Source organism: Cytophagaceae bacterium (assembly GCA_016722655.1).
Classification (GTDB): domain Bacteria; phylum Bacteroidota; class Bacteroidia; order Cytophagales; family Spirosomataceae; genus Leadbetterella.
Genome location: JADKIR010000004.1, coordinates 3,344,752 through 3,402,422, shown reverse-complemented (window position 1 = coordinate 3,402,422; position 57,671 = coordinate 3,344,752). Strand labels below are relative to the sequence as shown.

General features: G+C 37.2%; 49 protein-coding genes, 1 tRNA gene and 2 pseudogenes (2 of these 52 only partly in view). 24 read left to right on the top strand and 28 right to left on the bottom strand.

Going from position 1 to position 57,671, the window contains the following annotated elements:
- The 3 genes from IPP61_15405 to IPP61_15395 form a co-directional block, all read left to right on the top strand.
- On the top strand, positions 1–22 hold the end of the coding sequence (locus IPP61_15405) for a Spy/CpxP family protein refolding chaperone (GenBank protein MBL0326544.1). It extends 419 nt beyond the left edge of the window; 22 of the gene's 441 nt are visible here — the last part of the coding sequence; the start codon falls outside the window, past its left edge; it ends in the stop codon at positions 20–22.
- A 125-nt stretch (positions 23–147) separates the two neighbouring features.
- Positions 148–1,353, top strand: coding sequence for a hypothetical protein (locus IPP61_15400; GenBank protein ID MBL0326543.1), 1,206 nt, complete (start codon positions 148–150; stop codon positions 1,351–1,353).
- Between the two features lie 11 nt (positions 1,354–1,364).
- Entirely contained in the window at positions 1,365–2,219 is an 855-nt protein-coding gene (locus IPP61_15395; protein ID MBL0326542.1) for a hypothetical protein, read from the top strand.
- 78 nt (positions 2,220–2,297) lie between these two features.
- Here the strand turns inward: IPP61_15395 and IPP61_15390 are convergent, their stop codons facing one another.
- Both IPP61_15390 and IPP61_15385 read right to left on the bottom strand, forming a co-directional pair.
- Positions 2,298–2,741, bottom strand: a complete 444-nt coding sequence (locus IPP61_15390) for a hypothetical protein (GenBank protein MBL0326541.1) — start codon at positions 2,739–2,741, stop codon at positions 2,298–2,300.
- Positions 2,742–3,190: 449 nt separating this feature from the next.
- Positions 3,191–3,757 carry an HXXEE domain-containing protein gene (locus IPP61_15385; protein ID MBL0326540.1) on the bottom strand — a complete coding sequence of 189 codons (567 nt, stop codon included), beginning with the start codon at positions 3,755–3,757 and terminating at the stop codon, positions 3,191–3,193.
- Positions 3,758–4,220: 463 nt separating this feature from the next.
- On the opposite strand from IPP61_15385, the gene IPP61_15380 reads away from it, so the two are divergent.
- From IPP61_15380 to IPP61_15355, 6 genes are all read left to right on the top strand, one after another.
- Positions 4,221–4,658, top strand: coding sequence for a cold shock domain-containing protein (locus IPP61_15380; GenBank protein ID MBL0326539.1), 438 nt, complete (start codon positions 4,221–4,223; stop codon positions 4,656–4,658).
- A 20-nt stretch (positions 4,659–4,678) separates the two neighbouring features.
- On the top strand, positions 4,679–4,873 hold the full coding sequence (locus IPP61_15375) for a cold-shock protein (protein MBL0326538.1): 195 nt from the start codon (positions 4,679–4,681) through the stop codon (positions 4,871–4,873).
- 204 nt (positions 4,874–5,077) lie between these two features.
- Positions 5,078–6,325 (top strand): hypothetical protein, encoded by a 1,248-nt coding sequence (locus IPP61_15370; GenBank protein ID MBL0326537.1) that lies wholly within the window; start codon positions 5,078–5,080, stop codon positions 6,323–6,325.
- 69 nt (positions 6,326–6,394) lie between these two features.
- The gene (locus IPP61_15365; GenBank protein MBL0326536.1) at positions 6,395–7,252 is read left to right on the top strand and encodes an acyl-CoA thioesterase II; all 858 of its coding nucleotides are present in this window, start codon (positions 6,395–6,397) and stop codon (positions 7,250–7,252) included.
- Positions 7,253–7,258: 6 nt separating this feature from the next.
- Entirely contained in the window at positions 7,259–8,227 is a 969-nt protein-coding gene (locus IPP61_15360) for a nitronate monooxygenase (GenBank protein ID MBL0326535.1), read from the top strand.
- 71 nt (positions 8,228–8,298) lie between these two features.
- The gene (locus IPP61_15355; GenBank protein ID MBL0326534.1) at positions 8,299–9,495 is read left to right on the top strand and encodes a chloride channel protein; all 1,197 of its coding nucleotides are present in this window, start codon (positions 8,299–8,301) and stop codon (positions 9,493–9,495) included.
- A gap of 2 nt (positions 9,496–9,497) precedes the next feature.
- On the opposite strand, the gene IPP61_15350 is transcribed toward IPP61_15355, so the two are convergent.
- From IPP61_15350 to IPP61_15335, 4 genes are read right to left on the bottom strand one after another with little or no spacing between them, the layout of a single operon-like run.
- Positions 9,498–10,631 (bottom strand): efflux RND transporter periplasmic adaptor subunit, encoded by a 1,134-nt coding sequence (locus tag IPP61_15350; protein MBL0326533.1) that lies wholly within the window; start codon positions 10,629–10,631, stop codon positions 9,498–9,500.
- The gene (locus tag IPP61_15345) at positions 10,624–11,823 is read right to left on the bottom strand and encodes a TolC family protein (protein ID MBL0326532.1); all 1,200 of its coding nucleotides are present in this window, start codon (positions 11,821–11,823) and stop codon (positions 10,624–10,626) included. Before IPP61_15345 ends, IPP61_15350 begins: the two co-directional genes overlap by 8 nt.
- A gap of 3 nt (positions 11,824–11,826) precedes the next feature.
- Entirely contained in the window at positions 11,827–14,949 is a 3,123-nt protein-coding gene (locus tag IPP61_15340; GenBank protein ID MBL0326531.1) for an efflux RND transporter permease subunit, read from the bottom strand.
- Positions 14,950–14,994: 45 nt separating this feature from the next.
- Positions 14,995–15,384 carry a hypothetical protein gene (locus IPP61_15335; protein MBL0326530.1) on the bottom strand — a complete coding sequence of 130 codons (390 nt, stop codon included), beginning with the start codon at positions 15,382–15,384 and terminating at the stop codon, positions 14,995–14,997.
- 136 nt (positions 15,385–15,520) lie between these two features.
- Between IPP61_15335 and IPP61_15330 the strand changes: the two genes are divergently transcribed.
- The 6 genes from IPP61_15330 to IPP61_15305 all read left to right on the top strand — a co-directional run bounded on the left by IPP61_15330 (position 15,521) and on the right by IPP61_15305 (position 20,973).
- Positions 15,521–16,396: a helix-turn-helix domain-containing protein gene (locus IPP61_15330; GenBank protein ID MBL0326529.1), complete on the top strand. Its 876-nt coding sequence runs from the start codon at positions 15,521–15,523 to the stop codon at positions 16,394–16,396.
- Between the two features lie 748 nt (positions 16,397–17,144).
- Positions 17,145–18,323, top strand: coding sequence for a hypothetical protein (locus tag IPP61_15325; protein MBL0326528.1), 1,179 nt, complete (start codon positions 17,145–17,147; stop codon positions 18,321–18,323).
- 868 nt (positions 18,324–19,191) lie between these two features.
- Positions 19,192–19,265 (top strand) — tRNA-Ile (locus IPP61_15320).
- Positions 19,266–19,341: 76 nt separating this feature from the next.
- Positions 19,342–19,503, top strand: a complete 162-nt coding sequence (locus tag IPP61_15315) for a GIY-YIG nuclease family protein (protein ID MBL0326527.1) — start codon at positions 19,342–19,344, stop codon at positions 19,501–19,503.
- Between the two features lie 274 nt (positions 19,504–19,777).
- Positions 19,778–20,518: a GIY-YIG nuclease family protein gene (locus IPP61_15310; GenBank protein MBL0326526.1), complete on the top strand. Its 741-nt coding sequence runs from the start codon at positions 19,778–19,780 to the stop codon at positions 20,516–20,518.
- 131 nt (positions 20,519–20,649) lie between these two features.
- The gene (locus IPP61_15305; protein MBL0326525.1) at positions 20,650–20,973 is read left to right on the top strand and encodes a GIY-YIG nuclease family protein; all 324 of its coding nucleotides are present in this window, start codon (positions 20,650–20,652) and stop codon (positions 20,971–20,973) included.
- Positions 20,974–21,703: 730 nt separating this feature from the next.
- On the opposite strand, the gene IPP61_15300 is transcribed toward IPP61_15305, so the two are convergent.
- The 3 genes and pseudogenes from IPP61_15300 to IPP61_15290 all read right to left on the bottom strand — a co-directional run bounded on the left by IPP61_15300 (position 21,704) and on the right by IPP61_15290 (position 25,071).
- Positions 21,704–23,854: a hypothetical protein gene (locus IPP61_15300; protein ID MBL0326524.1), complete on the bottom strand. Its 2,151-nt coding sequence runs from the start codon at positions 23,852–23,854 to the stop codon at positions 21,704–21,706.
- Between the two features lie 240 nt (positions 23,855–24,094).
- Positions 24,095–24,465: pseudogene (locus IPP61_15295) on the bottom strand (DUF1801 domain-containing protein).
- A gap of 98 nt (positions 24,466–24,563) precedes the next feature.
- Positions 24,564–25,071 (bottom strand): annotated as a pseudogene (locus IPP61_15290) (hypothetical protein).
- Positions 25,072–25,898: 827 nt separating this feature from the next.
- Here IPP61_15290 and IPP61_15285 point away from each other — a divergent pair.
- The gene (locus tag IPP61_15285; protein MBL0326523.1) at positions 25,899–26,294 is read left to right on the top strand and encodes a hypothetical protein; all 396 of its coding nucleotides are present in this window, start codon (positions 25,899–25,901) and stop codon (positions 26,292–26,294) included.
- 82 nt (positions 26,295–26,376) lie between these two features.
- Here the strand turns inward: IPP61_15285 and IPP61_15280 are convergent, their stop codons facing one another.
- On the bottom strand, positions 26,377–28,344 hold the full coding sequence (locus IPP61_15280) for a hypothetical protein (protein MBL0326522.1): 1,968 nt from the start codon (positions 28,342–28,344) through the stop codon (positions 26,377–26,379).
- A 170-nt stretch (positions 28,345–28,514) separates the two neighbouring features.
- Between IPP61_15280 and IPP61_15275 the strand changes: the two genes are divergently transcribed.
- The 6 genes from IPP61_15275 (at position 28,515) to IPP61_15250 (ending at position 34,654) form a co-directional block, all read left to right on the top strand.
- Positions 28,515–28,703, top strand: coding sequence for a hypothetical protein (locus IPP61_15275; protein ID MBL0326521.1), 189 nt, complete (start codon positions 28,515–28,517; stop codon positions 28,701–28,703).
- An 850-nt stretch (positions 28,704–29,553) separates the two neighbouring features.
- Positions 29,554–30,786, top strand: coding sequence for an HD domain-containing protein (locus IPP61_15270; protein MBL0326520.1), 1,233 nt, complete (start codon positions 29,554–29,556; stop codon positions 30,784–30,786).
- A gap of 36 nt (positions 30,787–30,822) precedes the next feature.
- Positions 30,823–31,824 (top strand): UDP-3-O-(3-hydroxymyristoyl)glucosamine N-acyltransferase, encoded by a 1,002-nt coding sequence (gene lpxD, locus IPP61_15265; GenBank protein MBL0326519.1) that lies wholly within the window; start codon positions 30,823–30,825, stop codon positions 31,822–31,824.
- A 12-nt stretch (positions 31,825–31,836) separates the two neighbouring features.
- Entirely contained in the window at positions 31,837–33,228 is a 1,392-nt protein-coding gene (locus IPP61_15260) for a bifunctional UDP-3-O-[3-hydroxymyristoyl] N-acetylglucosamine deacetylase/3-hydroxyacyl-ACP dehydratase (GenBank protein ID MBL0326518.1), read from the top strand.
- Between the two features lie 12 nt (positions 33,229–33,240).
- Positions 33,241–34,032: an acyl-ACP--UDP-N-acetylglucosamine O-acyltransferase gene (gene lpxA, locus IPP61_15255; GenBank protein ID MBL0326517.1), complete on the top strand. Its 792-nt coding sequence runs from the start codon at positions 33,241–33,243 to the stop codon at positions 34,030–34,032.
- Positions 34,033–34,036: 4 nt separating this feature from the next.
- Positions 34,037–34,654 carry an ATP-binding cassette domain-containing protein gene (locus IPP61_15250; protein ID MBL0326516.1) on the top strand — a complete coding sequence of 206 codons (618 nt, stop codon included), beginning with the start codon at positions 34,037–34,039 and terminating at the stop codon, positions 34,652–34,654.
- Between the two features lie 139 nt (positions 34,655–34,793).
- Here the strand turns inward: IPP61_15250 and IPP61_15245 are convergent, their stop codons facing one another.
- The 9 genes from IPP61_15245 to IPP61_15205 form a co-directional block, all read right to left on the bottom strand.
- Positions 34,794–36,308 carry a glutamate synthase subunit beta gene (locus IPP61_15245; protein MBL0326515.1) on the bottom strand — a complete coding sequence of 505 codons (1,515 nt, stop codon included), beginning with the start codon at positions 36,306–36,308 and terminating at the stop codon, positions 34,794–34,796.
- A gap of 34 nt (positions 36,309–36,342) precedes the next feature.
- Positions 36,343–40,893: a glutamate synthase large subunit gene (gltB, locus tag IPP61_15240; protein ID MBL0326514.1), complete on the bottom strand. Its 4,551-nt coding sequence runs from the start codon at positions 40,891–40,893 to the stop codon at positions 36,343–36,345.
- A gap of 276 nt (positions 40,894–41,169) precedes the next feature.
- Entirely contained in the window at positions 41,170–42,420 is a 1,251-nt protein-coding gene (locus IPP61_15235; GenBank protein ID MBL0326513.1) for a GTP-binding protein, read from the bottom strand.
- A 3-nt stretch (positions 42,421–42,423) separates the two neighbouring features.
- Positions 42,424–43,326, bottom strand: coding sequence for a sulfate adenylyltransferase subunit CysD (cysD, locus tag IPP61_15230; GenBank protein MBL0326512.1), 903 nt, complete (start codon positions 43,324–43,326; stop codon positions 42,424–42,426).
- A 30-nt stretch (positions 43,327–43,356) separates the two neighbouring features.
- Positions 43,357–44,040 carry a phosphoadenylyl-sulfate reductase gene (locus IPP61_15225; GenBank protein ID MBL0326511.1) on the bottom strand — a complete coding sequence of 228 codons (684 nt, stop codon included), beginning with the start codon at positions 44,038–44,040 and terminating at the stop codon, positions 43,357–43,359.
- Between the two features lie 43 nt (positions 44,041–44,083).
- A complete protein-coding gene (gene cobA / locus IPP61_15220) occupies positions 44,084–44,872 on the bottom strand; it encodes a uroporphyrinogen-III C-methyltransferase (GenBank protein ID MBL0326510.1) in 789 nt (262 codons plus the stop codon).
- The gene (locus IPP61_15215) at positions 44,869–46,935 is read right to left on the bottom strand and encodes a nitrite reductase (protein ID MBL0326509.1); all 2,067 of its coding nucleotides are present in this window, start codon (positions 46,933–46,935) and stop codon (positions 44,869–44,871) included. The genes cobA and IPP61_15215 overlap by 4 nt, the downstream gene beginning before the upstream one ends.
- A gap of 115 nt (positions 46,936–47,050) precedes the next feature.
- On the bottom strand, positions 47,051–47,956 hold the full coding sequence (locus IPP61_15210) for a ribonuclease Z (protein ID MBL0326508.1): 906 nt from the start codon (positions 47,954–47,956) through the stop codon (positions 47,051–47,053).
- 16 nt (positions 47,957–47,972) lie between these two features.
- On the bottom strand, positions 47,973–48,377 hold the full coding sequence (locus IPP61_15205) for an anti-anti-sigma factor (GenBank protein ID MBL0326507.1): 405 nt from the start codon (positions 48,375–48,377) through the stop codon (positions 47,973–47,975).
- 285 nt (positions 48,378–48,662) lie between these two features.
- Here IPP61_15205 and glgB point away from each other — a divergent pair, with 285 nt between their 5' ends.
- A complete protein-coding gene (gene glgB, locus IPP61_15200) occupies positions 48,663–50,594 on the top strand; it encodes a 1,4-alpha-glucan branching protein GlgB (protein ID MBL0326506.1) in 1,932 nt (643 codons plus the stop codon).
- A gap of 2 nt (positions 50,595–50,596) precedes the next feature.
- Here the strand turns inward: glgB and thrC are convergent, their stop codons facing one another.
- Positions 50,597–51,907 (bottom strand): threonine synthase, encoded by a 1,311-nt coding sequence (gene thrC, locus IPP61_15195; GenBank protein ID MBL0326505.1) that lies wholly within the window; start codon positions 51,905–51,907, stop codon positions 50,597–50,599.
- Between the two features lie 10 nt (positions 51,908–51,917).
- On the bottom strand, positions 51,918–53,018 hold the full coding sequence (gene carA, locus IPP61_15190) for a glutamine-hydrolyzing carbamoyl-phosphate synthase small subunit (protein ID MBL0326504.1): 1,101 nt from the start codon (positions 53,016–53,018) through the stop codon (positions 51,918–51,920).
- A 191-nt stretch (positions 53,019–53,209) separates the two neighbouring features.
- Here carA and IPP61_15185 point away from each other — a divergent pair, with 191 nt between their 5' ends.
- The gene (locus tag IPP61_15185) at positions 53,210–54,031 is read left to right on the top strand and encodes a universal stress protein (protein ID MBL0326503.1); all 822 of its coding nucleotides are present in this window, start codon (positions 53,210–53,212) and stop codon (positions 54,029–54,031) included.
- Between the two features lie 67 nt (positions 54,032–54,098).
- Here IPP61_15185 and rplQ read toward each other — a convergent pair whose 3' ends face one another.
- The 7 genes from rplQ to infA all read right to left on the bottom strand — a co-directional run.
- Positions 54,099–54,710, bottom strand: a complete 612-nt coding sequence (gene rplQ / locus IPP61_15180; protein ID MBL0326502.1) for a 50S ribosomal protein L17 — start codon at positions 54,708–54,710, stop codon at positions 54,099–54,101.
- A 95-nt stretch (positions 54,711–54,805) separates the two neighbouring features.
- Complete coding sequence (locus tag IPP61_15175; GenBank protein MBL0326501.1) at positions 54,806–55,795, bottom strand: DNA-directed RNA polymerase subunit alpha; 990 nt, start codon at positions 55,793–55,795, stop codon at positions 54,806–54,808.
- 93 nt (positions 55,796–55,888) lie between these two features.
- Positions 55,889–56,494 carry a 30S ribosomal protein S4 gene (gene rpsD, locus IPP61_15170; protein MBL0326500.1) on the bottom strand — a complete coding sequence of 202 codons (606 nt, stop codon included), beginning with the start codon at positions 56,492–56,494 and terminating at the stop codon, positions 55,889–55,891.
- A gap of 62 nt (positions 56,495–56,556) precedes the next feature.
- The gene (gene rpsK, locus IPP61_15165; GenBank protein ID MBL0326499.1) at positions 56,557–56,952 is read right to left on the bottom strand and encodes a 30S ribosomal protein S11; all 396 of its coding nucleotides are present in this window, start codon (positions 56,950–56,952) and stop codon (positions 56,557–56,559) included.
- 63 nt (positions 56,953–57,015) lie between these two features.
- Positions 57,016–57,390 carry a 30S ribosomal protein S13 gene (gene rpsM, locus IPP61_15160; protein ID MBL0326498.1) on the bottom strand — a complete coding sequence of 125 codons (375 nt, stop codon included), beginning with the start codon at positions 57,388–57,390 and terminating at the stop codon, positions 57,016–57,018.
- 3 nt (positions 57,391–57,393) lie between these two features.
- Positions 57,394–57,510, bottom strand: coding sequence for a 50S ribosomal protein L36 (rpmJ, locus tag IPP61_15155; GenBank protein ID MBL0326497.1), 117 nt, complete (start codon positions 57,508–57,510; stop codon positions 57,394–57,396).
- Between the two features lie 31 nt (positions 57,511–57,541).
- A protein-coding gene (infA, locus tag IPP61_15150) for a translation initiation factor IF-1 (protein ID MBL0326496.1) crosses the window boundary here: on the bottom strand, positions 57,542–57,671 show its 3' portion. It continues 89 nt past the right edge of the window; the window shows 130 of its 219 coding nt (coding positions 90–219); its start codon lies off the right edge, out of view; its stop codon occupies positions 57,542–57,544.

Below are 57,671 nucleotides of genomic sequence, written 5' to 3'. Positions count from 1 at the left end.
AAGAAAAGGAAGAGAAAATTGAGTCCTGCCTGATTTAGTTCAGGCTTTTTTTTTGCATTAAATTACCAATTTTGTAAATTCATTTGAATTAAACTTTTTTTTAATGCTTATTTTTGGGAAATATTATTCAGAAATAATTCATTTCTTTTGTCTTCAAACCCAATAAATATTAAGGATTATACCATAGCCTCCGAAATTGCAGGCACACAGCAAATCAATGATGTAAGAGATTTTGTTTTGAAAAATCCGCTTAAATTGTCTCAGGAAATATTGAGAATGGTGGCAAATCAAATTTCCTTCAATCAAAATATCATTTCAAAAATACCTTCCTGGTCACATATTGGTGGAATAATCGCACCCGAAAAGGTTTCATTGGAACAGTCTTCTTCTGAGTGGACAGCCAAATACAAAAGTAAATTGGTAAATGGTAATATTGGACTAGATCTTACGGGTGGGCTTGGAGTAGATGCATTTTTTCTTTCTAAAAACTTCAAAAAATATATCCATAACGAACCCAATCAATTGTTGAGTAGCATTGTGGCCCATAATTTCAAAATAACAGGAAAATCAAATACCACATTTACACAACAAAAAGCGGAAGATTTTAAAATCGATTCTGATATTGATTTTATCTACCTCGATCCATCTCGTCGTGATGATAATAACCATAAAATGGTAGGCATACAGGACTGCTCGCCTGATTTAAGGCTGATGCTTGACAAATTGATTACTCCGGGTCGCACTATTATGGTAAAATATTCACCAATGCTTGACATAAAGGCTGCTTTGCTGTTACTAAAATATGTGCATCAAGTCTTAATATTATCAGAAAAAAATGAAGTAAAGGAATTGGTCTTTTTAATAGAAGACACTATTATCGCAAATCCGGAGGTAATTTGTGTTAATCTGACTTCAAAGGGCGAAGAACAGCAATTTTCTTTCGATTTTAAACAAGAATCAGAGGCAAACACGATATTCTCAGAACCAATGGCTTATCTTTATGAACCTAATGCTTCCATCATGAAAGCAGGAGCATTCAAGTCGGTAGGAAATAAGTTTTTGTTGGGTAAAATCGCACCCAATAGTCATCTTTACACTTCTGATATTGTTCTGAAAGAATTTCCGGGACGAATTTTTGCCATTGAGAAAGTTTTGCCTTTTGACAAAAAAATATTGGGTGCCGAAGTGCCATCAAAGAAAGCTAATATTTCGGTCAGGAACTTTCCGCTTTCTGTTAATGAAATCAGGAAACAGTTAAATTGGCAGGATGGTGGTGAACAATATATTTTCTTTACCGAAAATTCGATAAAAAAGAAATTAGTAATAATTTGTAAAAAAATTCATTTAACATAAATAATAAACTTATGAAAAAATACTTTTTAAGCCTGATCCTTTTATTGTTGCAAGTTTCATTATTTGCTCAAAGTAAAGTTTATACCGGCAATCATCTTTTAGGAAAAGAAGCCGCCAAGGCATATTATATCATTTCAAACCTTGACGATAAAGAAATTAAGGCTGATTTAGAAACTTTCCTTAAGCCGCTTGGGAAGATTACAAATCCAAACAAATCGAGCTTCAGAGTAGAAAAAATTAAAAACTCACCTATTTCGCCGGAATTGGAAAGCATTGAAGCTCAGATAATTTCAACCAAAAAAATGACTAAGGTAGTTTTCTTTTTCATAGATGAAGAAATGAATTCTTTAAAATCATTTGATATTAAAACCGCCGAAGCTGAGACTTTTGTAAAAGGATTTGAAAATCTTGTGCAAAAAAATCTGGAATTAAGACTTGCTGATGAAAACCTGAAAAATGCTGAAAATGAGTTAGCCGACGCCCAAAAGGAAATCAAAAAACTGGAGAAAAGTCTGGAAAACAATCTTAAAGAGCAGGAAAAACTAGGCAAGAAGTTAGATCAAAGTCCGGAATTGATGGCAAAAGCCCTTTCAGAAAAAGAAGAATTAGTTGAAAAATTATATTCTGAGGATTCTACTGCCAGCGACCTGAAAACCAAAACTGAAATAGAAAAAGCTTCAAGTAAAAAAGAGAAAGAGATCTCTAAAATCAAAAAAGAACAGGAAAAAGCTGAAAGTAAATTAGAAAAAAAAGAAGCTGATTTTGCAAACCTGAAAATAGAATTGATGGGTGCTAAAAAAATTGAAAGAGCACTGGAAATTGCCAGGAAAGATGCTTTTGAATTACTTAGTAACCTAAAAAAATAAATTATTGTTGAAAAAAAAATGGGGCAGCTAAACCAAGCTGCCCATTATTTTTCGAAAAAACTATTACTCCACTAATTTTTAAAATCTTCCGCTATAATTTCGGTTAAAATCCCTTTTTTCTTGAGAAATCATTCGGTTTAACCTGGCCAAATCATGCTCCAGTTCATTGGCTTCTGATCTCGAAATTCTTCCATTTCTCATAAAACGATTTTCTTTTCTCTCAATTCTTTCATATTCATTCCAGAGTCGATTGGCTTCTCTATGAGTTATTAGACCTTTGGCAATACCTTCATTGATCCGCATTTTGGCCTGGTGTTGAAAAGAATTGATTTTATGAACCTTCGAATTATTGACTACATTCCAGTCTTTGTCATATCCCCAGCTTCCTCCATTCCGATCATTTCTTTCAACATGTCCGTACTTTTCTCCATAATTGTCTCTGTCGTATGCCCTGCCATATTGAGCCGAAACACTAAATACCACGATGCTCAAAATTCCGATTGTTGCTACTAACTTTTTCATAATCTTAAAAATTTATCGGTTATCAATTATTTGTAGGTTAGAGTCTGAATCTGTAACAAGGTTTAAATTTCAAATTGTTAATGATTGTTAATGATGATTTCTTGATTTTTTGGTATTCAAAGATCAGGAGAATTGGTTAAAAAATATCATTCAGTTAAATGTCAGATTATCAATATATTATGTAGTAAATTTTATTGATGGTTTATTATTCAAGAGAAAAAAAATCCCGTTAAATAAAAGCTGTATTGACATCCTGGATTTTTTTAGAATATTTAGCAACATTTTTTCCTGATTTTGCGTTTCTTAATATATCAGAATTCAGATATCCTGAAAAAGGAAAAATTATAGTGGTTTATTTTAGGGGTTAGATTAAAGCTCTCGGATTTTCCGGGAGCTTTTCTTTTTTTTTTTGAGAGATTTCTAATCTTTAATGAAAAGGATTAATAAGTTTATGAAAATTTACTCGTGAAAAAAATAGAAACAGGAATAGCTGCTGACCCAAAAATAAAAATGATGATTCCTGAAAGAATATCCTCCTGAGTGAGAAAAGGCTGGATTCTATAAATTAAATAAAATCCAAAGGGAATAAAAATTACTAGGCTCGTAATTAATCCGGGATTGTATCTTTTCAGATAAAAAAACATGAAGGTATGTAGCATTCCGTTGGAAAGAGAAATCAATGCCAATCCCAATGCAAACCAATAAGCAGAATCCCCTAAAATGCCTGATATAATATAAAAAGTCCACGCCAGGCCTACGTTGACCAGTAAAATGCCATTGGTAGTTAAAGGGTATTTTAAAATTTTATTACTTTTAAGTATGGTTTCATTGTAAAATTTCGGGAATTGGCCGGGATAAGAATATTCTTCAAATTGATGAACCAACATCGCAGTAAAATTTAACCAGATAAGTGAATTTATTTCCAGAAATGAGTGATCAGACAGAGCAATATTTATCAAAATAAAGCAAGCCATAAGACCTCCAAAATTTGACCAATATTTCTTAACGATATCCATAGTTAAACAATAATATTTGGAAAAATATAAGATAAAGGAATCAATTAAAAGCTCATTTCTGCGATTATCCCGGCAAAATTAACAATTCGCAGGAATATGTATTATCTTTATAAAATATTTGAGGCTCCTGCCTTTGCTTCTGCTGTAAAAGTATAGAATTTTTTCTTTTTCTCTTCAGTTTTCGCTCTTCCAGATGCCATTTCATATATAGTTCCGGCGAAGCATGGGACTTAATCAGATTTGATATTTGCACTTTTTTAAAATTAAATATCAAGTTTAAATAAATATCCTGACTCAATTTGGAAAATTTAAGGTCATCATAATCAAATGGATTATTAATGGTTTTGATAAAAAATAAGGTTGTTGTCGGGTCGAGCCGATTCTAAACCAAGCGAGATTCGGATTAGAAATTTTGATTTTTAAGTATTCAGAAATAATAGTTTTAATTAAATAGTAGTAAAATATGGCAGAAACTTTTGCAAAAAAAGAAAAAGAAAAGAAAAAAGCTAAGAAAAAGCAGGATAGAGAACAAAAAAGAGAAGACAGGAAATTTAATAATGACAAAGGTAAAAGTCTTGATGAAATGACCGTCTATGTTGACGAGGAAGGAAATTTCCATGATAGTCCGCCTGATTTTAAACCGAGAAAAAAAATTGACCTGAACTCGATTCAGTTGGGTGCCAACACTTCAGTTTCGGAAGAAATGACCGAATTCACTGGTACAGTTGCATTTTTCTCCGATAAAGGCTTTGGGTTTATTGCTGAAGACAATAGTCAAAACAAAGTTTTTGTGCATTCTAACCAGCTCAACGAACCGGTTAAAGAAAAAGATAGGGTATCTTTCGAAAAGGAAAAAACTGCACGTGGATTTAGTGCTATTAATGTTACCAAAATCAAATAAACTATTTAATAAAAATCATAATGCAGGAAGGTACAGTTAAGTTTTTTAATGAGACCAAAGGTTTTGGTTTTATTACTCCGGATGGTGGAGGAACAGATGTTTTTGTTCATTCATCAGGAATTATCAACCCCATCAAACAAAATGACCGGGTACAATTCTTTGTAGAAAAAGGGAATAAAGGTCTAAATGCTGTTAGTGTAAAACTAGTAGATTAAATAATTCTGTCCTTGTAACTTCCTTAACTTATTTTCATGTTTTTTTTAAAATATGAAAGAAATATTCATTTTATTGATTTAGTTTTGGTCGATTTAAGAAATTGAAATTAAGGTTTTTATGCTAAAAAAGCATAAAGTCTTCTCTAAATTTGAAGAGGAAATTTTTTGCTTTATATTTGTAAACCATTTCATATACCCTATAAAATGAAAAAAATCATTGCCGGCATATTTTTTATGCAATTGGCCATAATCCCTTTATATTCTGCTGCCCAAAATCAGGAGAAAAATCCCACTCTTTTTGTCAATTGTCAAAGGACAAAATGTTATTATGAATACCTTGTTTCAGAACTTAGCAGTTTCCTGTTTACAAGGGAAATGTCTGATGCCGATATTCAAATTTTGATTTTAACAGATCAGAATCCTGCAGGAAGAACTTACTATTTATACTTAGAAGGCCAAAAAGAATATTTTGGAAAAAGTGATACAATTACTTTTAATGTGAAAGTTGACGCCACTGACGATATTGTTAGAAATAGAATATTAAATGGTATTAGCCATGGATTGATTAAGTTTCTGAATCCCACTCAAATCGTCGAAATGGCAAAAGTAAATTTTGTAAAACCTAAAAATAAGAAAAGCACTCCCACAAAAGATAAGTGGAATAACTGGATTTTTGGAGTTGCTGGTAGTGGGCGGTTTGAAGGAGAAAGCAATCGTACTGTGGTAAGATTTGACGGTAATTTCAGAGGAGGACGTACTACGGAACATTCCAAATTCAGTTTTTTTACATACTATAATCAAAGAACCAACTCGGTGGTGGTTGATTCGGTTTTAAATGTGGTCAAAGTCAATGACTATGGTTTAAATTCCCTTTACGTAAAATCATTCTCAGACCATTGGGCCTTAGGTGGATTCATAAAAGGTTTTCATAGTGTATATCAAAACATTCAATTTTCAAAAAGTCTCGCTCCCGCACTTGAGTATTCGGTATTTCCGGTAAAAGAATTCAACAGAAGACAATTCCGATGGATTTATCAGGCAGGTATGCGTGATATGGATTATATTGAGACCACAGTATTTGATAAAATTGAAGAATTGCTCCCTTACCAGCAAATAACAGGAATTCTGGGTCTAACACAACCCTGGGGCAATTTCAGGACTGAAATTACAGGCTATCAATACCTCAACATGCTCGACAAATATCGTGTAAGTCTGGAGATTGAACTTTCCTTAAGAATTGCAGAAGGCCTTTCTCTTAGTTTTTATGGAAATGGCTCTCAGATTAATAACCAGATTACCCTTCCTAAAAGTTCTTCTGATGCGTCTAGTGTTTTATTGGGTGGCAGACAATTGGCAACAAACTTTTCATATCTTACCTCTTTTGGGTTGAGCTACACCTTTGGATCAATGAACAACAGTATTGTTAACCCCAGATTTTCGGGAATAAACTAAGGGATTATTCTCTTTTTATTTTAGAAATTTATTTACAAAAAACGAAAAAATACCCGAAATTGCACGGGTATGAACAATATTCACGAATTAGTAAATCTTATTTCTCTCGAAAGACTGAGTGATTCAGTTTTTCTCGGGCAAAATTATCAGGCACCCTGGAAACGAGTTTTTGGCGGTCAGGTATTGGCACAGTCGCTGAGTGCGGCCACTCAAACCGTTGATCCTGAAAGAAAAGCCCATTCTATGCATGCATATTTTCTTTTGGCAGGCGATATAAATATTCCGATAATTTATGAAGTTGAGAAAATTAGGGATGGCGGAAGCTTTAGCACCAGGAGGGTTGTTGCAAAACAAAATGGAATTGCTATTTTTTTTATGTCGGTTTCTTTTCAAAAATTAATTGATGGTTATGGGCACCAAATTGACATGCCCAAAGTGCCCGGCCCTGAAGGATTATTGTCAGATGAAGATCTACTGAAGAAATATAAGCTTTTTGTACCGGATAATATTTTTGAATTGGTAAAAACCAGACCATTTGAGTTTAGAATGGTTGAAAAAGTTAATTTTCTGTCTTTATCTAAAAAATTACCTTTCAGGCACTTTTGGTTTAAATCACATGAGAAACTAGATGTACAGCCAAATATTCATCAACAGCTATTATCCTACGTTTCGGATTATAATCTGTTGACTACAGCCACATTGCCTCATACCAACAGCCCCATTGCTAAGGATTTTTTCATTGCAAGTCTAGACCATGCCATGTGGTTTCATCATGAATTTAGAATTGACGACTGGTTGTTGTATGCCATTGATAGCCCAAGTGCATCGTTTGGAAGAGGTTTTGCCCGTGGAAATATTTTCACCAAAGATGGTGTATTGGTGGCATCTGTTGTGCAGGAAGGAGTAATAAAACCTTTAAAAGAATAAAAAAACATGAACCCTTTTCATAATCTTAGATTACCAGTTGTTGCTGCCCCCATGTTTCTGATATCCAATCCTAAAATGGTGATTGAATGTTGTAAAAATGGAATTGTAGGCACATTTCCGGCTTTAAATCAACGGACTACTGAAGGCTTTGAAGAATGGGTAATCGAAATCAAAACGGCTTTAGAGGATTTCGAAAAAGAAACTGGAAATATACCGGCTCCATTTGGTGTAAATATGATTGTACACCCCACAAATGAGCGTTTGTTAGCAGACATGCAGATAGTTGTTAAGCATAAGGTTCCATTAATAATTACCTCTCTTGGTGCTGTGGCTCAGGTAGTTGAGGCTGTGCATAGCTACGGTGGTTTGGTTTTTCATGATGTAATCAAAAAAAGACATGCTGAAAAAGCCGCTGAAGCAGGAGTTGATGGGCTCATTTTGGTAAGTGCCGGTGCAGGAGGGCATGGGGGAACTTTGAATCCAATGCCGTTCATTGCTGAGGTAAAATCATTTTTCAAAAAAACCATTCTGCTTTCGGGTTGTATCAGTACCGGTCAGGATATTGCGTCTGCTTTACAAATGGGAGCCGATTTGGCTTATATGGGGACGAGATTCATTAATACAACTGAAGCTAATGCCCCTGTTGAATATAAGGAAATGATCAATGAAAGTGGTGCGACCGATGTGGTTTACACTGCAGCTATATCGGGAGTAAATGCCAATTTTCTTAATAAAAGTCTGGAAACAAACGGCATTACAAGTGAAATGCTTGAAAGTAAAGCTAAAATTGATTTCGGAAAAGAGCTGGATGCCGGTCAGGCAGAAGCCAAAGCCTGGAAAACGGTTTGGTCAGCTGGTCAAGGCGTAGCTACAATCAACGATATTTTGCCTTTAAAAGACCTTGTTACGCGATTGAAAACTGAATTTTCTGAAGCTATAATTTCACAGCAAAAATGGTTGGAAATTTATAAATAAACCTGAGAATAGTGTTTTTTCAAAAATACCCGGCTTTAGTTTACACCATCAAATGGCTGTTAATCAGTCTGATGATAGGAATTCCTATCGGTGCTATGAGTTACTTTTTTTTGGTAACCTTAGGCATTGCTACTTCTTATCGGGAAGCTCATTCAAGGATTATCCTTTTGCTACCTCTGGGAGGATTAACTGTCGCAGCTCTTTATAAGTATTTTGGCCAGGAAGTAAAAGCGGGAAACAACCTTTTGATAGATAATATTCAAAAATCAGGTAAAACTATTCCATTCAAAATGGCACCTTTTATTTATATAGGTACCATCATTACGCATCTTTTCGGTGGTTCAGCAGGGCGTGAGGGCACAGCTTTGCAGATGGCGGGGGCATTTGCCGATCAGCTTTCAAAACCCTTAAAATTAAACAGTTCAGACCGACAAATACTGCTCATTGCGGCAATCGCTGCCGGATTTGGAGCCGTTTTCGGAACTCCTTTGGCAGGTGCGGTATTTGCACTAGAGTTTTATTTGGTAGGTAAAATAAGATATAATGCCATTTTCCCGGCATTTATTACAGCAATAATTGCCGATTATACCGCCAGGGCAATGGGTGCTCCACACAGTCATTTTTTTTCTGAGCCGACTTTAGGTTTAAAACCTGACTTCTTAATTTTCAGTATTTTATCAGGAGTTTTGTTTGGTTTGACAGCCGCTTTTTTTAGCAAAACATTACATTTTTTGACTGATTTTTTTGCAAAAAATATTAAGAATGAATTACTGAGACCGGTGATTGGCGGAAGTATTCTGGTCGTTATAATTTTGATTTGGGGAAATACCAAATATTTGGGATTAGGAGTGCCTGAAATTGAAAATTCATTTCTCAAAGTATCAGACCCACAGGATTTTATCCTCAAATTATTGCTTACCACACTTACAATTTCTGCCGGATTTAAAGGAGGAGAAGTAACGCCTTTATTTTTTATCGGGGCTACTTTGGGCAGTGCATTGGCAGCAATTTTCCCACTTCCGGTTGCACTTTTGGCTGCAATGGGCTTTGTGGCAGTATTTGCCGGTGCGACCAATACTCCTCTGGCTTGTTTAATTATGGGTTTGGAACTATTCGGTAGCCAGAACGGAATATATCTGGCTACCGCAGTCATTGTTTCTTATTTATTCAGTGGACATACAGGCATTTATCTCAATCAAATAATCGGAGAACCCAAAAACAGGAAACTGGATCATCATAAAGACAAGAGCCTGAGGGAATTATTATAACTTTATTCCTCTGAACCGCCGTTATCTACAAAGCTTACACCTTTCGTAACTATTTCACCAGACAATTTTGGTGAAATTATTTCAGTATAGCCATTGGATGTTCTGCCTACTTTAACAGCAACTTTTTCAAATCTCATACCCGATTTTTCTGTGATTTTAACATACACAAAAGTACCTTCAAAGGAAGTTAGCAGTGCCGATTCCTTTATGGCAGGCACCAAGGAATTGGATGTTGTAATTTTGCCGGAAATAAACTGGCCCGGTTTCAAAGACTGTTCAAATGCTTCATTATCAAGATGAATATGCAAATTGAGTGATTTTTTCTCCGGGTCAACCGTTCTGTCAATAAGGTAAACTTTACCGGTCTGGGTTAGTCCTTTTGAATCATTAAACTCTACTTTTTGGCCTATTTTTACCAAATACATATCATTACCAAAAACTTTTAATTCGGCATGAATGTGCTCAGTACTTACCAGTTCAAACAATTCTTCGCCTGACATGAAATTCTTACCATTAGATACATTCACATCTTTAACATATGCAGAAGAGGGAGCACGTAGCGAATAAATCGCTGAAATATTACCCTGTTGCAAGTGCGAGGGTGATATCCCCAAAACTTTTAATTTCTCTGATAATGCTTTGACATTTAATTGATTAAGTCTGAACTGATTTTCAATTTCCTGATATTTACGTTTGGCAGTGGCGTCGTTGGCCAAAAGGTTTTTTTGTCTTTCCAGTTCCTGACTTAAAAACTCACCTTTGATTTTTCCAGATAAATAATCCTGTTGTGTCTGCAAAAGCTCCATACTCTGGATTTCGGCTAACAGTTCTCCTTTTTTAAGGAATCTACCGGGCAAAACAGTATGATTGATTTTAGTAACTACCCCTTGTAATGGATAATTAATTGAAAAAGTATGATCTGGTGGTACATCCACCACACCATTCAGCACTATTGCATTTTGCATTTCCTTCATTTCTACCATTCCGGTTTCAATTGGAAGGTTTTTTGCCCTGGAAGTTTCAAAGAAAATTCCGGTTTTTGTAGAGTCAGTTGTAGTTTCTGAATTTTTTTCTTTATCAGAAGAACATGAGACAAATGCCAAACTACCTATTATTGTTATTAATAACTTATTCATTTTCAGATATATAATAAATTTTTGAAACTGTAATATTTTTTTCTTTTTCCAAATCAATCAAATTGTTTTTGTACCCAAGATATTGACCAAAAACTATATACCAGTCTGTATATTCCGTTTGCCCCTCTTTATATTTATTTAAAAGAATGGAAAGCGACTTTTCGGCATCAGGCAAACTGGAATTTCTGATGGAATTGAGTTGTTTTTCAATAATTTCCAATTGATTTTGCAAGGCATTTAATTCTGTTTGCATCTGAAAATCAAACTTATCCCGCTGTTGCTCAGCCATTTCAACTCTTAATTTAGCAGACTGCTGGCGGGCATTGTAAGCTTTAACAAAAATTGGAATTTCGACCCCAACTACTCCAACAAACTGTCTCAGACTTCCCAACATACTCTGATTATAAACTCCGGCATTGAGGGTTGGTTTCTTATGATCCTTAATTGTCAATTCTTCTTTTAAGGCATTGTCAATGAGGCTATTATTCAACTTTTTGACAGGGTTCCCGGGAAGCATAGTATTTTTCAATCCATCGTAAGTCCAGGGTGCAGTGTAGGTTAGTACAGGAAGTGAAGTTTGATTTAAAACCTGCATCAGTTGCATCTCTAGATTTTTCTTTTCCATTTCGTAAACCGACAAACTCCTGGCTAACTCGTTTTCTTTTAACCTGATATTTAGAAAATCCGATTGGTCTGCCTCTCCCTGTTCAAACTTATGTTGATATACTCTGCTCAAATCTTTCAGCTTTTCCAATTCCTGGTTAATAAGTTCGGTTTTAGAATTTACTGACGAAAGGGCAGAATACAGCATTCTAATCTCCAGCTTGAGTTGACGTTTCAATACCTCAGTCTGAACCTCTGCAGTTTGCCCCAAAGAAATAAGATATTGTTTTTTGTTTTTGTAAACTGAAGGCAATTCAAACGATTGGGAAACCCCAAGGGTGTAATCTCTCACGAAGGGATTTTGAATATTACCCACCTGAAGTTCAACTGGCGTTTTGGGCATATCGTAGGCCGTATTGATCTGAGCCTTATGCATCTCAGTGTTTTTATATGCTATTTGCAAATCACGGTTCTGACTGTTGGCCACCTGAATCAGTTGATTCAATTCTGAATTTTGAGCAAAAAGTCCTCGAAAAGATAAACTGAGCGTTAAACAGAAAAGTGCTATTTTAAATATTCTGATTTTCATATATCAAAGTCCTTTTTTATTGTGAGAATAACGCATAAAAATCATATAGATAATTGGTAGTACCACCAATGTTAACAGTGTAGAAGTGAACAAACCACCGATTACCACCGTAGCCAGAGGTTTCTGTACTTCAGCACCTGCTGAACTCGAAAGAGCCATCGGTAAGAATCCAAGAGAAGCCACCAATCCTGTAACCACCACCGGTCTGAACATAGATTTTACGCCTTCATTAATCCTTTTCAAAATATCCTGCTCTTCTGATTGATTAAAATAGCTTATCAAAACCAAACCGTTAAGAACAGCTACTCCAAACAAAGCAATGAATCCTACACCTGCAGAAATACTGAACGGCATTCCTCTCAAAAGCAGGGCAAATACACCACCGATAGCAGAAAAAGGAATGGCACTAAACACCAGCCCTGCTTGAGTAAAGGAAGAGAGTGAAAAGTATAACAAAAAGAAAATGAGCACCATAGCTGCCGGAACAGCAAGCATCAGTCGGTTTTTAGCATTGAGCAAGTTTTCAAATGAGCCGCCATATTCGAAATAATAACCGGGCTCCAACTTCACTTTTTGCTCGATTTTCTGGGCAGCTTCATTGGCATAACCTTCGAGGTCACGGCCACTGATACTTACACCAATTATAATCCTACGGTTTGATTTTTCTCTTGAAATTTGGGAAGGGGCATTTTTGTAATCTATTTCTGCCAGATCCGAGAATTTCACAAGGGCACCTCCGGGAGTAGTAATTGGAAGATTTCTGATGTGTTCCAGATCGTCTGCAGCTGATTGGGCAAAACGGACAACCACATCAAATCGTTTTTCATTTTCAAAGAAAATTCCAGCTGTTTCACCTGCAAAGGCTGTTTTTAAATTGAAATTGAGGTCATCGATATTCAATCCGTATTGAGAAAGTTTGGCTTTATCATATTTCACATTTATCTGAGGTCTGCCACTAATTCTCTCAATCTTAACGGTTTCCGTTCCCTCCATCTTGTACAACACTTTTTCTACTTCATGAGCTTTTCTGTTGAGCAATTCCAGATCCTGACCAAATATTTTAATGGCAAATTCCGATTTGGACCCGGCGATCATCTCATTGAATCTCATCTGAATCGGTTGAGTAAATTCTGCTGAAGTTCCCGGCATTTCTTCTTCCAATACTTTAGCCATTTTCTCTGCTAACTCAGTTCGGTTATTTGCACTTGTCCACTCTGAATGATCTTTCAGATTTATCATCAGATCCGACATTTCAGGTGGCATTGGGTCAGTGGGCACTTCGGAAGCACCGATTCTTCCCACAATTTGTTGAATCTCAGGAAAGTTCTTTTTAAGTACCTGCTGAGCTTTGGTGGTTGCTGCAATTGTAGTATTTAATGAGGATCCCTGAGGAGTCTGAAAATCAATAGCCATGTCACCCTCATCCAAAGTAGGGATAAATTCCCCACCCATATTCATAAAAAGTGCTATACTGATCCCAAATAAAACGACTGATGCCAGCAAAACAGATTTGTAATGTTTTAGAGAATAATCAAATGCCGGTTTGAATGTTCCAAACATCAAATCTATTATTTTTTGGGAAAGTTTAAATTCTTTTTTTCCTTCATTTTTTAATAAAAGTGAACTCATAGCAGGCACATAAGTGATAGAAAGCAAAATTGCCACACTCAAGGCCAAACTCACGGTCATGGCCATTGGTTTAAACATTTTACCTTCGATTCCACCCAATGATAAGATTGGCAAATACACAATCAATATTATCAAGCCGCCAAACAATGCAGCTGAAAGCACTTTTTTGGTAGTTTGGAATACCACACTGTCAAAAACATTGCTTCTGATTTTATCTTCTTTAAACTTTTCATCATGGTGCAACTGGAATAAAATGGCCTCCACAATTATGACAGAACAGTCAACCAGCAAACCAAAATCAATCGCTCCCAGGCTCATCAAATTGGCTGTAATGCCGAATATTTGCATCAAACCAAAGGTTATTATCATGGTGATAGGAATAACACTGGCCACTATTAAGCCTGCTCTTACACTTCCCATCAGCAAAACCAATACAAAAATTACAATAAGGCCTCCTTCCAAAAGATTGTTTCGGACTGTCTTCAAGGACTTATCAATCAATTTGGTACGATCAATAAATGGTTTAATCACAACCCCTTCAGGAAGGTTTTTATTGATTTTTTCAATCCGCTCTTTTACAAGGTTTATTGTTTTTTCAGAATCGGCCCCTTTTAACATCAAAACGATTCCCCCAACGGCTTCACCCTCTCCATTTCTGGTCAGTGCACCAAATCTTTTTGCAGCACCATATCTAAGCTGTGCAATATCTTTTACCAAAACCGGAACTCCTCCTGACATCTTAATAACGATATTTCCCAGATCTTCCAGTGAACTGGTGGCCCCTTCACCTCTGATAAAATAGGTCTGGTCATTTTTTTCAATGTAACTACCGCCGGTGTTACGGTTATTGGCACTTACTGCATCATAAACTTCACGAAGAGTAATTCCCAACTGGCCTAATCTGGCGGGATCTACACTAATTTCATATTGCTTTACAAAACCACCAAAACTCGAAATTTCGGTGAGGCCTTCGATACCGGAAAGTTGCCGTTTTACAATCCAATCCTGCATTGTTCTCAGGTCGGTGAGGTCATACTTTTCTTTTGCGGCTCCATCGGTTTCAAGTGTATATTGATATATTTCGCCTAAGCCTGTTGTGATTGGGGCCAATTGTGGGGTGCCAAAATTACCCGGTATTGCTTCCTCGGCCATTTTTAGCTGTTCGGATGTCAGCTGCCGGGCAAGAAGGATACTTACATCATCAGAAAAAATTAAGGTGATTACCGAGAGACCCTGACGTGAGGTAGATCGAATGTCTTCGACATTCTGAATATTTAGAAAGTATTGCTCAAGAGGTGCGGTAATAAACTGCTCTACCTCCTGTGCAGCCAAAGTGGGCGTCTGAGTAATCACCACCACCTGGTTATTGGTAATATCTGGTACGGCATCAATGGGCAATTTTTGAAAACCCACAATTCCGCCTGCCAGAGCCAATGCTAATACTATACCCACCACCAGTTTGTGATGAATACTATATTTGACTAGTTTTTCAAACATAATAATTGAATAATAAAAATAAAGAAAAAAGGAAAAAGTGAGAAATTATCCTTTTTGGGGTGGATTGAGGAGGGTTTTCAAATAATCAAACCTATAAGTATTACTATAAGTGATATTTACCTTTTGATCGAAATTATCATTAAAAACGTTTTGAACAAAATCAATTCTTATATAATTTACATGAGAAGAAATTGCTAAAAAGCCTGAGTCGAAAGAAGGGAGATTTTTGTGCTCAGAACTAGATTTATGTTTTGAATCAGAAGAGTAATGTTCCCAGAAAAATTTGTCAAAATCTTCTCCAAATTTCTGATGTTGTTTAAAATGCTCGTAAAGCTTACCTATTTTTATAGCTTCTGTCATTCCAATTGCGTTAGGCAAAAGGCTCTCAACCAAAATAATGGTAGTCAGAAGAAAAACTAATAGCTTTTTTATCATCTTCAAAAATAAACATAATTTTAGAGAAAAACATTCAAAGTTGGAAAAAACACATTTCATTTTGATATTACTACCAAAGAATTATTAAATTGCTTTTAATTGTTCTGATTACAGGAAATAATTTCTGATATAGCCAATGAGCCTTCCTGTTTTAAATGTTTGTGATTTATTTTCAAAAGAAGCAGTAAGCAGCAGTGTTGCTGTGCATGATCTTAACGTTTTGTTGAAAAATGATGTTTTTATACCAAAAAAACCACACAGACATAGTTTTTATCAGGTCTTATTTATTGAAAAAGGACGTGGGCTGCACCGAATTGACTTTAAGAATTTCAGCATTGACTCTCCGGTGGTATTTTTTCTTTCTCCGGGGCAAGTACATAATCTGGTTTTTGATAATACTGATGTTGAAGGTTATATGATAAACTTCAGTGAGGATTATTTTAACGAATTTCTTGCACGAAAAGGTTTTATAGATGAATTGTGCTTGTTTAAAAGAAATGGAGAAATCAAACCCATCAATCCAGGTTTAGAACTACCCGAATTCCGAAGGATTATTGAAAATATCGCTCTGACGTATTTCAAAAAACCTCAATATTGGTTCGAAAAAATCAGAGTCATGCTTCTGGAATTCTTCTATTTGGCTGCTTGCGATTTGGAAAAAGTTAAATCCGAAGAAAATCTTAAGTCTAATCAGCATATCCTAAAAAGGTTTGAAGACTTGATTGAAAAACATTTTTCAGAATGGCATCATCCTCAAGTCTATGCCAATGAATTGGCAATAACGGCCAATTATCTCAATGCAAAATGTAAGTCCAGTTCGGGAAAAACTGCAGGCCAGTGGATCAGAGCCCGATTAATACTTGAAGCCAAAAGACTTTTGGTAAATTCAGATCTCAGTATTTCTGAAATATCCTATCAACTTAACTTTGAAGACAATTCTTATTTTACAAAATTTTTCAAATCCGGCACAGGAATTTCACCTTCTGATTTCAGGCAAAACTTAAATAAGTAAAAATTACCATTATTGAATTATTTACTACAATAACAATAAATATATTTTTAGGAATTTTGTAAATGAAAATTAGTGGAACCTGTTTATAAGCTAATCAGGCCCGATTAATGAATATATGATTTTTTTTGGAGTAATCTGGTTATTTTAGCCAGATTACTTTTCATTTATACCATTTTTTTAATTCAGATTAAAAATCCTGTGCAATTAGATTTCCAACCAATTTATCTTATCGCAATTTTAGGGAAATCGAAAATTTTTTCTATCCTGGAAGAATCTTTGGCTACCTCAAGGAACAATGTTTCAATAATTTCGTTTCAAAAATTTTTATTCAGCAAAATAATCTGCCTTTTGAATTTATTTATCTGAAAATATGGCAATTTGATTCTTTTTTTTATAATAAAAATCACCATTCAAAGGCTCTAATCAATGACATTTTTAGAAGCTATTAATAATTCAAAAGAGAATTTTGTTTCCTTTTTACAGAATTGATAAGTATTTAAAGCATTGAAAATTCCGGATGCCAGATTTCATAAATATATTTGTGTATAAATAAATGCTTTAAATAAAATTTTAGGTTTTGAAAGGAAGCAAAATTTATATTTTTTGGAAAAAAAATATTGATTTACTATTAAGTATTTATTGCTGAATGATTGAAGATGGAATAAAATCGATTATTCCAATAAGTTGTCAGAAGTTTTTAATCCTGAATAACAGCTTAGGGCAACCAATAATTATACTGTTGAAAAAAATGACTAAATATTTCACTATAAAGACCTTTACAAGTGTAGGTGTAGGCGATCAATTGGGAACTCAGTTTGCAAGGCTGTTTCTGATTGGTGAAGCCCTCGGAGCTACCTACCTGCACACGCCATTGCAAATCCAAAGGTCGGCTGAAAGCAATTTCAGAATAAATACAAAAACCTTTTTCTATCACCTAAAGAAAAGATTGCTCAACTTTCCGGTGCAGCACAAAATCCTGACGCTGGTGGCAAAAACCCTCAATATGATCGAAAGAATGGTTTTAAAATTAGATCAAAATGATATTAATGCAAGATTTCTTGCGTTTTTAGGCTTAAATATTCCTGCCGATATTATCAATGATCCCATCACTCCTTCTCTATCCGAAATTATCAGTAATGTTACTACTAAAGAACAACTGATTGCTATTCTGACTAAGAAATGTGGTGATCATTTGACCGTAATTTTGGAATGGACTCCCGAATTATATCCGTTCTGCTATAAACTCGATGAGCTATTTAATTCTGGTATGACCATAAATTTCAATCAGTTTCTGAATGAGGCTTTTTGGAAAAACAAAAATATAGAAAGTGACCTTGGCGAAAAAATATTTGTGGTTCATCAAAGGTGCGGAGACTCAGTAACTTTGTTTTCAGATGCGGGCAAAGTGGTTATTTATGGAAACGAGGTTACGTTTGATACCGATGATACGGGTCTTTATGATTTAAAAAATGACAGAAACAGAGTTGGAAGGGCTATAGAAATGTACGTGGAAATATTGAAGGAACTTCAGGACCTTCGGAATGTGGGAACCCGGATTGTTTTCATATCGGATGGTTATCAGACTTCCAAAAACATTTTGTTGAATCATTATTTTTCAAAGTATAATATCCTGAATACTCAACAAAAAAAGGCAATAAAAGACCTTATTAACAAAGACTTGGATCAGATGCTGCTTCACGACAAGCTAAATGCAATTATTGATGAGGAAATGATTGGTGAAACTTATGAGAATCTGGAGAAGTCAATCCTCTTACTTGCCAATGCTAAAGTGCTTATGTTTGGATCTGGTGGATTTGCATATTATATGCATTCACTTTTAAAAAACAAGGAATTTACATATTTGGGGCATATTAATGAAAAAAAGGATATTTTATTAGCCAAAACCCGGGAAATGTTAACCCATTAAAAAGAAACTTCAAATTCTGAAGACCAACATAATTTCTGTAGTTTTTAACTTTCTAATATCCTCACTCGAAATCTCTTTGCAATAAAAATCTGACTTTCAAACAATTATAATATTAAAGATTAAGAACAAGATTTTTTCCCAAAAACTTACTTGCATAAAGACTGAGTATTTTATACCTTTGCACCACTTTTCAAGGAAATACTTTGAAAAAGGGCCTATAGCTCATTCGGTTAGAGCAAAGACTCTCCCGATAGCTATCGGGACAGTAGGTGAAGAAAAAAAAAGGGCCTATAGCTCATTCGGTTAGAGCAACTGACTCTCCCGATAGCTATCGGGACAGTAGGTGAAGAAAAAAAAGGGCCTATAGCTCATTCGGTTAGAGCAACTGACTTCCCCGATAGCTATCGGGACAGTAGGTGAAGAAAAAAAGGGCCTATAGCTCATTCGGTTAGAGCAACTGACTCCCCCGATAGCTATCGGGACAGTAGGTGAAGAAAAAAAAGGGCCTATAGCTCATTCGGTTAGAGCAACTGACTCTCCCGATAGCTATCGGGACAGTAGGTGAAGAAAAAAAAGGGCCTATAGCTCATTCGGTTAGAGCAACTGACTCTCCCGATAGCTTTCGGGACAGTAGGTGAAGAAAAAAAAGGGCCTATAGCTCATTCGGTTAGAGCAACTGACTCTCCCGATAGCTATCGGGACAGTAGGTGAAGAAAAAAAAAGGGCCTATAGCTCATTCGGTTAGAGCAACTGACTCTCCCGATAGCTATCGGGACAGTAGGTGAAGAAAAAAAAGGGCCTATAGCTCATTCGGTTAGAGCAACTGACTCTCCCGATAGCTATCGGGACAGTAGGTGAAGAAAAAAAAGGGCCTATAGCTCATTCGGTTAGAGCAACTGACTCATAATCAGTAGGTGCCTGGTTCGATCCCAGGTGGGCCCACTTCAAAATCAAGGAGTTACAGAAATGTTTCTCCTTTTTTTATTTTCAATTGCATACTTTCTACATACTTTTTATCATGAAAGATATTTGCTGCTACATTCTTTGGTCTAAAAAACTCAATAAATTCTATATTGGTGCCTGTCAGGATTCATTGCAGGAAAGAATCAAAAAACATAATATGGGTTTTTATGATGGCATTAATTTTACCAAAAAGCAAATGATTGGTCTATTTATTTAAGAATTGATGCGATGGATTATTCACACGCTGTTAGAATAGAAAAAAAGATAAAATCTATGAAAAGCTCTATTTACATCAAAAACCTACTTAAATACCCTGACTTAATTTCAAAGATTTTCGAAGAAACAAAAAAGAGCATCTGACTCTCCCGATGGCTATCGGGACAGTAGGTGCCTGGTTCGATCCCAGGTGGGCCCACTTCAAAATCAAGGAGTTACAGAAATGTTTCTCCTTTTTTTATTTTCAATTGCATACTTTCTACATACTTTTTATCATGAAAGATATTTGCTGCTACATTCTTTGGTCTAAAAAACTCAATAAATTCTATATTGGTGCCTGTCAGGATTCATTGCAGGAAAGAATCAAAAAACATAATATGGGTTTTTATGATGGCATTAATTTTACCAAAAAAGCAAATGATTGGTCTATTTATTTAAGAATTGATGCGATGGATTATTCACACGCTGTTAGAATAGAAAAAAAGATAAAATCTATGAAAAGCTCTATTTACATCAAAAACCTACTTAAATACCCTGACTTAATTTCAAAGATTTTCGAAGAAACAAAAGAGCATCTGACTCTCCCGATGGCTATCGGGACAGTAGGTGCCTGGTTCGATCCCAGGTGGGCCCACTTCAAAATCAAGGAGTTACAGAAATGTTTCTCCTTTTTTTATTTTCAATTGCATACTTTCTACATACTTTTTATCATGAAAGATATTTGCTGCTACATTCTTTGGTCTGAAAAACTCAATAAATTCTACATTGGTGCCTGTCAGGATTCATTGCAGGAAAGAATCAAGAAACATAATATGGGTTTTTATGAAGGCTCTAATTTTACCAAAAAAGCAAATGATTGGTCTATTTATTTAAGAATTGATGCGATGGATTATTCACACGCTATTAGAATTGAAAAGAAGATAAAATCTATGAAAAGCTCTATTTACATTAAAAACCTACTTAAATACCCTGGATTAATTTCAAAGATTTTCGAAGAAACAAAAAAAGGCAACTGACTCTCCCGATTGCTATCGGGACAGTAGGTGCCTGGTTCGATCCCAGGTGGGCCCACTTCAAAATCAAGGAGTTACAGAAATGTTTCTCCTTTTTTTATTTTCAATTGCATACTTTCTACATACTTTTTATCATGAAAGATATTTGCTGCTACATTCTTTGGTCTGAAAAACTCGGTAAATTCTATATTGGTGCCTGTCAGGATTCATTGCAGGAAAGAATCAAGAAACATAATATGGGTTTTTATGATGGCATTAATTTTACCAAAAAAGCAAATGATTGGTCTATTTATTTAAGAATTGATGCGATGGATTATTCACACGCTATTAGAATTGAAAAGAAGATAAAATCTATGAAAAGCTCTATTTACATTAAAAACCTACTTAAATACCCTGGATTAATTTCAAAGATTTTCGAAGAAACAAAAAAAGGCAAAGACTCTCCCGAATCCCGATAGCTATCGGGACGGGACAGTAGGTGCCTGCGGTGCGACGTTTCGCTTCGATCCGAATTTATGCCGATTGCTATCGGCAGGCCCACTTCAGAATCAAGGTTTACAGAAATGTTTCTCCTTTTTATTTTTATTCATATTCTCTAAAACCTTTTTTTTATTAAAAATATTCTGGATTAGATGAAAGTTGTGTTTTGGACCAATCTGAAGTTGCCTACCGGCGGTCCTCATTTTTTTGCTCGCCCAAAAAAACGAGGCAAAAAAAGGGCGGTCTGTGCAAAATGTCACGAAAAATTTCAACTAAAAGTCAAGGATTAAATTTACCAAACTTTTGAAATTTTTCTAAACACTGCACAGACATTCAAGGTATTTTCATTAGATTTAATATTATTCATAAATTTGATTTTCCATTTTGTCTTTTCAATTTTTTTGATTCAGCTATTATTTGCTGCTACATTCTTTGGTCTGAAAAACTCAATAAATTCTATATTCGTGCCTGTCAGGATTCATTGCAGGAAAGAATCAAGAAACATATTATGGGTTTTTATGATGGCATTAATTTTACCAAAAAAGCAAATGATTGGTCTATTTATTTAAGAATTGATGCGGTAGAGTAATCTTACATGTTACTAGAATACAAATGAAGAAAATTTAAAAGTTCTTCAATAATCTAATACTATACTTCATCGCTTTAATTTATTTGAATAGCCAAATACGAAATACCCAACCCAATATTTCACTTCTCAAACACTGCATTCTTTGCAATCTCTATGTCATTTGCAACAGCAGGACGTAAAATATGCCAATGAAACCGTAGTGCTTCGTTTTGTTCTTTGGTGTTTCCAGCTTGTTCGGTAAAGTGTACCAATGGCATATCGTTATAGATAGGTTTGGTGATGGCAATAACCTCATCCCAAAATTTTAAGGCTGCTTCCAGATGCGTTATGGCCTTTTGTTTGTACTGCAAATCGCCCGTAGTTTTGTAGGTTTGTAATTGAATGCCTCCTTTTATTTTTTCGGCATAATATAAACCCAGATACGCCCATGTATGTATGTCTGCCACCTCATACATAAGCGTATTGTTATTTTTGACGTTAATGTTTTTTACTAATTCCAGTGCTTTATTACAATCTTTTTCCAACATTTCTGCCAACATCGGCGGGGTTACTTTACCGGTTTCAAAATTCCCACCACTGGTTTTTATTTTTACAAAATCAGCAATCGACACAAAACTTGGTTCCGTAACTGGTTGCTCTATTTGCCGGATAATATCAATATAACTTACGGTTTTGTCTTTTAGTGATAAAAAACCTTCGCTGTACAAACTAAAATCCCAGGTAAAATCAAAAGAAGATGCAAGCCTTAGCGGTGTTTTTCCTGCCAGCGAACTGGCTTTTAGCAAGTTTTCTCCGTCCTTTCCATATCTACGTGTAAACTCGGCTTGAAAAACAGCATCAGGTGTTTCGGGATTATAAAGTAATCTGCCCCAAAGTTTATAAAACAACCATTGACGCTCAAACGCATATTTCCAATCCACTTTTATGTCTGATTTTGTAAAGTAATCTTTGGCTGGAATATAAGTTTCAGAACCAATGGTATAGCCACCCACGTATTCCTGACTATTTTCTTTGATATGGCTTCGGATAAAATCAGGCACACCCCATCTGAGACAGAAAAAATCCTCATTCCTGGCCGTCCAGGTTACTTTGTAGGTTTCAGGTTTGGGTACAAAATAAGTATCAAAAAGCTTTCCTCCATGCACTTTTACAAGCGTAGGCGTAGAGTGAGCATGCGACCAATTGTACTTAAAATCAGCCCAAATGGGTTTTTCAATAAAATCCATTGTACCCTCTTCATCTATTGCTCTACGGGTCAACTTTTCAGTTTCGATACTGGTAGGCCCCAGCGAACCTACATTGCTTGAAAACGGAATGCGATGTATCAACTTACACTTTCTTCCCGACAATCTCATGCCTTCGATAATAGTTTCTTTCATCCAGTCTTCACGCTCCTGAGGGGTCATTCCGGCCATACCTTCACCCAGTGTGAGGCCAAATCCAGTAAGTTCGGGATATTCTTGTAACACCTGGGCTACGCTTTCACGGGTATAACGTTTGATAATTTCCGAAGTATCGCCTCTCACAAAAAAGTGGTGCTCCAGATTGTCCATCGCCACATTATGGGCTTTTGAAAATTCCGGACTTACGAAAATATTAAAAGGCACCAGATAAGTTTCTATTTCTCTTTCCTTTGCCATTCGTAATATACCATGAAAGAGTGTTTGCCATTCTTTCATTTCAGCATCTGAGAAAGGCGACGCTTCCGGAAAGTTTTTGGCACGAATCATATACACATACGGATGCAAGTTCCAAAGGCTCAAAATATTGAAACGGTTTTCGGCCATCATGTCCAGAAAAGATTCCCAGTATTTTATGTCCTTACAGGTTTCCTGATGTAAATCCAGGGCATAACTGTGGCGATAGGTATCGTAAGGCAAATCGAACTTTATGGTACGATAGGGGTATCTTGGCTTTTCCTCAATTGCTTTAATTTTATCTAAAGCCACACCATTTCTGATATTTTCACATAGAGCGAGTGAGCCATAAATCAAGCCCCTTGTATCCCCTCCTACTATGCTAATGGTGGTTTTATCAGTAATAATTCCAAAGGATTCGGGTCCATACTTACCGGCATCTATCTTTAATTCAATTGTAAATTTCGCCGCGGTATTCTTCAGTTTGTATCCATGCTTGCCAAGTGTATTTCCAAGCATTCGCATAGCGTAAGCCGTTTTTGATGCAACAATTGTAGAATTGACATTAACAGTTTGGGAGAAACCTATTCCTCCGAATGCAAGGAAAAGGAGTATTATAGAAAGTTTTTTCATTATCTTTTTTTTAGGGTTGAATATTGAAATGCCATTGATTTCTTTCCAAAGTTAGGGGTCAAAATTGAATATTAATAATTGTCTGAACATTAATCTCCCCTACTTTTAGGTTTTGATTTTTATAATTTTATATGAGAGGAATAAGCACTATGAAATAAATAAACTTGCACAAATTGTTAATAGTAAAAACCATTACCGTGTGTATTTATTTTTTTGATGCAGATTTGAAAAAATCCATCCTTACATCCCTTTAATCCTGATTTCCCCCGATTGGTAAAGGTTTAATGCTTTTTGAAGAATTGGCCTGATGGTCTCAATTGGTAAATCGATGGTCGGGTCAATGAGCATGATTTTCATACGAGACCTTTTTCCTGAATTAGAAAAGTTTCCTCAAAATACTTCCCTTCCACCAGACCTATATACGGAAGATTGTATTTTCGGTGTACCCACAAATAACAAAACATCTTGCCTTTAAAACAAAAAAATGGCATACCGTATTTCCTTTCATTTGTGATATCAGCATTCATGGCAAGAATGAAGTCTTTCAATGCGAGCAGACAACCATTCAAGGGTTCGGGTTGTTGATGATAAAACTCGTCCAGAGCTTTCATAGATTCATGCTTAATATTTGCAATTCAGAATAAAACCTCACTGTATTTAATCCCCTCTTCCTTATTATTCTATTAAAAACTCCGCCAAAAAAAAGTCTTTAGTCTCTTGCCAGCTCTTCCTCAATGTGTTTTTGGAGATTCTTAACCTTGTTTTTTATCTCCTGATATCCTCCTAACATAATTCCACGCTTGGTTCTCATTTTCCAAAGATAAACCAGCAGGATTTTCTTCTCTTTTTCCCCAATCCTGATGGGCTGTTTTATTCCTTTGATCTTGCCCGCATCGTCTATGATAAAATTGGGTGCCAATACCGCGTTAAATTCCTTGAAGTAAGAATCATGAAACTGAAGTTCGGAATAATCCTCCTCTAATTTTCTTAAGGAATTGTAATCGTTTTCATACAAGCCGATGATTTTCAAACGAAGAGAATCATTTTGCACGATTTCCAAGGCCATTGGAGATTTCGGTGAGGATTTTCATTTCGGTGACTTCATCTTTGCGGTTCTCGTTCCAGTTGTCCAATGCAAAGGCAGCAAATACCCCGATAAAAATGGAAAAGAATTCAAAACCAAACTTTCTTAAATTATGCAGAAAAGGGTTGGGCATATAGCATTAATGTTTTAGGGTTAAACTAAAGCGAAAATAGGAACAATAATCAGTAAATGGAATCTGATTAGGGTTATTTTTTAAGAATCTATTTTCCCCGAATGAATTGAAGCGTATTTAGTCCTCTTCATCTTGATTTAATGGGTTACAATATTTCGCACGGTAAACTTTGTGCCTTTTGTGCCTTCTTAGTGTCTTTTGTGTAACAATTAAACCGCAAAAGACGCAAAGGAACCTCAAAGTTCCACGAAGGAATACTACCTTAATGTCTTCATGGTTAAATAATACTCCTATTTTTCTGAAACATTAAGTTACATTAAGAAATGAAGAACATTAAGCCGGGATGCCAACCTACGATTCCAAAAACCAATTATCACATTAGCACATTATTAATTAGCACATTAACCCATTAGCACATTAACTCTGCCTCTTACCAACTTACCACCTTTCCAACTTACCAACTTACCAAAATTGATTAATATAAAACCCTTCCAAAACCCAACAGCTTCTTAAATAATTTTAATATTTTCATGCCCCCAAAAACCGCAGCCTTAAAAAACTGCGAATCAATGCCTTAAAACCGCATTTCGGAAAACACATGGTAAAAACTTACTATACCTTCAAGGAAGTATCTCTAAAGTAATTTTGAATAACTTAATAGTTAAAGCCAATGGATTGCAAAATCTTAGGTGGACTTAAGCCGACGGTCGAAAAGATAAACAATTGGGAGCAGAGCCTCCACGAAATAATCAAAATCTGAGTCCTGAGACGAGACCGTGCTATTGAGGAGAATCTATTTTTTATACTTTTTTTTAGTTAATTGTCAAATGGCAAAAATAAGAATAATGATACCTACTAACGTGCAGGAGGTATTAGAACTGGCGGAGATTATCAACGCCAAGCACGCAACCGATGGAGAGGCCTCGCCTCTAAACACTCTGCAGTATATGAACCTCACGGGCATGGGCCCCAAGGTGACGGCCTGTCAGCAACAACACCTCAAAGCAGAAGAGCTGAGGAGACAGATGGAATTGGCATACAGAGAGCGTGACGTCATGCTCAACCCTATTGCCGAAACCATCAAAGCTTCCCGCGACCTGCTCATGGGTGTCTATCGTTCACAACCCAAACGCCTGGGCGAATGGGGCTTTAAAGTATCAGACAGCCCATCGAAAAGCATGAGCCGTTCTAAGTCCAAAGCCACCTCTGAAACCGGCGTTTAGGGTTAAACACATGTTAAACAACCTTCAGACCGCAGCAGCAACGTTGCGGTTTTTTTATCATTTCACCTATCCCTAAATCAAATCAATTACAACCACCAATCTCTGCTGAAAATACTGCACCGGTGTTGACTTTGAAATTCTGGTTTAAGGTTATTGCCTTACCAGCCTTATAGATCACTTTTCCCGAGGCAAGTATTTCATTGGTTGCTGTTATGGTTTGTCCGGCTTGTTTTGTGCCGGCGTTTACCGATATATTATCAGCAGGGCTCACATAATTCAGGGTATTAGGATGCAGCGTAATAGTTTTAGATATACGAGTCGAAGCAGCACAGTTATTTTCTGAACCATATTTCAAAATTACCAGGCCGTTCCCTGCTCTTACTCCATCTTCAACCAAAGGATTGAGCGAAAGTCCCAAAAAATTACTTCCACCGCCGCCACCGCCGCCGCCACCTGAGTCATTAAATTGACACCCTACGGTACCTGCTGAGCCGCCGCCACCACCGCCACCGCCAATGTATCCACCACCGCCACCGCCACCGCCAGGGGGAACTGTGCAACAGCAAGCTTGCCCAGTTCCGCCATTTCCACCCTGACCTGTGGCCTGACCATCATCACCATTAGCACCTAAAAAACCGGGACATCCTACTCCTCTTATCCCACCTACATTTCCTATCGCACCAAAACCACCACCCCCAGCGGATGAATTGATGCCATTCGCACCTGTTCCACCTCCACCTGTACCTCCATTTCCACCATTGACCCCGGCAGAAAAACATCCGCCATTTCCACCGCCACCGCCACCTCCAGCCACGAGAATCCTGTTTGAGGATGCAGTACCACCTACCCTTATATCAGTGGCTCCACCGCCACCTCCTGCCAGATTATTTCCCGCTGTACCACCTCCATTAAAGCCTCCAACACTTCCTATACCAGTACCACCCACAAAAATGTTTAGAGTTTGACCGGGAATTACATTTATTTCCGCGGATACTTTAGAACCCAGACCACCGGTTCCTTTCAAAGCAATGGCACTACCATCTATGCCATTGGCTCCTGCTGCACCATATAGTTCAACCGTTAATTTGGTTACACCGGCAGGAACAACTACGGATTGCATCGCACCAATAAAATCTAAAGTGTCATTAGGAGGTAAGCCCACGCTTTGACTTACAAAAAAGGTACTGTTTGCATTGAGCAAAGGAGTAAGATAAGTTTTACCTGTAAATAAAACTGTATTGGTAGTAGCATCAGCATACCATTTAATTACCGAGTTATTAATTAATCCATTTGCAGTCAAACTTGAGGCTTTGTTGGCACAAACAATAGCAGGAGAAGCACTTACAGACGTGATTGGCGTACACAATTTCTCACAACCTATTACATTGATAACCGGATGGTAATTGGGAAAACCCAAAGTAGTAAAAAAGGTTGGAACTGTAACCCCACAATCCGCTGCAGAAAGATACCCAGAACTTGTTTCTGTAGTGGAATTTCCACCAAGAAAAAATGAGTTACCCAGGGCCTGTCCATTTGGAGTAAATATTTCAACCACCAATTGCTTATTTTGCTGTAAAATAATACTTACCGGCAGACTTACTAATGTTAGCGTCTGATTGGTAATAACATGATTGGTGGTGCTAATTGCAGCAGACAATGTGCCGGTTGGAAAAGTTCCGGAATCCACATAATATAACCGGACAGTGATACTTTGACTGCCCGAAGTGGCATTAGCGGTTTCTATGGCTATCTGAATAGATGAAACATCAAGACTTTTGTTGGGATAGACAGTAGCCAGGTCATAAACTCTCCAATAACTGTTATTGGTATGAAGTGTACCAGCATTACAACTAATTCCTAATCCAGGTACAATGGTATTATCTAGTGTTTGGGTGAGCGAAACCGGAAAATCACAAGCCGCAGCAACTGCATCAATCTTGCCAGACTGCTCTTTGGGCGGAGAAGAGTTAACCGATAAACTCAGCTGTGCCGAGGTACTGAATCGGAGCAAAAAGAACACAGCAATTCCAAGATAGAATGTAAATTTCATTTTCATATCAATAAGGTTTAAGAGACAATAATACTTTATTAAGTTTGTGATTAACATTATTTTGGACCCGAATTACAAAGGATTTTATTTTATGGTAGCTGAGGAATAGATTACCATTAAAAAGTAAAAATAAATAGCTCAGTAAAATCTTTATTATTTTCTAAAAATAGATGCAAAAAATAGGACACAAACTCTTTGTGCCTTTTGTGGTTTTTTTTGTAACAAAAAAACTCAAAGAACAAAAAATAGCCGATAAGTTTCATGAAGGAATTTACCTTAATGCCCTTAATTCCTTCATGGTTAAAAACCTCACCCCGCCTTTCAGGCACCCCTCCCGGTATGCCGTACCACCAGAGTGAGAGGGGGTGGTAAGTATTATTTGAGTGGTTTAAGCGAGTGAATCAATTTCTTTATTGCCGATTTTGTAATCTGGCAATCTAAATCTATAACACTTACTAACTTATCAACTAAAACTCTGTTACCCAATTACCTTATTATCACATTATTAATTAGAACATTACCAGTAGGAATTCTTTCAAAAAAAACCAATGTAATCTTTGTGCCTTTTGCGTCTTCTTAGTGTCTTTTGCGTAACAAAAAAACCAGGAAGATTCGCAAAGGCATTTTCCTTCATGCCCTTAATCCCTTCATGGTTAATTTATTCTCCAATTATTCTGAAACATTAAGGTAAATTAAGAAATAAAGAACATTAAGCCGGGATGCCAACCTACGATCCCAAAAACCAATTATCACATTAGCACATTATTAACTAGCAGGTTACCAATAGCAACTCTTTCAAAAAAACCAATGTAATCTTTGTGCCTTTTGTGCCTTCTTAGTGGCTTTTGTGTAACAATTAAACCTCAAAGCAAACAAAGAAACCTCAAAGCTCCACGAAGGAATTTACCTTAATGCCCTTAATTTCTTCATGGTAAAAATTGTCCAATTATTTCCTAAACATTAAGGTAAATTAAGAAATGAAGGAAATTAAGCAAGAAAGCCATCCACCAATTCCAAAAACCAATTAGCACATTAGCACATTATTAATTAGCACATTAACCTACCCCTCTTTCCAACTTTCCAACTTACCAACTTACCAACTAAAACCCAAATACCTCTAACACCTCCACTGCAAATTAAAATACCGATTATCTACCAGAATGCTAATAATTACAGCATAAACCCTAATTTTGCACAAAAATCATTGAATTGACCAACAAACGTAAAATATTCAACGATCCGGTATATGGCTTCATAACCATTCCTTCGGACTTTATATTTGAAGTCATTGAGCATCCTTATTTCCAGCGGCTACGCAGAATAAAACAACTGGGTATGTCAGAACTGGTATATCCCGGTGCTTTTCATACTCGCTTTAGCCATGCATTAGGAGCCATGCACCTCATGACCGAAGCTCTGGCAACACTTCAATCCAAAGGACACCAGATATCCGAAATTGAAATCGAAGCAGCTCAGTTGGCTATTTTACTACATGATATTGGCCATGGGCCTTTCTCGCATGTCCTGGAATATACATTGCTTGATAACGTAAACCATGAACTCATTTCTGAGATCATCATGAAAGAGCTCAATCAGGTTTTTGAAGGAAAACTTAGTCTGGCAATCGAGATTTTCAACAATCAATACCACCGTCCATTTTTCCACCAGTTGGTATCCAGTCAGCTCGATATGGATCGCATGGATTACCTTAACCGCGACAGTTTTTATACGGGTGTAGTTGAAGGCAAAGTGGGTGCAGAGAGAATTATCAAAATGTTAAATATCGTTGACAATGAGCTGGTGGTGGAGGAGAAAGGCTTGTTGAGTGTTGAAAACTTTCTCGTAGCACGAAGACTCATGTACTGGCAGGTGTATTTGCACAAAACGGCCATTAGTGCCGAGACGATTCTGATCAAGTTATTTGAAAGAATCAAAGAACTTAACGGTAAAGGCGAAACCGTAAACCTCCCCTATCCGATTTCGGTTTTTATGCTTGAAAATGTAAATAAAGAGAAATTTTTAGGTGAAGAAAAATATCTTCAAACATTTCTTAAGCTCGACGATTATGATATTTGGGGACTGATTAAGCAATTACAAAATCACCCTGACATACTTCTCTCTTACCTTTCTACTTGTTTGACCGACCGAAACCTTTTTAAAATCAAGATGGATATCGACCTGGATACACAAGCATTGCGTATAGAAAAAACCATGGAATTGCTGGAAAGAAAAATCAACCCGCAGTTTCTGAAATATTTGGTGGTGGAAGGCAGTATTAGTAACAGCGGTTATATAGCTAAAGAGTCGAATATAAAGATTTTAATGAAAAATGGTATTATACTCGACATATCAGAGGCTTCTGACCTACCGACCATCAAGGCAATGAGCAATATTGTCAAAAAAAATTATATATGTTATGCCAATGATGTATATTTACGGTGATTTTAGTAGCCGTTTACACCATCTCAAATAGGGTTAATGAAGTTTTCTTTAAAGCAAATAGCACACCTCGTCGGAGGAGATTTAAGGGGTGATGGCGAAATACTCGTACATGACTTTGCAAAAATCGAAGAAGGGAAACCTGGATGTATTTCTTTTTTGGGAAATCCCAAGTATGAAAATTATATCTATTCCACCTCCTCAAGTGCAGTCATCGTTTCCAAAAATTTTGAACCACGCAAAGAAATTACCACCAATCTTATTGCGGTAGAAGATCCCTATCTGGCCATTGGTAATCTGATGTCGGAATATCAGAAACTTACAAAAAATCAAAAGATGGGTCGTGAAGAGTTTTCAGTTGTAAAAGAATCAGCAAAAGTGGCGGAGAGTGCATACATTGGTTCGTTTGCATATATTTCTGAAGGAGTAGTAATCAAAGAAAACGCTCAAATCTTCCCTCATGTATTCTTAGGAAAAAATGTAAAAATCGGAAAAAACACTATTATTTATTCCGGTGCAAAAATATACGACGGTATAGAAATCGGTGAACATTGTGTGATACATGCAGGTGCTGTAATAGGCTCTGATGGATTTGGTTTCGCTCCCGATGCCAACGGTGTTTATCAGGACATCCCACAGTTAGGCAAGGTGATTATCGGAAACCATGTGAGCATTGGGGCCAACACTACAATTGACAGGGCTACCATGGGTGCAACCTTGATTGGAAACGGTGTAAAACTCGACAATTTGGTACAAATCGGGCATAATGTGGAGATAGGCGACAATACCGTCATAGCTTCCCAATCAGGAGTAGCGGGCTCTACTAAAATCGGAAAATCTTGTCTGATAGCAGGCCAGGTGGGTTTGGTGGGTCACATAAGCATCGCCGACGGCACCAAAATAGGAGCACAATCGGGTGTGAGCAAAAGTATCACCACACCGGGCCAATCCTTCTCCGGTCGCCCTCTTTTACCTATTAATGAATATCTTAAACAACAGGTTACATTAAAAAAGATATTTGAAAATATAAATAAAAAATAAACCTTTTTGATAATGAATTTAAAACAGCATACCATTTCTGAAAATGTTTCGGTTTACGGAAAAGGATTGCATACCGGTGAGCTAGTTTCAATAACTCTCAAACCGGCTTCTAATAATCATGGAATTATATTTCAGAGAATAGACCTTGAAAACAAACCTTTGGTTCCGGCATTGGTTGACAATGTGGTAGATACCAGCCGCAGCACAGTAATCGAAAAAGACGGAGGTCGTATAGGCACTATTGAACACCTGATGGCTGCTCTGGCAGGCTTGCAGGTTGATAATATATTAGTAGAAATTGACGGTCCTGAGGTACCCATCCTCGATGGTAGTGCAATTCCTTTTATAGAATTGATTGAAAAAGCGGGAATACAGGAACAAAATGCTTTGCGTAATTATTACGATGTACCCGAGGCGGTTCACTATAGGAATGTAGAAAAAAACATCGAACTGGCTGCTTTGCCATTGGATGATTACCGCCTGACAGTAATGGTCGATTTCAACTCGCACATATTACACCCGCAACATGCTCAGCTTCATGAAATATCCCTTTTTAAAGAGCATATTGCCCCTTGTCGCACTTTTGTATTTGTACACGAAATAGAAAATCTGGCAAAACTTGGCCTCATTAAAGGGGGTGACCTTAGCAATGCGGTAGTAATTTCTGAAACTGATATTACACAAAAACAAATATCAGATCTGGAGACACTTTTAGATAAAAAAATTGAAAGTGATGGAAAAGCCGGTATTATGAATGATGAGAAACTCAAGTTTCATAATGAGCCCGCCAGACACAAACTATTGGATTTGATGGGCGATCTTGCCCTAATAGGCCGCCCTTTAAAAGCTCATATCCTTGCCGCAAGACCAGGACATGCCTCTAATGTAGAGCTGGCAAAACTGATCAAAAAACAAATAGATCAAAAATCTACAGCCGCTCCTTACTTTGATGCCAACGCCGAGCCGGTTTTTACCGTAATAGATATAGCAAAGCTTTTGCCACATCGTTATCCATTTCAATTGGTTGACAAAATCATGTCATTGGACGGAACAACGGTGATTGGAATTAAAAACATTACTATGAATGAGCCACAGTTTACGGGTCATTTCCCTGATAATCCGGTAATGCCTGGGGTTTTGCAGGTAGAGGCCATAGCTCAGACAGGTGGTGTATTGGTTTTAACATCAACCGGTGAGCCCGAAAAATACTGGCCTTATCTGGTTGGAATAGAAAGTTGCAGGTTTTTTAAAAATGTTTTGCCGGGAGATTCGTTAGTAATAAGATGTACCCTATCGGCACCCATTAGAATGGGCGTAGCCAAAATGCATGGAGAAGCCTGGGTCGGCAAAAATTTAGTTTGCTCTGTCGATATGACAGCCCGATTGGTAAAGAAATCCAATTAAAAGAATAATTATATGACACAGCCCTTGGCTTATGTGCACCCCGGTGCAAAGATTGCTCAAAATGTTGTTATTGAGCCTTTTACTACCATACAAAATGATGTTGAAATAGGTGAAGGTACCTGGATTGGTCCCAACGTTACTATTTTTGAAGGAGCAAGAATTGGAAAAAATTGTAAGATTTTTCCAGGAGCGGTAATCTCGGCCATTCCTCAGGATTTAAAATTCAAAGGTGAATATACCACCGCTGAAATAGGGGACAATACGGTTATAAGAGAGTGTGTAACTATCAATAGGGGTACATCAGACCGCAACAAAACCCTTGTGGGCAATAATTGTCTTTTGATGGCTTATGTTCATGTTGCCCACGACTGTTTTTTGGGTGACAATGTGATACTTTCCAATGGCGTGCAATTGGCCGGACATATTACATTGGGTGACTTTGTAATCATTGGTGGAACCAGTGCGGTACATCAGTTTGTCAATATCGGGGCACATTCAATGATTGCCGGAGGTTCCCTTGTTAGAAAAGACGTGCCTCCATTTGTAAAAGCTGCCCGCGAGCCATTGTCTTATTCAGGGGTAAACTCTATTGGATTGAGAAGAAGGAATTTTACCAGTGAAAAGATTGAGGAGATTCAGGAAATATATCGCATAATATATCTTTCAGGATTAAATAATTCCGCGGCAATCGATAAAATTGAATTAGAATTGGCTGCCACTGCAGAAAGAGACGAAATCATTAATTTTGTAAGAAACTCCGAGAGAGGGATTATCAGAAGTGGTGGTAACAAAAACGTCGAATAATTTGCTGACAATTGAGGCAGAAAATATTGGCAAAAAGTATAAAAATGAATGGATATTCAGGAAATTAAATTTTGAATTCTCTGAAAATCAAGCCATTGCTATCACCGGACCAAATGGATCAGGAAAATCCACTCTGATGCAGGCACTGGCCGGAATGATTCCCGTTAATGAGGGAAAAGTTGCTTATTCTACTACCGGAAATAATATTCATGAAGAGGAATTTCATAAGCATTTATCATTTTCCGCCCCTTATCTTGAACTGATAGAGGAATTTACCTTACAGGAAGCGGTTATTTTTCATAAAAAGTTTAAAGAATTTAAAGATGGAATATCTGCCGGTGATTTTTTGAAACAAATTGAGCTTGAAAAACACCGAAATAAGCAGATAAAGTTTTTCTCCTCAGGCATGCGTCAGCGTCTCAAACTTGGTTTGGTATTTTACAGTACTTCTGAAGTCTTGTTTTTTGATGAGCCCACCTCCAACCTCGACGAAAAAGGTTTCAATTGGTATAAATCTGAAATTGAAAAGGTTTTGGGACAAAGATTAATCCTCGTTTCATCTAACGAACCCAAAGAATATGAATTTTGCAAAAAGCATCTTGATATTTTGAATTTTAAATAGTTGGTTTTGTTAATAGTTAACTATTTGATTTAAGTTTCTACCAGGTTTTTTCCAGAAAAATTAAAACCAATTCATTTAAAAAAAATACCACGAATAAATCAATATTCGTGGCATCAAATAAATTCTATTATTATTATCTTTATAAACCTACATATTCTGCCGAAATCATTGAAACAGCTTTAGCTTCAAGCAAAGAACTTCCCATCAAATATTCGTCAATGGCTCTGGCTGCTTCACGACCTTCGGATATAGCCCAAACTACCAAAGACTGTCCTCTACGCATATCCCCCGCAGCAAAAACCTTTTCAACCGAAGTTTTATACTTAACGGCATCAACGTTTCCTCTGGCATCCAGTTTTACTCCCAGACCTTCCAATAAGCCCTTCGGCTGAGGATAAAGAAATCCTGCCGCAATTAGGGCTAACTCACAAGGATATACTTTCTCTGTTCCGGCTTTTTCCTTCATAACCATTCTGCCATTCTCATTTGCCCACTCAATTTCAACCAGTTTAATAGCCTTCAGGTTTCCATTTTCGTCGCCAATAAACTCTTTGGTATTGATACTCCATGCTCTTTCGCATCCTTCTTCATGCGAAGTCGAGGTTCTGAGCATCATAGGCCATTGCGGCCATGGAGTGCTTTCGTCTCTAGTTTTTGGAGGCATAGGCATAATCTCAATCTGATTGATGGTAGCCGCACCCTGACGGTTGGAAGTTCCAACACAATCAGATCCGGTATCACCTCCACCAATCACAAATACATTTTTACCTGTGGCCGATAACTCGCCATTGGCATATTTTTCGCCACGATGGTCTTTGGTATTATCCACAGACTTACCATGTTCCTGAGCCACTCTTTTATTTTGTTGACTCAAAAATTCCATAGCAGGATAAATTCCTTTTAGCTCCCGACCTGAGATTTCAATATCCCGGGGCACTGTAGATCCTCCTGATAATAAAACAGCATCAAAGTCGGCCAGTAGTTTATCTGATTTGTAATCTATACCAACATTAACACCAGTTTTAAAAGTAATTCCTTCAGCCATCATTACTTCTAAACGGCGGTCAATGATTGATTTATCGAGTTTAAAATCCGGAATTCCATATCTTACCAACCCACCTATCTGATCGGCTCTTTCAAAAACTGTGACATTGTGCCCTGCTTTGCTAAGCTGACTTGCCGCGGCCAAACCTGCTGGACCTGAACCCACTACCGCTACTTGCTTGCCACTGCGTTTTTTAGGAGTATTGGGTACTACCCAACCATTTTCAAATGCTTTTTCGATAATCGATTTCTCAATATATTCAATGGCAACCGGCGACTTATTTATCCCAAGTACACAGGCCGACTCACAAGGAGCAGGACAGATGCGGCCGGTGAATTCTGGGAAATTATTGGTTGAGCTTAGCAAAGTGTAAGCATACTGCCAGTTTTGATCATAAACCGCATCGTTAAATTCCGGAATAATATTTCCCAAAGGACAACCGCTGTGGCAAAACGGTATTCCGCAATCCATACATCTGGCGGCTTGTTCTTTGGTTTGAGATTCTGAATATTGAACCTCTACCTCTTTGTAATCTTTTTTTCTTTCGGCGATATCTCTTTTCTGAGAAGCCTTTCTTTCAAATTCTAAAAAACCGGTTGGTTTTCCCATTTTATATAAACTTTACTATCTGAAATTCAATTAATTAAGCTGCGATACTTTCTGATTCTTTTTTCATCAAAATCTTCTTGTAATCTCTTGGGAATACTTTCACAAATTTTGCTTTTTCTGTTTCCCAGTTATCCAAAATGGCTTTGGCAACGTCACTACCTGTAGTTTCAAAATGTTTGGAAATCATGTTTTTAAGCAATAATTCGTCACTTGGAAGCAATTCATCCAAATCAACCATTTCCTTATTACATTTTGCATCAAAGTCTGATTTTTCGTCATATATAAACGCCAGACCACCACTCATACCGGCTGCGAAATTTCTTCCCACTTCACCGAGTATTATTACTACACCGCCTGTCATATACTCGCATCCGTGGTCACCAACCCCTTCAACCACAACTTTGGCACCTGAATTTCTTACACAGAAACGCTCACCGGCCATCCCTCTGATATAGGCTTCACCTGAAGTCGCTCCGTAAAACGATACATTTCCTACTGCCATATTTTTTGAAGGCTCAAAAGTGGCACTTCTATCGGGATAAACCACCAATTCTGCCCCACAAAGACCTTTTCCAAAATAATCATTGGCATCACCTTCCAACTCAAATTTCAAGCCTTTAGTTGAAAATGCTCCGAAAGATTGTCCGGCTGTACCACGGTATTTGTAGTGAATGGTATCTTGAGGAAGGCCGTCACCTTTGTATTTTTTTGAAACCTCATTGGAAAGCATCGCTCCAATAGTGCGGTTCAGGTTGTTAACGGTATATTCTGCAGTTACTTTTTCACCAGATTCCAACGCTTTTTTAGCATCACTAATCATCTGCCAATCCAAAACACCTACTATCCCATGATCCTGCTCTTCTTTTTTGTAAAGAGCTACCGAATCATCGGCTTCTTCTTTGTATAGTATTCTGGAAAGATCAAGGTTTTTAAGTTTCCAATGGTCAAGTTTAGCCCGTTTTTTCAATATTTGAGATTGACCAACCATTTCGTTGATTGTACGGAAACCTAATTCAGCCATGATTTCCCTTACTTCCATAGCCAAATAGGTAAACATATTGACAACATGCTCGGGTTTTCCACTAAACAAGGCCCTCAGGTCTTTGTTTTGTGTAGCAACTCCCACAGGACAAGTATTCAGGTGACATTTTCGCATCATGATACAACCCACAGTAACCAATGCTGCAGTAGCAACTCCAAACTCTTCAGCTCCCAAAAGTGCTGCAATTACAATATCACGTCCGGTTCTGATCTGACCATCAGCCTGAACAGTTATTCTTCCCCGCAATTTGTTTCTTACCAGAGTCTGGTGTGTTTCTGCCAATCCAAGCTCCCATGGAAGACCTGCGTGTCGAATTGAAGAAAGTGGTGAAGCACCTGTTCCACCATCATATCCGGCAATTAGTACCACATCGGCATGAGCTTTCGCAACACCGGAAGCAACTGTACCTACACCTGCCTCAGAAACTAGTTTTACCGAAATACGGGCGGCTCTGTTTGAATTTTTTAAGTCAAAAATCAACTGAGCCAAATCCTCTATAGAATAAATATCATGATGTGGCGGAGGAGATATCAAACCCACACCAGGAGTCGAATGCCTCACTTTTCCAATCCAATCATCTACTTTATGACCGGGAAGCTGACCGCCTTCACCAGGCTTGGCACCCTGAGCCATTTTGATTTGAAGCTCTTTGGCATTAGTCAAATAATAAGAAGTTACCCCAAAACGGCCTGAAGCTACCTGTTTGATATTTGAGCTAAGGATATCTCCATTTTCATTGGGTTGATATCTGATTTCGTCTTCACCGCCCTCTCCACTATTTGACCTGCCTCCGATTCGATTCATTGCGATAGCCAAGGTGGTGTGTGCTTCCCAGGAAATAGAACCAAAAGACATGGCCCCTGTTGCAAATCGGGTAAGGATGCTTTCGATAGATTCGACTTCATCAATCGAAATTGATTTATTGGTGTTTTTGAAATCCAGTAAACCTCTCAAAGTCATTGCTTGTTCGGTCTGGTCATTCATCAGGCGAGAGTATTTTTTGAATATCTCATACCCTTTTGCAGGATCCTTCTCCCCGATTCTGGTTGACTGCTGAAGCAAATGAATGGTGTCTGGATTAAACAAGTGTTTTTCACCTCTTTGTTTCCATTGGTACACCCCACCCACTTCCAGTTTTCTTACGCTTGAAACTGCTACTTTCGGATAAGCAATTGCATGTCTGATTAAACATTCTTTTGCGATATCGGCCAAAGAAAGACCTTCTATTCTTGAGATTGTACCTGTAAAATATCGATCAACTACGGATTTATTCAGACCTATACATTCAAAAATCTGTGCTCCGCGGTAAGACTGAAGCGTTGATATTCCCATTTTTGAGAAAATCTTAAGCAACTCTTTATCTACTGCCTTGGCGTAATTTTTATACAATTGTTCATCTGTAAATTCTCCATCAATCAAGCCTTTCCTGTTCATATCGGAGATTGATTCGAGAGCGATATAAGGACAAATACCAGACGCACCATAACCTATCAGGGTTGCAAAATGGTGAGTTTCCCAAATATCACCTGCCTCAACCAAAATACCCACTTTACCTCTAAGTCCTTGTCTGATAAGGTAATGATGAATAGCAGCTGTGGCCAATAATGTCGGAATTGGAGCGTGGTCAGAATCAATCGAACGATCGGAAAGAATCAATATCTCGAAACCATCATTGATGGCATCTTCGGCGTAACGGCAAATCCGTTCCAAAGCAAATTCAAGAGATTTGCCAGGATCTTTAGATTCTACATTGAAATATGTATTGATGGTTTTTGCCTGAAAACCTTCATAATCCACAAAGCGAAGTTTGTCAAATTCTTTAATGGTCAAAACAGGATGCTCCAATTGTACCTGACGGCAATGCTTAGGAGATTCGGTAAGTATATTATCGGCAGCACCCACAAACGAAATCAATGACATAATAGCCCGCTCACGAATAGAATCTATAGGTGGGTTGGTTACCTGAGCAAAAAGTTGCTTAAAATAATAGGAAAGGTGCTGACTTTGATTTGACAAAACGGCTAATGGTGAGTCAATGCCCATAGAACCAATCACTTCGGTGCCTGAAGTGGCCATTGGAGCCAAAATAGTCCTCAAATCCTCAGAAGTATATCCACTGGTTTGCTGGCGTCTTAAAAGCGATTTCTCATCATAATTGGTATATGGTCTGATGGATTCGGGCAACACTGAAATCCTGATCTTATGTTCATCGAGCCATTCCTGATAGGGTTGTCTGGAACAAATATCGGCTTTCAGTTCTTCATCAGGAATGATGCGGCCTTGCTCCATATCTACCACAAACATTTTGCCGGGCTGTAAGCGACCTTTTGAAATCACTTTTGACTGATCTACATCCAAAACTCCAGCCTCAGAAGCCATGATAACGGTATCATCGTCAAGTACCCAATACCTTGAAGGACGCAATCCGTTTCTGTCAAGGGTTGCTCCTACTATATTTCCATCTGTAAATGAAATTGAAGCCGGGCCATCCCATGGCTCCATGATACTCGAATGATACTCATAGAAGGCTTTTCTAACAGGATCCATCTGCTCGTTGCCATCCCAGGCTTCGGGAATCAGCATCATCATTACATGGGGAAGGGAACGACCTGAAAGATATAATAATTCAATCGCGTTGTCAAGGTGGGCTGAATCAGAATTGCTTTTATCACAAATCGGCAATATCATCTTCATTTCTTTTTCGGTGAAAAACTCCGAATAGAATGTCGTCTCAGCGGCTCTGATCCAGTTTACGTTTCCTTTTACCGTATTTATCTCACCATTATGTGCTATATATCTGAAAGGTTGAGCGAGTTTCCATGAAGGGAAAGTATTGGTAGAAAATCTGGAATGTACTATCGCAAAAGCAGAAACTACGTTTTCGTTGGTCAAATCAGGAAAGTAATACTTGAGCTGATTGGTTGTAAGCTGACCTTTGTATGAAACTGTTTTGGAAGACAAAGAAGAAAAATAGAAATGCTCCATCGCTCCTTCGACCGATTCTTTGATAATTTTGGTAGCAAATTGTCTTAAAACATACAATCTTCTCTCAAAAGACATGCTATCCTGTAAAGCATCTGTTTTTTGAACAAAAACCTGCTCTACCCAAGGTTCAACTGAGCCAGAATCATGACCAAGCGTATCATTTTGTGTTGGAACTTTTCTGTAACCCAAAAGCTTAAACCCAAGACTATTTATTTTCCTGTTCAAAATCTCTTTACATTCTTCCCGGGCAGTTGCGTTATTTGGGAAGAATACCATTCCCAGACCGTAACTTCCAAGTTCAGGCAAATCGATACCCAGATTAAGACATTCTTCAAATAAAAACTCATGAGGAATTTGCAACAAAATACCTGCTCCATCACCAGAGTTAGGGTCACAACCACAGGCACCCCGGTGATCCATTCTTTCAAGCATATGAATGGCATCTTCCACGATTTGATGCGATTTTCTACCTTTCAGGTGAGCCCTGAAACCTATTCCACAGGCATCGTGTTCAAATTCCGGTGAGTAAAGACCTTGATTTTGATAGTTATCAGTCATTTTTTAAAAATAGAATTGTTTATTGTACTCTTATATTTTAATAAAACCAATAAAATTTTACTAAAATAAAAGTTATAAAAATGCAAAAATTATAGTATTTTATAAAAGCTGCAATGCAATTTAATAATAATTTAAAAGGTAAAAAGTAGTATTTGCCAAATTTTATATATGTCAAAAAAACTTGTGATTAAAATAATAGAATCTATAAGAATTATACAATTTAGGCAAAAAAAAAGGTGACGATAGCCACCTTAAATTTACAAAAAAATTATCATCTTACAGCAAGAAACCTACTCCCACAGTATTATTGCTGAATTCATCAATTAAGATAAAGGCTCCGTTGGCAGGATTTGATTCAAATTTATCGGCAAAAATGGGTCCTGACAAACGGAAAGTAACTACCCCTATCTGATTTAGCTTTAATTCTTCTGCATTCTTTATTTCTTCAAAATTTGATATCTCCAGACTTGAATTGATCTCTGAAACTTTGGTTTTAACCCGATTAATACTGTGCTGCAGCAAATACGAGCTTCCTTCTTTCATAGGTTTGGTATCCATCCAACATACCTGAGCCGTGATTTGCTTACTAAATTCGGGTTGCTCACCTACTTTTACAAGCATGTTTCCTCTGCTGATATCAATGTCATCGGCCAAAGTAATCACGACAGATTCTGTTTGGGCGGCAGAATCCAATTCTGTTTCAAATTTTAATATTTTTTCAACTTTACTGATTTGATTACCCGGCAATGCTGTGACCAAATCACCCTTTGAAATACTTCCGGAGGATATTTTTCCGGCATAACCTCTGAAATCATGAAACTCATCAGATTTAGGTCGAACCACATGCTGGATCGGGAATCTGAAAGGCAGGTTTTCCTGCTCCGGGTTAAGTGGAGGGATACCTTCCAGTAATTGTAATAAAGATTCACCCTGGTACCAAGGCATTTTTTCTGACACATTCACGATGTTTTCCCCATACAAAGAGGATAAGGGAATAAATGAAATGTTCTGGTTTGGCTTTCTGGCCTGAGTGGCAGCTTCATTAAAATCACTTTTGATTTTTTCAAAAACAGCCTGATCATAATTTACCAGGTCCATTTTATTAACGGCCACTATTACATTCTTGATTTCCAGTAAAGAGGAAATATAAAAATGCCTGCGGGTCTGCTCCCCTACTCCATTTCTGGCATCAATCAATATTATGGAAACCGAAGCGTTGGATGCACCTGTCACCATATTTCGGGTATATTCAAAATGACCCGGAGTATCGGCTATTATGTATTTTCTGTTTGGGGTATTAAAATAAATGTGTGCCACATCTATAGTTATACCCTGTTCTCTTTCTGCTATCAAACCATCCGTCAATAAAGACAAATCCACAAAATCAAGGCCTTTTCTCTGGCTGGCTGCCTTAAGGGCTTCGATTTTATCTTTGGTGATTGACTGCGTTTCGAAAAGAAGCCTTCCTATCAATGTGCTTTTGCCATCATCAACAGAGCCGGCAGTTGCTATTCTTAATATATCCATTTTTTAAAAATATCCTTGTTGTTTACGTTTTTCCATGGCGGCTTCTGAGCGTTTATCATCGATTCTTGCTCCTCTTTCCGAGATTTCCGCCTCCAATATTTCTTCAATTATCGTATCAATAGTATCTGCTTCCGATGAAACAGCAGCTGTACAAGTCATGTCTCCTACAGTACGGAAACGCACGACAGTTTCGTATGGAATCTCATCTTCTGTTTTATTGATAAATTCTGAATCAGACCAAATCATGCCATCTCGATCAAAAACCATCCTTTTATGAGCATAATAAATGGAAGGAATAGCCACGTTTTCATCTTTTATATAATTCCAGACATCCAGCTCCGTCCAGTTTGAAATCGGAAAAACCCTCACGTTTTCTCCAATGTCAATTTTACCATTGAGCATATCAAACAATTCAGGTCTTTGTTTTTTTGCATCCCACTCTCCAAAATCATTCCTTACTGAGAAAATCCGTTCTTTGGCTCTGGCTTTCTCTTCATCTCTGCGGGCTCCACCGATACAGGCATCAAACTTAAATTCTTCGATGGCATCCAGCAACGTAACCGTTTGAAGGGCATTTCTGCTGGCATATTTTCCGGTTTCTTCTTTTACCCTACCTGCTTTTATGCTTTCTTCAACGGTTCTAACAATTAACTCTACACCCAATTCAGCCACCAATTGGTCTCTGAATTCTATGGTTTCGGGGAAATTGTGACCGGTATCGACATGCAGCAATGGAAAAGGGATTTTTCCGGGATAAAACGCCTTTTGGGCTAATCTGACTAAAGTTATCGAATCTTTTCCGCCGGAAAACAATAAAACGGGTTTTTCAAATTGGGCTACTACTTCCCTGATGATGTATATCGCCTCGTCTTCCAGTGCTCTCGGGAAATGTTTATTTATGTCCATTTACAAATACTAAATTATTTTCTTTCTAAATTATGATTTAATTCCGTGCAATCCGCATTCTTTGTGTGAGGTCTCCCACCACCAGCGTCCCGCACGAGGATGTTCACCCGGCTCAATTGCCCTTGTACAAGGTTGACACCCAATACTTATAAAACCTTTTTTATGCAAAACATTCTGTGGCACTTTATTTTCTTCCAGATAGCCTTCCATTTGCTCTTGTGTCCAGTGAAGCAAAGGATTGAATTTGAAAATATCGTTGGCTTCATCAAATTCCCACATCTGCATTTGGCTTCGGTTGTCTGATTGCTCGGCTCGCAGACCGGTTATCCAAACTTTATTTCCCGCAAGTGCTTTTTTTAAAGGTTTAATTTTCCTCAAAAAACAACACTCTTTACGGTTTTCAATGGATTCGTAAAAAGAATTAAAACCTTTTTCAGAGGTGAGTTTTTCAATATCGTTGGCATCCGGGAAACAAACTTTGATATCCTTCTTGAATTTGGCTCTGGTTTTATCCATCAATTCGTAGGTTTCCTGAAAAACCCTGCCGGTATCCAACGTGAAGACTTCAATGGGAAGGTTATTTTTGAAAATCAAATCGGTTATAACCTGATCTTCCTGCCCGAAAGAAGTAGAAAAAACAACGCCTTCGGGGTATTGCCTTAGAACTTCCCGGAAGCTTTCCAATAAATCTAAATTATTTAATCTATCGTTCATAAAGATTATCAAAATGCAAAAATAAATTTGAAATGGCAAGTGCTTAAATATTAATCATAAAATCTTGTGTTTTATGACAAATTTCATTTTTTGAAAATTGGGCATATCGGGCCACTTCACCTACTAAAATGATAGCCGGATTAGTCATATGGTATCTTTTAGCCAGAGTGGAAATTTCTGAAATTTTTCCCGAAATCAACTTTTGATTGGGCATTCCTGCGTTTTGAATGATACAAAATGGCAATTCATTTTTATTTTCATCAAGAAAAGCTTTTCTGATTACTTCAAGCTTACTCATGGCCATCAAAAAAACTAATGTAGCATTGGATTGGGCTGCAATCTTAAGATCATCTGAAAATCTGCCATCAGATTTGTGGCCGGTCATAACCCAAAACCCATCACTCGAATCGCGACTGGTTAGAGGAATATTAAATTGACCCAAAGAAAAAACTGAAGATATCCCCGGAATATAATCGCATTTTACTCCCCGATATTCAGCAAAGTCAATTTCCTCTCTGCCTCGGCCAAACACAAATGGATCGCCTCCTTTAAGCCGCACGACATGGCCTTTTTCATAGGCTTTTTCTACAATAAGGAAATTGATACTATCCTGACTGATACCACTTTGATGCCCCTTTTTACCAACAAATATTTTTTCGCAAAGCGGATGACAATATTCAAGCAGTTCCTCATTAGCCAATGCATCATATAGTACCACATCGGCATTTCTTAAAGCTTTGATAGCTTTCAGGGTTATCAGGTCCGGATCACCATAACCGGCACCTAACAAAGTTAGTCTTGGGGTTTTTATATTTTCTTCCTGGTCTGTCATTTTTCAGCTAAAAAATTTAATTCCCTACGTTTTTTGGTCTCGGCTACAAACTTTTCGGCTACAAAAATGTAAGTTTTTGCAAATTCTTCTGTTGGCTCATTTTTATTGATTTGCAAAACATTTTCTTCAAAATTCGAATCAAAATTTGCAGAAAACTCAGTGATTACTTTGTTCTGGGTGTTACAATTGACATCAATATCCAGCAATAATGCTTTTGCCGCATTGATTTGACCGCTGTAAGCAAGGTAAATTGCATCAGCCCATTGTTTATTATCAAATGCCCCTCTTGCATCATCCAGTTTCTCTTCAGCTTCAAGAAATAAAGTACCAACCAGGTCAATCATCACTCCGGCACATTCACCTACTCCTATGGCCGTTTCAAAAGCTTCACTTTGACCCCAATCTACAAAATCAGAATCTCTGAGATTGTCAAGTTGAGCAAGTGGTTTCAGCAATTCATAGAAATAATTTTTACCCTTTCTATCATAATAATCATTGAAATATTCACCGGAAATTTGATTTTCATAAAAATCTCTGAACAACACCCTTAGCACTTCAGGCCCTCTTTTGGAAGGCACTTTTATTACTTTTTCGGCAGCTCTTCCTTCACCATCACCCAAATTTCCACCGCCTAATAGCACCTGCAAAGCAGGAAGAACTTTCTTCTCGGCCGATTTTAAAGAACTACCATGAAAACCGATAGAAGCCATCCCATGCTGTCCGCAAGAATTCATACAGCCAGAGATCTTGATTTTCAGATTGTTATTTTTTACCAAATCCGAAAACTCATAATCGATCACCTTTTCAAGTTCATAAGTAATACTCGTACTGTCAGAAATAGCCAGATTACAGGTATCAGTTCCCGGACAAGCTGTGATTTTAGCAACACTATTGGCTCCGGGTGCAGCCAGATTTGCTTGTTTTAGAATTTCAAAAACATAAGGCAGGTTTCTTTCGGGAACATTCCTGAAAAACAATCCCTGATTGATAGTTACTCTGATGTCATCTGAAATATGGTGTTGAAGTTTTCCAATTAAAAAACGGGATGTCGCTGTTGAGATATTTCCAAGTGGCACTCTTACAAAAACCCCAAATTTTCCTTGCTGATTTTGAGCAAATACATTGGTTTCTTTCCAAAGTTTGTAATCTCCGTCATTGGCGATATCCGATTCAACGATTTTCAACACTTCATCAGCCAAAGACAAATTGGTTTCAATGACAAATTCTTTATTTTTTATTGCAATCCTTTCCTCAACTACCAATTTCAGGAATTCTTCCAGTCCAATTTTTTGAACCAAAAATTTAAGTCTGGCTTTGCTTCTTGAAATCCGCTCGCCATGTCGGTCAAACACTCTTAAAACAGCCTCGGTGAATGGAATCAATTGATTTTCAGGCAAAAATTCATGAACCAAATCAGCCATCCTGGGCTGAGCACCCAATCCACCCGCCAGATAAACCTTAAACCCTCTTTTCCCATCCACTAATTTGGGAATGAAACCCAAATCGTGCATATAAACCAGGGCACTATCTTCAGCACTATTTGAAAAAGCAATTTTGATCTTCCTGCCCATTTCCTGACAAATAGGATTCCGAAGAAAATATTCGAAAACCGCATGACAGTACGGAGTCACATCGAAGGGTTCTTTGGGGTCAATTCCTGCAGTTACTGATGCAGTCACATTTCTAACTGTATTGCCGCAAGCTTCGCGTAGGGTGATATTATCTTGTTCGAGTTTAGCCCAAAGTTCCGGAGTCTTATCAAGGCTAACAAAATGTATTTGTATGTCTTGCCGTGTTGTAAGGTGCAGGTTACCTGTTGAATATTCATCCGAAATATCAGCAATTCTTGCCCATTGTCTGAAAGTCATTTTACCATAAGGCAGTTTGATTCTGACCATTTGGACTCCATGCTGACGTTGTCCATACACACCGCGAGCGAGTCTTAGGCTTCTGAATTTGTCTTCATGAAGGCTTCCTTCCTTAAATAACCTGATTTTCTGTTCAAGGTCGATAATATCTTTCTCTACCAGGGGATTTTCTATCTCCGTTCTGAAACTCTGCATCTGCGATTCCGAATTTTTTCTTCAAATATATATTAACTCTATTGATTTTATAGACTTAATTATTAAAAAAACTTCATTTTTCGAAAAAAATGAATGAAATAATACTATTGAAAATTTAAAAAGTTAAATTTTGGCCTTCTTCAGCAAGTTTAGAATTTGGGAAAATCTCTTTTGCCTCATCCAAAATATGGTTAATGGTTTTATAACGGGAAGAAAAGTGACTCAAAATCAACTGCCCAACCCCGGCTTTTTTAGCAATGGTGGCAGCCTGAGCGGCTGTACTATGAAACGTGGATTTTGCTCTTTCCGACATTTCATTGGAAAATGTGGCCTCGTGGTAAAGCAAGTCTGAATTTGCGATGAATGGAATTATAGTTTCATCAAAAATGGTATCCGAACAGTAAGAAAATGATTTTTCAGGCTGACCATCAGTTGTATATTCCGAATTCTTGTAAGTTTTCCCATTCAATTCATCAAAAACATCCTGGCCATTTTTTAATAAATTGTAAAAAGGAACCGGAAAATTAGCCGGAAGTTTTTCTGAAAGAATTTTCCGTTTACTTGTCTTTTTGGTAACTCTAAAACCTACACAGGGGATTCGGTGTTTAAGCGGAAATGTATTAATTTTCAGGATTTCATCATCAACTATTACGCCCGGATTTTCGGTATCAATTATATGAAAGGTAAGAGGAAAATTGAGAATTGTGCCCGAATGTTTTAATTGAATTGAAATGATATCATCCAATCCTTTTGGGCCAAAAACCGTCAGTGGATCGGATCTTTTTTGCATATTAATTGAACTCAGCAGCCCAATGAGCCCAAAAAAATGATCACCATGTAAATGACTGATTAATATAAACTTAAACCTGGAAACTTTGACTTTATATTGCAGCATTCTGAATTGCGTACCTTCACCACAGTCAATAAGAATCAGAAAATTCTCGACTGTTAAAACCGTCCCCGCCGGATTTCTCTCCAATTGGGGTGTAGCCGAGCCACTTCCTAAAACTTTTAATTCCAATTCTTTTTCGGATTTATCAATATTCGCTTTCTCCTTCTATTCCAAACTCATCATCTTCTTCTTCTTTGAAATCGTTTTCCTGTTCGTTCATAAAAACCGCGTCAATGGCTTCATCAACTGTAGGAAGAAAAAGTAAAAACTCTTCCGCATTGGCCGAAACATAATCCAATATATCATCATTTGTAGTTACCAAAACCAAAAGCCCTGACTCTCTCACACAAATCCGTTGTACTTTCCCAAATAAATTCAGAGCCTTTTCTGAAACACTTTCAACCATAGAAAGGTCAATTATGAAATTTATTTTCCCTTCAGCTGAATATAATCCGGCTATACTTTTTTCAATTTGAGCAGACTGAGCATCATCCATTGCTACTCCATCTACTTTATATATGATGTATTGTTCGTTCTTGTTAATTTCCATGAAATTATATTTCAAACTGCAAAATTAGGGGTTTTTAAGTAATATTTAAGAATACGAATTCTAAATTTCTAATTTATTGAAATATTTTCGGGAAACTTGTTATATAATTTTTCAAAATAAATTACTTTGGTATTCATATTTGAAAATTCTGGAATTGATAACAAAATTCTGGAATTTTATTTTAATAATGTTATTCCAAAAGACTCGAAAATATTAATAATTTCTATCAAAAACTATACTCCTTTTATTAAAACAAGAATATTTTAACTGACGATAATTTAAAAAATGGGCAAAAAAAAACAAGAACAGGCCAAACCTGCCTTTCAAAATGTAGAAGTTTTCTCACTGCTTTCCGACTTTGACATAGGTCTTTTCAAATCTGGCAGACATTTCCGATTGTATGAAAAACTAGGCTCTCATGTAGTTGAAAATCAAGGTGTGACCGGTACATACTTTGGTGTTTGGGCTCCCAATGCGGAATTTGTGAGTGTAATGGGCGGTTTCAATGGCTGGAATACTGAAAGCCATAAGCTATATCCCCGGTGGGACGGCTCCGGAATCTGGGAAGGCTGGATAGCCAATGTAGGTAATGGTGAGGTTTACAAATACTTTATCCAATCAAATATTGGAGGGCAAAAATTGGAAAAAGGCGACCCTTTTGCTTTGAGATGGGAAGAATCTCCAAAAACAGCATCTATGGTTTGGGACACCTGGTATGAGTGGCAAGACAGCAGTTGGATGACCTCAAGAAGAAATAAAAACAGTCTGAATTCCCCGGTTTCGGTTTATGAATTACATGTAGGTTCCTGGAAAAGAGACCCTAATGACAATGACAGGAGGCTGACTTACAGAGAAATTGCAGACACCCTTGTGCCGTACATAAAAGACCTTGGTTTTACGCATGTGGAATTTATGCCGATAATGCAGCACCCTTATGAGCCATCATGGGGCTATCAGATTACCGGATATTTCGCAGCCAGTTCAAGGTTTGGTACTCCGCAGGATTTGATGTATTTGATTGAGCAGTTGCACAAAAATGACATTGGAGTAATACTTGACTGGGTGCCCTCACATTATCCAAACGATTCTCATGGTTTGTACAGATTTGATGGCTCCGCACTTTATGAGCATGAAGATCCCAAACTTGGATATCATCCCGACTGGAAATCCTATATTTTTAATTATGGAAGGTACGAAGTCCGGTCATTTTTGGTAAGTAACGCTCTATTTTGGCTTGATCGTTTTCATGCCGATGGTTTGAGAGTCGATGCTGTGGCTTCAATGCTTTACCGTGATTATTCGAGAAATGCAGGAGAATGGATTCCGAATGTTTATGGCGGAAGAGAAAATCTCGAGGTCATTTCGCTTTTCAAAGAAATCAATGAAGAGATCTACCGTTCATTTCCTGATACTCAGACTATTGCAGAGGAATCTACTGCATTTCCGGGTGTATCAAGACCGACCTATCTTGGCGGTTTGGGCTTTGGTATGAAATGGATGATGGGATGGATGAATGACACCCTGAAATATTTTGAAAAAGACCCGATGTACCGCAGATGGCACCAGAATGATCTCACTTTCAGTACGGTATATGCTTTTTCAGAAAACTTCATGTTACCCCTGTCGCACGATGAAGTGGTATATGGAAAAGGTTCTTTGATTGAGAAAATGCCCGGAGATCAATGGCAAAAATTCGCAAATTTGAGATTGCTTTTTGCATATATGTTTACACACCCCGGCACAAAATTATTATTTATGGGAGGGGAATTTGGCCAAACAGCAGAATGGAACTTTAAACAAAGCTTGGACTGGCATTTACTGGAATATGATAACCACAAAGGCATTAGTAATGCTATAAGAGACTTAAACAAAGTTTATACTTCTGAACCTGCACTTTATGACAAACAGTTTAGTGCGGAAGGTTTTGACTGGTTAGACACCACCGATTCTCAAAACTGCGTATTATATTATAGGAGAAAAGGACTTTCAGATGAAGTTTTGATTATTTTGAATATGACACCGGTTCCAAGACAAAATTATAGAATAGGTGTTCCAAAAGACAAAAAATACATTGAGATTTTAAACACAGATAAAACCGAATATTGGGGCTCAGGAATATCAAATCCTGATATAAAAACTGAAAAAATAGGAGTACATGGTTTTGATCAATCTATTGAAATTTCACTTCCCCCTTTAGGTGCAGTTATTTTGAAGTAATTTTATTTCAAATTTTTCAATAAAAAATCTTTAAATTCGGAATAATTGGTAGTCAGTTGTTCCGAATTTTTTGTTTTATCCAATAGTGATTTCAATCGCTCAGGAATTTCAGGAAGGTAACCAAGAGTGTCTTCCATATCCGGCAAAAATTTGGAATAATGTGCTGTCGAAAGAAAAATCCCTATCGCATCAGATTTATTTTCAATGAAATAATCCTTCAATCCCAAATACGCAATGGCAGAATGAGGACAGGTGATATACTTTTTATCCTTTTCTAATTCCTTAATCCCGGCCCTGGTTTGGTTATCGTCATAATATTTCCCGCATATTTGTTTTTGCATTTTTACCAAATCTCTGTCAAAGATTTCGAGCATTCTGGGAAAATTACTTGGATTTCCAACGTCCATTGCGTTGGAAATGGTGGCAATGGAAGGTGATATCGCTTTATAAGTACCTGATAATAAATACTCGGGAACGACCTTATTCAGATTGGTCGCTGCTATGAATTGCTTTACAGGCATTCCCATTTTCATGGCAATCAATCCGGCAGTAAGATTTCCAAAATTACCGGATGGTACCGAAAATACCAATTCCTTATTTTGAGATTTTATTCTTGAAAATGCATATAAATAATAAAATGCCTGGGGTATTAGTCTGGCAATGTTAATAGAATTTGCAGATGCCAGACCAAATTTTTCTTTCAGCTCCTGATCCAGAAAAGCCTGCTTAACCAAAGCCTGGCAGTCATCAAAAGTCCCATCAATTTCAAGAGCAGTTACATTTCCTCCAAGAGTTGTGAGCTGTTTTTCCTGTAGCTCACTTACTTTACCTTTTGGATATAATATCGTAACTGTTATATTTTCTTTTCCAAAAAAACCCTGAGCCACTGCCCCACCTGTGTCTCCACTGGTTGCAACCAATATATTTATCCTATTATTTGATTTTTTCAGAAAATAAGACATTACCCCTGCCATAAACCTGGCCCCAAAGTCTTTAAAGGCCATAGAAGAACCGTGAAAAAGTTCAAGACAATAAATGTTTTCATCCAATTTCACCAAAGGTGCATCAAAATCATAGGCTTGCTCAAGAATACTTTTCAGTGTATTTTCATCGATCAAATCACCAATAAAAGCTTTTGAAACTTCAAATGCTATCTCATTGAAAGTGAGTTTATCGCAGTTTTTCCAAAAAGTTTCGGGTAAAACTGGAATTATTTCAGGCATATATAAGCCATTGTCAGGCGGCAATCCCTGAAAAATAGCATCCTCAAAATTGGTTTCCGGACTCTGGCGGTTTGTGCTGAAAAACTGCATGCTATCGTGATTAATTCAACATTCCTACAAACTGATCAAAAAGATAGTTGGCATCGTGAGGACCCGGTGCGGCTTCCGGGTGATATTGCACAGAGAAAGCTGGTTTGTTTATTAATCTTATGCCTTCAATCGTATTGTCATTTAGATTAATATGTGTCACCTCAATTTCCTTATTTTCAAATGCTTCGTTCGGTTTTACTGCAAAACCATGATTTTGCGAAGTAACCTCGCATTTTCCGGACATAAGGTTTTTTACAGGATGATTTAGGCCACGATGCCCATTGTGCATTTTATACGTACCAATTCCCATTGCTCTTCCCAACAATTGATGTCCAAGACAGATTCCAAATAGGGGTTTACCCGTTTCAAGTATCTTTTTAATTGTCTCGACAGCATAATCCATGGCACCAGGGTCACCGGGTCCATTTGAAATAAAATATCCGTCGGCATTCCATTTCTGAATCTCCGAAAATTCGGATTTTGCGTTAAAGACTTTTACATAGCAATCTCTCTGTGTAAAATTCCTTAAAATATTCCTTTTGCAGCCATAATCAATCACTGCAAGTTTATATTTTGAATCAGGCTCCCCCAGAAAATACGATTCAGACGTACTCACCAAAGAACTAAGTTCCAAACCATCCATTGAAGGACAAGCATCAAGTTGAGCCTTCAGAGCAGCAATATCAGTAGTTTCTGACGAAATAATGCAGTTCATTACACCGGCATTTCTAATGTATCTCACAATCTGCCGGGTGTCAATATCACAAATTCCGACAATACCTGCCTTTTCAAAATATTCTTGTAATGACATATCGGCAGTGGTCCGGGAATAATAATGGTCGGCATAAGCATTGCAAATCATTCCTTTTATCTTGATTCCATCAGATTCCTCTTCTGTATCCAACGTAACGCCATAATTTCCAATATGCGATGTGGTATTTACCACGATTTGGCCAAAATAAGAGGGATCGGTATAAATCTCCTGATAGCCGGTCATTCCGGTATTGAAGCATATTTCACCAAAAGTAGTTCCAATTTTGCCTAAAGCTTTTCCTTTGAAAATCGTTCCATCCTGAAGCATTAGGATGGCATTTTGGGGGGTAAAATTCATTTGAAGATTGATTTCCGATTCAGTTAATTTATCGGAGAACAAAGTTAATCCATTTTTTTGCCAATTCTAAATTTTATTTATTTAAGCCAAATAAAAATACAATAAATACCAAAAATCATCTTTTTAATAGTATGAAACTCATTATTTATATCAAACAAAATGATTAGCTTTATTTCTGAAAACAAAAAATTATGAAAACAATACTAATAGCTACAGATTTTTCGGCCGGTTCAGAAAATGCCAGAAAATACGGATTAAGTCTTGCTAAAAATAATGGCCATTCGGTAAAATATATACATGCTTATACTCCGCCGGTTTTAGACCCCAATATTCCTGTAGGATTAATCGAAGAAACTTTTACTGAAACAATTTCAGTAATTGAAGATAATCTAAAAAAAATAGTGGAGCAGGATCTCCAAATGGGCGTAAAGTCGAGTTTTTTGATTTCCTATAGCGACATAAATTCAATGATTGAAGATGCTTCACAAGACATTGATTTAGAAATGGTGATTGTGGGTAAAACTGGACATACAGGCTTCCTGGATAAGGTTATTGGTTCAACTGCCGAACATTTGGTAAACCATATAAAGTCACCATTATTGATTATTCCTGAAGAATATGACGGGGACATCTACGAACTAATTTGTTATGCTTCAGAACTGGAATATGATGAGGAAAAATTTATTGAAAAAACTCTGAAATGGAAACAACATTCAAAGAATAATTTAATAATCGGGCATATTTTTGAGAAATATGGATTAAATCTTAGGCCTGATTCGCAATTTTTGAATTCAATAAATAAATCTTTTAAAAATTCGGGAATAAAAATCATTGAAAAAGCTGCTAAAACTTTTCATCGGGGAATAGTTGATTTAATACAGGAAGAGAAAATAAGTTTATTGGTATTGACTACCCACAAAAGGGGGTTTCTTGACGGTTTAATCAATCCTTCCAAAACCAAATCCATCATAAGTGATACAAAAATTCCGGTATTAGTCTTTAGTTTTGATTAAAAACGATATTAAAAGAAATAAAAAAAGGAGACCGTTGGGTCTCCTTTTTTGTATATTCCTTTTTTAATCAGGCTTTCTCCTCAGTTTCAGCAGGAGTCTCTCCTTCTTCTTTGGTGCTTTTCTCTGAATCAGCACTTGCAACTTCAGAAACTACTTCAGCAACAGGAGCTTCTTCCACTACTTCCGCAACCGGGGCTTCTTCTACAACTTCAGCCGAAGTTCCTGCTTCGGAAGCAACAGTTTCAGATTTTTTGCTTTTACCTCTTCTAGAGCGTTTTGCTTTAGCTTCAGATTCAGCTGCATCTTTTGTAAGTAGGTTTTCATTGAAGTCAACCAATTCAATCAATGCCACAACAGCATTATCACCTTGTCTTTGACCCAATTTAATAATTCTGGTATATCCACCATTTCTTTCTGCAACTTTTTCTGCAATTTCACCAAACAAAATTTTGATGGCTTCTTTATCTTGCAAATAAGAAAAAACTGTTCTTCTTGAATGTGTATTATCTGCTTTTGATTTGGTAATCAAAGGTTCAACATACATTCTCAAAGATTTTGCTTTTGCCAAAGTAGTTTCAATCCTTTTGGCTTTAATCAATGATACAGCCATATTTGAAAGAAGAGCGTCACGGTGTGACTTTGTTCTACTCAGGTGATTTACTTTTTTTCCGTGTCTCATAAAAAATTAAAATTCGTAAGTAACGGTTTGGTCATCCTCTCGCAGTCAGGCAACCCACCTATTACGATTATTGAAAAATTATACTGCGAACTATATTAATCTTCGTCTAACTTATATTTCGAAACATCCATTCCGAAATGAAGTTGTTTATCAGCAATGAGTTGCTCTAATTCGGTAAGTGATTTCTTACCAAAGTTTCTGAACTTCATCATATCGGCCACTTCTAATCTTGCCAAATCACCCAAAGTTCTGATATCAGCAGATTTCAGACAGTTATAGGCTCTTACAGAAAGGTCAAGATCCTGAAGTGAAGTTTTCAGAAGTTTTCTCATGTGTAGGAATTCTTCATCCACCATATTGTCTTCCTCATCTTTCTTCGAATCAAACACCATGTTTTCATCTGTAAATTTAAGGAAGTGTTGAATCAGGATATGTGAAGCTTCCTGAAGTGCTTTTTCCGGATGAATTGAACCATCAGTTTTAATTTCGAGTAATAGTTTCTCGTAATCGGTTCTTTGCTCTACACGTGTATTCTCAATGCTATATTTAACATTTTTGATCGGAGTGTAAATTGAATCGATTGAAATAAAACCAATTGGAAGGTCGTTGGCTTTGTGTTCTTCACTTGGAACGTATCCTCTTCCTTTATCTACAATAATTTCAAACTCCAATTCTTTTTTAGAATCAAGTCTGGCAATTACCAACTCAGGATTTAATACTTCAAAACAAGAAGAAAACTTACTAATTTCACCGGCTGTAAGTTCAGTTTGATTTTTAACTTTTACAGTTATTTTATTATCAACAAAGTCTGAAATTTTCTTAAATCTAACTTGTTTCAGATTCAAAATTATCTCAGTTACATCGTCCACAACACCTTCAATCGATGAAAATTCGTGGAGTACACCAGGAAATCTCACTGCAGTAATTGCATATCCCTCGAGTGAAGACAACAATATACGGCGAAGAGCATTGCCTATGGTTACCCCATAACCTCTTTCGAGTGGTTTAAACTCAAAAAAACCATGAAAGTCGTCAGCTTTTTCCATTACGACTTTGTCGGGCATTTGAAATGCTAAAATTGACATACTGTGCTGTTTATTTTCGTTAACGAAATAATTATGGGATTATCCCATAATAAATGATTGAAACCACCCTCATTGCTGAGGATGGTGATTTTTTTATTTGTTGTATAATTCGACAACAGCCTGATCGTTGAAGTTCTCAGGAACTTGCTCTCTTTCAGGGTAATTGATGAATGTACCAACGAAATCAGCGGAGTTAAATTCAATCCAGCCATATTTTTTTGCTGAATTAAGACTCAAGCTGGTTTTAATGTTTTCCTGAGCTTTAGATTTTTCTCTAACACCCACACTTTGACCAGGTTTTACTAATAATGATGGAATACTTGCTACCTCACCATCAACCAAGATATGATTATGAGTTACCAACTGTCTGGCTGCTCTACGAGTAGGTGCAATGCCCATACGATAAACTATATTGTCTAATCTGGATTCGCATAATTGAATCAGGTTAGTACCTGTTTGGCCATCTCTAACAGCCGCCAAATGGAAAATACGAGCAAATTGACGCTCAAGCATTCCATAAGTATATTTTATTTTTTGCTTCTCCTGAAGCTGTAATGCATATTCAGATTTTTTACCTCTTCTCCCGCGACCATGCTGACCAGGAGGGTAATTCTTTTTTGCCAATGCTTTGCTTGGGCCTAAAATTGCTTCCCCAAACTTTCTTGAAATCTTAGATTTCGGACCTGTGTATCTTGCCATTTTATAAAATTAGTAAAAACAAATGCGTAGCCCCAATGTCCAAACTACCACTTGCAAATATATTAAACTCTTCTTCTTTTTGGAGGACGACAACCATTATGAGGCATAGGCGTAATATCGAAAATATTTACAACTTCGATACCAACACTTTGAACAGTACGCATTGCTGACTCTCTTCCGGAACCTGGTCCTTTTACGAAGATATCAGCTTTTCTCATACCTAAGTCGTATGCAACCTGACAACAGTTTTGGGCAGCCATTTGAGCGGCATATGGAGTATTCTTTTTAGATCCTCTGAAACCCATCTTACCAGCAGATGCCCAGGATATAACCTGACCAGTACTGTTGGTTACTGAAATAATAATGTTGTTAAATGAAGCCTTTACATGAACTTGTCCATAAGGTTCAATTACAACAACTCTCTTTTTTGCTTTGTCTTTTCTTTTAGCTTGAGCCATTTTTTGAAAGATATATAAATTAAGGCAGGTACGCAAATGCGTACCTCTGATCTGTTATTTTAATTATTTAGTCGCTTTTTTCTTGTTAGCGATAGTCTTACGTTTACCTTTTCTGGTACGTGAGTTGTTTTTGGTTCTCTGACCTCTTAAAGGCAAACCTTTTCTATGTCTTAAACCTCTGTAACAGCCAATATCCATAAGACGTTTAATGCTGAGCTGAATTTCTGACCTCAAGCTACCTTCAACTTGAAATTCATTAGAAATAATAGCACGGATAGCATTAGCTTCTTCGTCAGACCATTCCCCAGCCTTTTTATCAACTGAAATACTAGCTTCATTAAGAATTTTTTTAGCTGAGCTACGTCCTATACCATAAATATAGGTAAGAGAAATTTCACCTCTTTTTTTGTCCGGAATATCTACACCTGAGATCCTCATATATTAACCTTGTCTTTGTTTAAATTTAGGATTTTTCTTATTAATTACGAAAATTTTACCTTTCCGCCTGATGACCTTGCATTCCTCACTGCGTTTTTTTACTGATGCTTTTACTTTCATTTTATTTAATTAATAATAAACTCTTTAAAAATTATTTATATCTGTAAGTGATTCTGGCTTTGGAAAGGTCATATGGTGACATTTCCAGTTTCACCTTGTCTCCGGGTAAAATACGGATATAATTCATTCGCATTTTTCCAGATATATGGGCAATAACTTCA

Coding starts and splice junctions, on each gene's coding strand:
- IPP61_15395 (MBL0326542.1), top strand. CDS start 1,365: ATGAAAAAATACTTTTTAAGCCTGATCCTTTTATTGTTGCAAGTTTCA.
- IPP61_15315 (MBL0326527.1), top strand. CDS start 19,342: ATGAAAGATATTTGCTGCTACATTCTTTGGTCTAAAAAACTCAATAAA.
- IPP61_15185 (MBL0326503.1), top strand. CDS start 53,210: ATGAAAACAATACTAATAGCTACAGATTTTTCGGCCGGTTCAGAAAAT.
- IPP61_15285 (MBL0326523.1), top strand. CDS start 25,899: ATGGCAAAAATAAGAATAATGATACCTACTAACGTGCAGGAGGTATTA.
- rpsK (MBL0326499.1), bottom strand. CDS start 56,952: ATGGCTCAAGCTAAAAGAAAAGACAAAGCAAAAAAGAGAGTTGTTGTA.
- IPP61_15280 (MBL0326522.1), bottom strand. CDS start 28,344: ATGAAATTTACATTCTATCTTGGAATTGCTGTGTTCTTTTTGCTCCGA.
- cobA (MBL0326510.1), bottom strand. CDS start 44,872: ATGACAGACCAGGAAGAAAATATAAAAACCCCAAGACTAACTTTGTTA.
- rpmJ (MBL0326497.1), bottom strand. CDS start 57,510: ATGAAAGTAAAAGCATCAGTAAAAAAACGCAGTGAGGAATGCAAGGTC.
- gltB (MBL0326514.1), bottom strand. CDS start 40,893: ATGACTGATAACTATCAAAATCAAGGTCTTTACTCACCGGAATTTGAA.
- IPP61_15225 (MBL0326511.1), bottom strand. CDS start 44,040: ATGAACGATAGATTAAATAATTTAGATTTATTGGAAAGCTTCCGGGAA.
- IPP61_15305 (MBL0326525.1), top strand. CDS start 20,650: ATGAAAGATATTTGCTGCTACATTCTTTGGTCTGAAAAACTCGGTAAA.
- rpsM (MBL0326498.1), bottom strand. CDS start 57,390: ATGAGGATCTCAGGTGTAGATATTCCGGACAAAAAAAGAGGTGAAATT.
- lpxD (MBL0326519.1), top strand. CDS start 30,823: ATGAAGTTTTCTTTAAAGCAAATAGCACACCTCGTCGGAGGAGATTTA.
- rpsD (MBL0326500.1), bottom strand. CDS start 56,494: ATGGCAAGATACACAGGTCCGAAATCTAAGATTTCAAGAAAGTTTGGG.
- rplQ (MBL0326502.1), bottom strand. CDS start 54,710: ATGAGACACGGAAAAAAAGTAAATCACCTGAGTAGAACAAAGTCACAC.
- IPP61_15325 (MBL0326528.1), top strand. CDS start 17,145: ATGACTAAATATTTCACTATAAAGACCTTTACAAGTGTAGGTGTAGGC.
- IPP61_15245 (MBL0326515.1), bottom strand. CDS start 36,308: ATGGGAAAACCAACCGGTTTTTTAGAATTTGAAAGAAAGGCTTCTCAG.
- IPP61_15340 (MBL0326531.1), bottom strand. CDS start 14,949: ATGTTTGAAAAACTAGTCAAATATAGTATTCATCACAAACTGGTGGTG.
- IPP61_15360 (MBL0326535.1), top strand. CDS start 7,259: ATGAACCCTTTTCATAATCTTAGATTACCAGTTGTTGCTGCCCCCATG.
- glgB (MBL0326506.1), top strand. CDS start 48,663: ATGGGCAAAAAAAAACAAGAACAGGCCAAACCTGCCTTTCAAAATGTA.
- IPP61_15260 (MBL0326518.1), top strand. CDS start 31,837: ATGAATTTAAAACAGCATACCATTTCTGAAAATGTTTCGGTTTACGGA.
- IPP61_15375 (MBL0326538.1), top strand. CDS start 4,679: ATGCAGGAAGGTACAGTTAAGTTTTTTAATGAGACCAAAGGTTTTGGT.
- IPP61_15370 (MBL0326537.1), top strand. CDS start 5,078: ATGAAAAAAATCATTGCCGGCATATTTTTTATGCAATTGGCCATAATC.
- IPP61_15175 (MBL0326501.1), bottom strand. CDS start 55,795: ATGTCAATTTTAGCATTTCAAATGCCCGACAAAGTCGTAATGGAAAAA.
- IPP61_15345 (MBL0326532.1), bottom strand. CDS start 11,823: ATGAAAATCAGAATATTTAAAATAGCACTTTTCTGTTTAACGCTCAGT.
- carA (MBL0326504.1), bottom strand. CDS start 53,018: ATGAATTTTACCCCCCAAAATGCCATCCTAATGCTTCAGGATGGAACG.
- IPP61_15275 (MBL0326521.1), top strand. CDS start 28,515: ATGCAAAAAATAGGACACAAACTCTTTGTGCCTTTTGTGGTTTTTTTT.
- lpxA (MBL0326517.1), top strand. CDS start 33,241: ATGACACAGCCCTTGGCTTATGTGCACCCCGGTGCAAAGATTGCTCAA.
- IPP61_15300 (MBL0326524.1), bottom strand. CDS start 23,854: ATGAAAAAACTTTCTATAATACTCCTTTTCCTTGCATTCGGAGGAATA.
- thrC (MBL0326505.1), bottom strand. CDS start 51,907: ATGCAGTTTTTCAGCACAAACCGCCAGAGTCCGGAAACCAATTTTGAG.
- IPP61_15355 (MBL0326534.1), top strand. CDS start 8,299: ATGATAGGAATTCCTATCGGTGCTATGAGTTACTTTTTTTTGGTAACC.
- IPP61_15310 (MBL0326526.1), top strand. CDS start 19,778: ATGAAAGATATTTGCTGCTACATTCTTTGGTCTAAAAAACTCAATAAA.
- IPP61_15350 (MBL0326533.1), bottom strand. CDS start 10,631: ATGAATAAGTTATTAATAACAATAATAGGTAGTTTGGCATTTGTCTCA.
- cysD (MBL0326512.1), bottom strand. CDS start 43,326: ATGGACATAAATAAACATTTCCCGAGAGCACTGGAAGACGAGGCGATA.
- IPP61_15205 (MBL0326507.1), bottom strand. CDS start 48,377: ATGGAAATTAACAAGAACGAACAATACATCATATATAAAGTAGATGGA.
- IPP61_15390 (MBL0326541.1), bottom strand. CDS start 2,741: ATGAAAAAGTTAGTAGCAACAATCGGAATTTTGAGCATCGTGGTATTT.
- IPP61_15335 (MBL0326530.1), bottom strand. CDS start 15,384: ATGATAAAAAAGCTATTAGTTTTTCTTCTGACTACCATTATTTTGGTT.
- IPP61_15380 (MBL0326539.1), top strand. CDS start 4,221: ATGGCAGAAACTTTTGCAAAAAAAGAAAAAGAAAAGAAAAAAGCTAAG.
- IPP61_15385 (MBL0326540.1), bottom strand. CDS start 3,757: ATGGATATCGTTAAGAAATATTGGTCAAATTTTGGAGGTCTTATGGCT.
- IPP61_15365 (MBL0326536.1), top strand. CDS start 6,395: ATGAACAATATTCACGAATTAGTAAATCTTATTTCTCTCGAAAGACTG.
- IPP61_15330 (MBL0326529.1), top strand. CDS start 15,521: ATGAGCCTTCCTGTTTTAAATGTTTGTGATTTATTTTCAAAAGAAGCA.
- IPP61_15235 (MBL0326513.1), bottom strand. CDS start 42,420: ATGGATATATTAAGAATAGCAACTGCCGGCTCTGTTGATGATGGCAAA.
- IPP61_15215 (MBL0326509.1), bottom strand. CDS start 46,935: ATGCAGAGTTTCAGAACGGAGATAGAAAATCCCCTGGTAGAGAAAGAT.